The following is a 55,993-nucleotide window of genomic DNA, read 5'->3' on the forward strand; positions in this document are numbered from 1 at the left end:
CGTCGCGCAGCTATCTGGGGCTAAAGTTAACGGTCGGGGCCGTGGTCATGATTGGGGCAAGCTGGTTGTTTGGCGGGATTGCGGAAGATGTCGTCAGCGGCGACCCGCTGATCATCATCGATGTACAGGTCGCCCAATGGTTTCACGCCCATACCACAGGCTGGTTAACACAAGCCATGGGGACCATCACTCACGCTCACGACACACTGCCCGTCGCGATAGCGGTGGTGCTCCTGATGGCGTATTTGGCATGGCGCAGGAACTGGTACTGGCTGCTTTGTGTGGGCATGACAGTGCCGCTAGGGATGTTGCTGAACGTAGCCATGAAATATACATTTCACCGCGCGCGTCCAAGTTTTGAAGACCCGTTGCTGATACTGACAACTTACAGCTTTCCCAGTGGTCATACGGTTGCAGCAACATTGCTCTATGGTGTTTTGGCGGCAATGCTGGCAACGAAAACTCCCTTCTGGCGGCGGCGCGTTGCGATCGTGCTCTCGGCCTTCGCGATGGTGGTGTTGGTGGCCCTTACACGCGTATACCTCGGCGTGCATTATCTGAGCGATGTGCTTGCGGCGATGGCCGAAGGCGTTGCCTGGCTGGCACTGTGCCTTACAGGTATTCACACCTTCTGGGAACATCGACGAGGTAGGCAAGGCGTGCCATTCGTTTGATTGGGGTGTTCAACCAAGCCGTGTCCACTCGCACGGCAGATTGCCAAACTAATGCCGCGAGCGCAACGACACAGACAGTTGCGTCGACGTAAAAACGTAAACGAGGCCCCGAGCAGAGCCCTCAGCAATCCGGCGACCGCCCTTGCGACCAGCCACGCCAATCCGCGAACCAGAAAGAAAAACCCACAGACAGTGCCGCGCGGATTTGCCGACACGGCATTCGCCACCATGGTGTCCAAAAGCCTTATGTAGTGCCCAGGTGTACGCCCCAAAGGGGTTTTATATCAATCCTAGTCGACCGATGTTCGAAATATGGCGCTCACGCCTGTGGCTGATCTCAACGAGAGAATCTCGGAGATGGAAGCGATGGAACGGACTTTTGAAGCATCAAACCATTTTTGCCTTGGTGACCACCGGCCTTAGGACAAATCCTCAATTAGCCAGGGCTAGTTCAAAGTTCTCAGTCAGCGTAACGACTCGCCAAAGCGACTGACGTCAACTCAGGCCTACTTGGCTGATCTCACCTATTGGGGCGTCCGTGAGAAATAGACGGGTTCTTCTTTCTGAACGGAAAATTCTTTGTTGGTCTATTTGATGCATTTCAGAATCTTTGCCGCTGCGCAATTCAGCCTCCGCCATGTTGATGGCGCCCTGGTGGTGCATCTACATCATCATCGCGACATCCGCATGCTGTTTAACTACCTACAGACGAAGTACCCGTGGCAAGTAGTGTTACACGCACCTGCAGTCCAGCCTTATTCTGCTCATCTAAATAGCTCATGAAAACAGTCGCACCAATTCTGGAAGCTATTGCTTTGACTATAGACAACCCAAGTCCTGATCCCGTTTCGCCGTTTCCTAATATCCGGTAGAAAGGGTCAAAAACACGCGCCCGCTCTTCTTCCGGGATGCCCGGACCGGTATCTGCAACCGTCAGCGTCACAGTGCCGCCGGAGGCTTCCGCAGATAAATCTATCCTGCCGCTCTCCGGGGTGTAACGAATTGCGTTATCCACCAGATTTTTCACCAGCGTATAAAGATCAACCTCTGAAGCGCCGACCGTCGCATCTATTTCACCGGTAACGCCCAGGTCAATACTTTTCGACTCTGCTAAGGGCATCAGGTCTTCCAACACATGACGATACACCAGCTGGACGGATACTGTGTCGCTGGCTTCCAAAGGGGAGTTTTGGGCCCGGGCCAGTGTGAGAAGCTGATCTAACAAGTTGCGATTTCTATGAATACCTCGACGCAGCGTGGCGAGTCTGCTTGCTACTTCCATCGACATGTCAGCTGCAGCCATCCGTTCGGCCTGTAAGGAAAGCGCGGTCAAGGGTGAGCGTAACTCGTGTGCTGCGTCAGCGATAAAACGGCGTTGCGCCAGAGTTGACTGGGCAATGCGCCAAAGCAGTCGATTGATGGCTACCACAAAAGGACGGATTTCAGAGGGAAGGCCGTCAGCCTTGATCTCACGTAAGTCGTCCTGCGCGCGCAGATCCAGGTCAGCGGCCACGGTTTTTAGCGGTTGAAACATCTTGCGGATGAGGTCTGCCACCAGCAATAGCAAGATAGGAAAGAGCACAAGGAACGGCATCAGGGTCCGAAGCGCGCCATCACGCGCAACCTCATCCCGAACGGCAATCTTTTGACCAACCGCAATCCGTGAATCCGCGTTGAGGGTCTGCACAAACAAGCGCCAAGCGACACCTTGTGTTTCCACGGTCTGGATGCCTTCTGGCAAATCAATGGACAAACCTGGAAGCTCTCCACCCAACATAGGGCCAGCGGTGGCTGACTTTGTCAAAAGTTGCACCGCAACGCGAAACTCCGAGTCACGGCCAAGCACCTCCTTGGGTGACTTGGCAAACTTTAGTGGCGTGTCTTGCCTGGCAATCAGGGCCACCATCTGTCGCAGCTGTTCGTCCTGCAGTTCGATCGCCTCATCGTAGGCGGCTACGAAAGAAAAAATGCCGGCTGAAATTGCTACCCCCATGATTGCAAGCGATAGAGACGCCGAAAGCCTGAGTTGGAGCGAATGCCTGATTCTTACTTTGAAACCATCCATCCGACCCCCCTGACATTTTTGATAGAGCCACTTCCCAACTTTTTGCGCAACGAGTGAATCAAAAATTCGATGGCGTTGCTTTCAACCTCTTCGCCCCAGCCGTAAAGACGGTCCTCAAGTTCGCTGCGCGACAAGATGGCTCCGGGTCGAATTAAGAGAGCTTGCAGCAGCGAAAACTCCTTGCCTGACAAGCGAAGGACGACGCCGTCCGACGAAACCTCGCGTGTTGCAGGATCGAGGGACAACCCGCCATTCGACAGCATAGGCCCAGAGGCGCCGCCTTTTCGACGTATGACCGCACGCATCCGCGCGAGCAACTCGCCCATTTCAAACGGCTTCAATACATAGTCGTCGGCACCCGTGTCCAGTCCAATAATCCGGTCTTCTAAAGCGTCGCGCGCCGTAATGACCAGTACAGGTACAGCGTTCCCGTTTGACCGTACCGTGCGCAATACCTCAAGCCCGCCTTTTTTTGGCAATCCCAGATCAAGCAGCACAAGGCCGTACTCTTGCGTGGAGATCGACGCTAGCGCCGTTGAACCGTCACGCACCCAGTCCACCGCGTAGCTCGCATCTTTCAGTGCTTGAGCAACGGCCTCGCCAATCATTGCATCATCTTCGACCAGCAGAACCCGCATTTAGTAAGCTTTCAACATAACTTTCGAGAGCGCACTTCAGGCTTATGCCTCGGACACTACAGACCTTCTCTGACCCGCTGTCATGTAAACAATCAACCCCAAAATGGTCGTGAGAAAGATCAAGCTGGTTACCACCGTACCCAAGCCGAGGCCGCCGCTGGCAATCGGTTGAGACAGCAGGTCTCCCAGGGATGCGCCAAAAGGGCGCGTCAGTATGTAAGCGATCCAGAATGCGAGAACTGCATCGAGTTTCAAGACATAGTGCGCCAGCGAAACCGCGCCGATAACTGCCCCAAAGGCCAACGCCGACCAACCGTAGCCCAGCCTCATGCCTTCCGCGACAAGGTCGCCCGCTGCCGTGCCCAAAGCAAATGTGAACAAGATGGCGCACCAGTAAAACAGCTCTCGACGGGTGGTGTAAATGCTGTGGATTGACAGTGTCTTTTCACTTAAATACCACGCAATGAAGGTTGCCAGCAGGAAGCCACTAAATACCATGGTCGTGGTTTGCAGGGTGACTGCAAAATTATCCACAAGGTTGTCCGTGATGAGCGTTCCAAAAACACTCAGCAGCACAACCGCCACCCAGTAAATCCAGGGGATATAGCGCTTTGCACGAATTTGCAGAAACAGCGCGACAAGAAGCAGGCTGCCCATGACCATCGAGGTCTTTGTTAAACCCAGGTTTAGATTGACATTGAGAAAGTCAGCTGCAGTTTCCCCAACTGTCGTCGCCATGATCTTGATGATCCAGAAAAATATCGTGACCTCGGGGACCTTGTTGAGCATGCCAGCCGGTTTTGCCGTCAAAGAAGTATTCATGAGTTGCTTTCGTTACGCTTTCCAAGTCGGAGAACATGGACAACACGACTGTCGCGGCGAACACTTAGGTAAAACTTAGGAAGTCACTCTAACACCCGACCCCGGCGAATTAGTGCAACAAAGAACTGAAGCCCACAGGCATAACCATTCCAGGACATAGCCTTGTCCAATCAAAATCTTTGCGCAGTTTCTCGGCGGCGTAGGTTTCGCCTTCAAGATTTTCGAAGATAACGAATTTGTAATCTGGCGGCCAGCGTGGCGTTGGCCAAGGCTACCTACAGTGGGGACTGTGATGCAGCGTCTGTATCGCAGTGGTCCGAGATTTTGAGGCCACGCCTGCAATCTACAGTCAAGGAGTTTTCATCATGCCGTTTCTGCAAACCGAATTTGCCCTGGCCTATTGGGAGCGTTACGCTTTTCGCAAGGTATACGCCAAGTGGGTGGCGTAGCTGCGCAGGCAGGGTGATCTCCACACGGCATTTTTTTACAAATTTCATTCATTCCAATTAGGACTTTTCATGACAAACCGTCTACGCGCCGCAACGCTTGCCTTTGCCCTTTCCGCTGTATCAGCGCTAACCTTTGCCGCTGGTTCGCATGGAGGTGGCCACAACGAGGTCGCCATCGGTCAGCCTGGAAAAACGGCCAACGTCAGTCGAACAATCAACATCGACATGACCGACAACATGCGCTTTTCTTCGGCGGACATTGCTGTTAAACAGGGTGAAACGATACGGTTTCTGGTCAAAAACTCCGGCCAAATCAAACATGAAATGGTGCTGGGTACACAAAAGGAACTCAAGGAACACTACGCCATGATGTTGAAAATGCCAGAAATGGAGCATGCCGATGCCAATATGATCACGGTCGCTCCGGGCAAAACCGGTGAAGTCGTCTGGCAATTCACCAAGGCGGGCAAGGTTGACTTCGCCTGCCTGCAGCCAGGTCACTACGACGCCGGCATGAAGGGCCTGGTGACCGTCGTCGGACCCACTGGCACCGCGCCCAAAGCTGGTGCCATCGCAGGCCACAAGCATTGATTGCGCCGCATAGTCCTACAGCGCTTTTCAGGGTTTTGCACCCTTATTGACACAAATCTTCCATCTTCCAACTTACCGAAATCGAGCACATTATGAAAACCTCTAATTCCTTAGCTGTTATTGGCGCCCTCGCACTGGCAGCAGCTTTTGCATCTAATGTCCATGCCCAAGCCACGATGAACAAGGACAGCATGCCGGGCATGGACATGTCGGGTAAGAAGATGGCGCCTACGGAAAAGGGTGGCATGGCGGGCATGAATATGCCGGGCATGGCCATGGACACGTCGGCAACAGCTACCGCGACAGACGGTGAGGTTCGCAAGATCGACAAGGAAAACCAGAAAATCACCTTGAAGCATGGCGACATCAAAAACCTCGATATGCCAGGCATGACCATGGTTTTCAAGGTCAAGGACGCAGCCTTGCTGGACAAGGTCCAGGTGGGTAGCAAAGTCAGGTTCAAGGCTGAAAAATCGGACGGCGCGATATTCCTGACCAGTATGGAAATTGCCCAGTAAGCAGTGGCGGAGCAACGCCGATGCAGTCGCAACAGTCTTTACCGCGTCACTTTCGCACAAGAAATATGAGATCACCATGGATGAACTGAAACGCAGATCGCTGCAGTCGTTGCTTGGCCTGGGCGCCCTGGGAGCGTTTCCGGCCGCATGGGCACAGCTGCGCGCTGTTGAGATTGGCGCGGTACCCGTCAACCGCGTCTACGACCTCACGATCGCCGAGACGGCGCTCAATATCACTGGCAAACCCGCCATGGGCATCACCATCAACGGCACCATGCCGGGGCCTGTGCTGCGTTTCCGGGAGGGCGACGAAGTCGTTATTCGCGTGACCAATCAGCTTCGCGAAATTACCGGCGTTCACTGGCATGGCTTACTGGTGCCCAACAATCAGGACGGCGTGCCAGGCGTTACCTTTCCGGGCATTCAGCCGGGCGAAACCTTCACCTATCGCTTCAAGCTGCGCCAGTCGGGGACGTACTGGTACCACAGCCATGCAGCGCTGCAGGAAGCGGCCGGGTATTTCGCCCCCATCGTCATCGACCCTATCCAGCCCGATCCGTTCAAGTACGACCGTGAATACATTGTGATGCTTTCGGACTGGAACGACACGCCACCGCAGCACGTTCTGGCGAATCTGAAGAAGATTGATGGCTTCTACAACTACCGGCGCATCACGACGCCGCAATTTCTTGCCCAGTTGCGCAATGCGCCCGACAAGAAGGCGCGAGAAGCCATCTGGAACGATCGCATGGAATGGGCCAAGATGCGCATGGACCCGACCGACTTCAGCGATGGCGGCGACGAATGGACCTTCCTCATGGCAGGCAGAAAGCCAGCCGAGAACTGGACCGCGCTTTTCAAGCCCGGCGAACGCGTGCGCTTGCGCTTCATCAATGCCTCGCCGATGAATATGTTCGATGTTCGGATTCCGGGCCTCCCGATGACTGTGGTGCAGGCGGACGGTCAGAACGTGAGTCCTGTCGAAGTCGATGAGTTCCGCATCGGCAACGGCGAAACCTACGACGTGATAGTGCAACCGAAAGAAGCCAAGGCTTACAGCATTTTCGTGCCCACCATCGCACGCATCGGCTATGCACTGGGAACATTGGCGCCAGAACTTGGCATGAGTGCCCCCGTGCCGGACATGGGACCAAAGCCTGTGCGGACGATGGCCGACATGGGTATGACGGGCATGGACATGAGCGGCTCAGCCAATACCTCGGGTACGGCAGATGCTTCAGGCATGGCCGGAATGCCCGGCATGGATACCAAACCCGCTACAGACACGAGCATGGCAGGTATGGATATGGGCAAACCGGCGGCCACTCCGCTAGGCGCATCTATGGCCATGCCTTCCAAGCCTGCTGACAAAGCCATGGCTGACATGCTTGGCATGTCAGCGTTAGACAAGCCGACGCCCGCAGCGAAGCCGGCGGATTCGATGGCGGACATGCCCGGAATGCCGGACCAGACGGCAGCCGCCCCGATCGCTGCCCCGGTGGATGCGGACGGCTTGCGCCGACTGAAATACGCGCTGCTGCGCGCTGCCACCCGCAACGCCGACAACCGTGCGCCAGAAAGAGAACTTTTGGTACGGTTGACAGGCGACATGACGCGTTATTTCTGGTCGATCAATGACAAGAAACTTTCCAATTCCAAGCCCTTCAAAATAGGTCTTGGGGAGCGCCTGCGCATCAAGATGGTCAACGAAACCATGATGGAGCACCCCATGCACCTGCACGGTGTATTTATGGAACTGGTCAATGGCAATGGCATCTTTGGCCCGCGCAAGCACACCATCATCGTGCCACCGGCGCAAACGGTGGAGCTTGATGTCACCTACGAAGACGAAGGTACCTGGGCCTTTCACTGCCATCTTTTTTACCACGCAGCGACCGGCATGATGCGCCTCGTCGAAGTAGCCTGAACCTTGCCATGACAAACAGCTATCCAATACAAACTGCGTTGCTGCGCTGGCTCGCCGCCGCCCTCTGCTTTTCTGCCCTGTCTGCACAGGCCATGGAAGACGAATCGATTTACACCTACACCAAGGTCGAAGCCGGAACTGGCAAGATACGCGGCCAGACGGGCTCAAGCCAGTCACTTAGTGTGGACGGCTGGATTGGTGGCGACTTCAACCGTTTGTGGTACCAATTTGACGCAGAACGCACGGGGGGGCTAACCGAAACTGCGGAACTGCAACTGCTCTACGGCCGTTACATCGCTCCGTTTTGGGACGCGCTGGTGGGCCTGCGACACGACGCGAGACCCGGACAGCAGGACTATCTTGCCGTGGGCGTGCGCGGCCTCTCGCCCTATGCCTTCGACATTGATTTGAAACTGTTCGTTCGCAACGACGGCAAGGTGTCTGCGCGCACCCGGTTCGAGAACGACTTCTTGCTCACCAATCGTTTCATCGCGCGTCCGTACATCAATGCGGAATGGTCGGCCTCAGACCTTGATCAAACTGTGCGCAGGGGACCCTACCAGACCGACGTCGGCCTGCAGGCGAGATACGAATTCAGCCGCAAGATTGCCCCCTATGTCGATGTTTCACGGACTTTCTATCCGCGCGCGCAATCGGGCGGTCCGAGTCCGGCAACTGCGGTTCGTGCCGGCTTACGCGTGATTTTCTAGACCGCTAAAAGAACGGTCTTGCTGCGGGTCGGGATGCTTCGTGTCATACGGATATCCTGCCGTAACAAAGGCCTTCCGGCCTGAGCCGCCGTTAATGTGATTCAGCAATAGTAGATTCCGAAATCCTGAACATCCATGACTACATTCCCTTCAAGCGCGGCTGCCAGCCGATACAGTCGGCCCGCGTTGTTTTTTCACTGGGTGCTGGCCGCATTGATCCCCCTTCAGATCAGCCTTGGCTGGTACATGCTGACCATTGAAGGGACACCGGGCAGCGCTGCTTATTTCGCATTGCACGTGTCGCTCGGCTTGACAGCCGCGGTGCTCATTGCCCTGCGCCTGCTGTGGCGGGTGCGCCATCGGCCGCATGCCTTGTCCGGAAGCATTCCCAGCTGGCAAGCAAAAACAGCGGGGCTGACGCACCTATTGATTTACGTTTTTCTTGTGGCCATGCCTGTAACGGGCTACCTTGCCTCAGCGTTCAGTGGGGATCCTGTCGCTTACTTCGGCATTGCGCTGCCTGTGTGGGCTACTGCCAATGACATATTGAAGGAACAACTCTTCACGGTGCACGGCATCATTGCGTGGGCCCTGGTGGCACTTATCGTGCTCCACGTCGGAGGCGCATTCAAGCATCTTTTGGTTGACAAGGACGGTGTCTTCGGGCGCATGTGGCCGTGGCACTCCTGACCCCACCGACCTGGAACTTGCCATGCCTCTAGTACACCGCGAACGCCACCGTTCCAGCCAGATCGGCTGGCTGAGGGCTTCTGTTCTGGGCGCTAACGACGGCATCGTCTCGACAGCTAGTTTGATCGTAGGCATTGCAGCCGCCAACACAGCCAGGGCCGACGTACTCGTGGCGGGCGTTGCTGCACTGGTAGCCGGAGCCATGGCTATGGCGGCCGGCGAATACGTCTCGGTGAGCTCGCAGGCTGACACCGAACGCGCCGATCTGATCAAGGAGAGACACGAACTTAACGTCTCCAAGGAACATGAACTTCAAGAGCTTGCAGATATCTACATCGGTCGCGGCCTTGACGCAACGCTTGCGCAGGAGGTGGCGCGGCAGTTGATGGCTCATGACGACATTGGCGCGCACGCTCGGGACGAGTTGGGTATCACCGAAACTGCCAGTGCCAGACCACTGACAGCGGCTGTCGCGTCGGCTTTGGCGTTTATCGCAGGTGCAGCCCTGCCCTTGCTGACGGTGCTCTGGATGCCCCAGCGATTGTTGGTTGCCGGGGTCAGCATCACATCACTGTTTTTCCTGATGGTTCTTGGTGCGCTAGCTGCAAGCGCTGGCGGCGCACCCGTGGCGAAAGCAGCTTTTCGGGTGACCGCCTGGGGCGCATTTGCACTGGCGGCGACGGCAGGCGTGGGCATGATGTTCGGTGCTCGCGCCTGAGGCCTGTTGCCACGGCCATCACCGGTGGACGGCATCCGGCTGCGTATTCCAGAGCAATGTAGCCAGTGATTCCATTTGAAGCCAGCCACCTGTTCCAGTCCAAACTAGGCCACGCATTCCATTTTCGTGACCGGCTTGGGCCGACAGATCGTCAATACTCAAACCTACAGCGCCGGTGCCGCGCGCGCGGGGCAATTACAGGGAAAGGGGTCGAGAATGGCTGACGGAATCATTTCGAAGGTGAAGGGTTGGGCGCGGCGTGTAAAGCGAGACGTCGTGGCGCTCTGGTTCTCGTGTAAGGACTCGCGGACCCCTGGACTGGCCAAGGCGGTCGCTGTCTTCACCGTCGGTTACGCTCTGAGCCCGATCGATCTGATTCCCGATTTCATCCCGGTACTCGGGTTCCTCGACGACGCGATTATCCTGCCGGGGTTGATCTGGCTGGTGCTGCGGATGATCCCGCCCAAGGTGATGGCCGACTGCCGCGCTAAGGCGGAGGAGTGGTTGGCCTCCGGAAATGTCAGGCCAGTCAGCAAAGTTGGCGCCTCGGTGATCGTGGCACTCTGGCTCGCGATGGCCTCTTGGCTCTGGTTCGCCTACGGATCGCGATGGTTCTGAATTTTTCAGCGTTGCGTTGGATACCTTTGGCATTTTCCGAATTCAAACAATCTCATGTGGCAGGTTTCGACTGGAGTCGGTGGCCTAGTTTGAAGTGGAACAGATGGCAGGATTCACCGGAATACGCATCCGGCGCCCCTGTCCATAACACCCTTGCGCGGCGCCACAGGGCACTGGATATCACTTCAACACCCACCCCCGGCGAATCAGTACAGCAAAAACGCGGCGATATATGGCGCTGGTCCACCGGAAAACGGGTTCTATGAAGCGGCGCTCCTCACGCAAACACAGCCAGGCGCTGAGCGATGCGACGATGGCAGCGCCAAGCATATCCAGGGGGAAGTGCACGCCGAGATAGATACGCGCCCAGGCTACTGGCAGACCGAGAACCGCGAGAAGAATACCGGCCCAGCGCGGGCGGCGGTGCATCAGAAAACTGAAAGCTACGGCCCATAACAAGGTCAAGTGATCGCTGGGAAAAGATGAGTCGGCAGCGTGCGGTATCAGGGTATTGCCAAGTCCCAGCATAAAGGGCCGGGGATGTTGCCAGATCACACCGATCGCCTGGTTGATCAGGAGTCCAGCCATGCCGGCAGCCGTGGCCTCAAGCAGAAGTTTGCGGGTGTACTCGTCACCGCGTAGCCAAGCACCGATCAGAGCGAGCGGAATCAGCCAGATCGAATACTCCGCCAGCAGCCTGGCAGTCCACAGCAGCAGCGTGTTGGGATGTGCAGACGCGTTGATCAGCAGGAACAATGCCTGGTTGATGTCGTTCATGATTTTGAGGGGAAACGCCGGAACACTTTTAAGTTCTTGGTATTCCGGCAACAAGGTCAGTCGGCGTTGTCTTCGCCGTCGTCGCGGTCTGACTTGTCCTCTATGGAAGAAATAATGGTGCCCTTGTCTCCATCGACCTGGACATCAAAGACTTTTGCGCCGCTGATGACTTCGATGTCGTAGGCCCAGCCGGTTTTGTTTTTTTCATATTCTGCGCGGGAAGCCTTACCGCCCGCATGTTGTTCGGCAACTGCAATGGCTTGCGTCAAGGACACTTTGGCTTGCGCCGCCGCGATGGCGTCATTGTCCATGGACTTGGCTGCGAAAGCCATCGCGCCAGCGGTGGCAAAGACGGCGGTGACAAGAGCGATTTTTGTGTGGCGAAGCATAGTGAAATCTCCAGTTGGTACACGCAGAAATTTGCGTGAATTGAAGATTAACGGGACAAACTTAGCGCACACTGAGTGCAATTTTTGGTTACTTTTTAGCGGTCACAAAACCCGTTTTCGATGCAGCCAGCGCCGCCAGCGCCAACACGCCCCACAGTGCGCCACCGGAAAATGCCGCCGAACTCCCCCAAGTGACCCATAACCAGCCTGCCAGCACCCCACTGGCCAACTGGAAAACGCCGGTTACGAAGTGGAATAACCCAAACGAAGTTGCATACATGTCCGGTGGCGACGATTGGGCAACTGCAGCGGACAGACCGCCTTGCGACAGGCCCATGTGCAGGCCCCACAGGGCAACGCCTGTCCAAAACCCCATAGTCCCTGGATACAGCGCCAGAGCCAAATGGGCGCCAGCCAGGGCGATCAACGATACCCCTAAAACAACTTGTCGGTTGGTGCGGACGGCGAGTATGCCGGCAGGATACGAAGACAAGGAATAGACTGCGCTCATGACGACCATGACCATGGGTATCCACAGCAAGCTCAGCTTCATCTCCTGAGCCCTCAGTACCAGAAACGCCTCAGAAAGGCGGGCAAGCGATATCAACGCAGTCAAAGCAAGCAGGCGCCAGAATGCAGGCGGCAAGGTGCGGATCCTGTGGACCTCCAGCCGCAGCGCTCTCGCCCTCTGGCTTCGGACTGGGATCTGAGGCTCCTCGACGCCGACGGCTAATAGCAGGACTGCAATCGCAGCTGGCACCACGGCTACCCATGAAGATGTATATCCTCGTACGAAACGACATCCCGCTAGGTTTTGCTATGGTCGCAGTAGCACATGCTTCTTTGGTCGGCTATATCAAGTTCAAAGACACACCTGGTAGCTGAGTGGATGTCTGGCCCCTTCTTCAAGGCAGTCTGCAAGGTGAACGCCATTGAGTTCGAGAATGCAAAGCTGGTTACTGATCATGTAATCCTTACGGAGTCTGCGCTCGGTAACCAGGAAGTTGCAATCGTCTTCAAGCCCAGGGAGGAATGGCCGAAGATGTTCAGGTTTTTTAAAGCTCTACCGAGAGGCTCCGGATCCAACTTCGTCGTAGAACGGCGAGGACCAACTGGGAGGTCTGGGTGGGGTCCGATCTCTAAACGCTCCATCCACTCCTCAGGCCCTCCTGGGAAGCACACCACTAGTCAATGAAGATTGCACCCAAGCGCTTATCGCAGCTCGCTGCATACGTCGGAAATTGCTGACCAGCTTGCTCGAACTGACCAGAGCGTTCAACCAAGGGCGTGCTGAACCTTGACTGCGGCCAAGGCTGTGTGGACATTCTCAATGACTGGAGTCTGGAGTTTGTATTTTGCGTCGCTATCCATTTCTGTGGTCAACGGCTTTCCAAAGGCGCGGGTAGACTAGGTGCAGTCTATTCGTGAATTTTGTTTGGGTGCCCAAAGCGGTATCGCTTGAGTGGATTGTTGGAATACTCTTGAGTTGGCGGAAGTAAAGTATGTCGCATTTGAGATCTGAATTGCGGAAGTCTGACCAGGATCTTGCGGATACCGTTGGTCGATTGATGCAGTCTCGCCGGACCACTCTGCCTAAGCGCTTGATCGAACCAGGACCGAATCCACTCCATTTGCGTCAAGTCCTCGAGGCCGCTGCGTCGGCGCCTGATCATGGTCAACTCAGGCCTTGGCGCTTTGTAACAATTCCTGGTCATGCGCGCACAGCTTTGGGCCAGGCCTTTGGTATTGCACTTTTGGAGCGAGATCCGGCAGCTACTGTTGACCAGGTCTCGCGAGCACGAGAAAAGGCCTTGAGGGCGCCATGCCTGATGCTGGTGGTGGTCGACTCCGAGTGTGGAGACCCGGGCATAGATCTCAACGAGCGCATCGTGTCCGCTGGCTGCGCGGTGCAAAACCTACTGCTGATGGCTACTGCTTTAGGGTATGGATCGGGTTTGACCAGTGGTAAGGCCATGAAATCTGGCGCGTTGCGGACTTTGTTTGACCTGAAATTCGGCGAGCATGCGTTGTGCTTCATCAGCATTGGCACGGTGGAGAGTTTGAAAAATAGTGTTCGTCAGCGGCCCAGAATAGAGGAATATGTGTCCGTATGGGAGAAGATGTCGTAGAACTTGAGTCGGTTTCGCCTATAGGGATGGATGCACACAAGCGAATGCTTCTGGCAGTACCGATCGAAAGGTCTACAGTGCTGTTTAGTCGATTTTCGGTTGTGTACAAACAGACGCTCTATTTGGGCGGGGGCGTCTTCGGTTTGATTCGTGGCGCTGATTACTAAAGATTGGTGACAAATGGATCAGTGGGAGTTAGGACAATATCGGCAGTGTTTCCCTTTGCCAAAAAGAAATTATTTCTTCGCGCTTCATATGTCAGTTGGTGAAAAAGGCAGCTTATGCGTCAATTTGTGGTGAATAAGGCAGCTTATGGTGGCAATCGGACGCACCTTATGGTGGCATGGGTCGCGCTAAGTGATTGATTTATATGGAAATCAAAACGCAGCTTATGGTGGAACCCACAGACACCGTTTCCGCGCTGATGCAGGCGCGCGAAACCATACTGCCCAAACGCCTGGCTGCACCCGGCCCCAGCGCTGAGCAACTGCGCCAGATCCTGGGTGCGGCGGCCAGTGCACCCGACCATGGTCAGGTACGCCCCTGGCGTTTTGTCAGCGTGCCAGAAGGTGCGCGCAGGGCGCTGGGCCAGTCCTTTGCCGATGCGCTGCTGGAGCGCGATGCACAGGCTGCGCCCGAGCAGGTCGCGCAGGCACGAGAGAAGGCCCATCGCAGCCCCTGCCTGCTGTTGGTCGTCGTCAATGCAGACTGCGGCGATGCGGGTATCGATCTGTATGAACGCATCGTCTCCACTGGCGCGGCGGTACAAAATATCCTGCTGCTGGCAACGGCCTTGGGTTATGGCTCCGCATTGACCAGCGGCAAGGCGGTAAAGTCGACCGCGTTGCGTGCGCTGTTTGGCCTGAACCCAGGCGACCTCGCACTGTGCTTCATCAACATCGGGACCGTGCAGTCGCGCAAGAAAAGCAGCCGGCAGCGCCCGGTGCTGGATGACTATGTTTCCACGCTAACCCTGCCTCCATGACCACCAGCCCGCTGCGCACCAAAGATTTGTTATTGATATTGACGGTCATCCTGGTGTGGGGCGTCAACTTTGCTGTCATCAAGGTGGGGGTGGCCGACGTGCCGCCATTGATGCTGGGTGGTTTGCGCTTTATGCTCGCGGCCTTTCCGGCGCTGCTATTCCTGCGCCCGCCCAAGGTGCCACTGCGCTTGTATGTTTTGTATGGCATGACGATTTCGGTGGGCCAGTTCTCGCTGTTGTTCACCGCCATCCATGTGGGCATGCCCACGGGGCTCGCATCGCTGGTGCTGCAGTCGCAGGCATTTTTTACGATGCTGTTTGCGGCGTTGTGGCTCAAAGAGACATGGCATGCCAACCAGTTGGCCGGTCTGGTGCTGGCTGCTGCGGGCCTGGTCTTGATCGGCAGCGCGCACGGCCTGTCTATGCCGCTGACCGGCTTTATGCTGACCATTGCCGCGGCCTCCATGTGGGCCTGCGGCAATATCGTGACCCGCGCCGTTGGAGGGTACGCCCCGATGAACCAGCTGGCGTTTGTGGTCTGGGCCAGCCTGGTGCCACCGGTACCGCTGTTGCTGCTCTCGGCCTGGATCGAAGGCCCGCAGACCATGCTGACGGCGTTGACACATTTCAGCTGGTCGGCCTTTGGCGCCGTGGCCTATTTGGCATGGGCTGCCACGCTGTTTGGCTATGGCGTGTGGACGGCGTTACTGTCGCGCTATCCGGCCAACCGCATCGCACCGTTCTCGCTACTGGTTCCGCTGGTCGGCCTCAGCACCGGTTGGCTGGTGTTTGGTGAGGTGCTCAAGCCCGTGCACTTTGCGGGTGGTGCGCTGTTGATGGCGGGCCTGTTGGTAAATCTGTTTGGTGGCCGCCTGTTTGCCCGTATGAAATTGCAGGCGTGAGCCTGTATAGATAGACATGTTCCAATAGCTATATGAACCCCGACGCACACAAACTCTGGCTGGCCCCGCAGTGGGCCTTTGCGGTTCTGCTGGCTCTTCTGGGCATGCTGGGCCCGTTCTCCATCGATACGTATTTGCCAGCATTCGCCGGCATTGCACAGTCGCTAGATGCCACACCGGTGCAGATGCAGCAAACGCTGTCAGCCTACCTGTTTGGCTTTGCCTTCATGAGTCTGTTCCACGGAGCCATCTCTGACAGCTTTGGCCGCAGACCGGTGGTGCTGTGGGGGCTGGCGGCATTTACCGTGGCCTCTGCCGGTTGCGCGCTGTCGCAAAGTATTGGCCATCTGATTTTCTTCCGCGCCATGCAAGGCCTGTCCACCGGCGCCGGCATTGTGGTGTCGCGTGCGGTGATACGCGACATGTTTCCACCGTCCCAGGCTCAGAAAGTTATGAGCCAGGTCACTATCTTCTTTGGCGTGGCGCCGGCCATAGCACCGATGGTAGGTGGGTGGATGCTGGTGCATGTCAGCTGGCATGGCATCTTCTGGTTTTTGACTGGCGTGGGCGTGGTCCTGTGGGTTGCCATCTTCCGCCTGTTGCCCGAGACGCTGCACACCACGCAGCGGCAGGACTTCCATCCCCGCAACCTGATGGCCGGGTACTGGCAACTGGGGTCGGACCCGCGCTTCTTTTTGCTGGCGCTGGCCAGTGGCATCCCATTCAACGGCATGTTTCTGTACATTCTTAGCGCGCCGGTTTTTCTGGGCGAGCATCTGCAACTGGAGCCGCAGCAATTCTTCTGGTGCTTTCTGATGACGATTGGCGGCATCATGGCCGGAGCCATGGTCAGCGGGCGTGTGGCCGGCAAGATCAAACCCGCGCGCCAAATCCGCATTGGTTTTTCCATCATGCTGGTTATTGCGGTACTCAACCTGGTGGCCAACCTGTTGTTCAAGGCGCATGTCAGCTGGGCGCTGTTCCCGCTGGGTATCTTTTCGTTCGGCTGGGCGCTGATGGTGCCCGTGGTCACGCTGCTGGTGCTGGACCTGCATCCGGACCGGCGTGGCATGGCCTCCAGCCTGCAGATGTTTGTGGGGTCTACGGCCAACGGCATCGTGGCCGGCGTGATCTCACCCCTGGTCATGCACTCCACCGTAGCGCTGGCGGCAGCATCGCTGCTGATGCTGAGCCTGGGGCTGGTGTCGTGGACGTATATTCGCCACCGCTGGCCCGAAATCGGGCATACCATTGCGCATGGCTAGGCTGTTCACACGTTTCGTTGTTGCTGCCGCGATCTGTTCCACCCTGCTCGGTTGGCAGGGTTCTGCACTGGCCCAGCAAGAGACCATAGACCGCATTGACGCCATCTATGTTTTGTCTGAGCGTGACAATGTCGCCGCGCTAAAAGACATTCGGGTCATGGGCGCCGAAATGTCGGCCACGACGCCATATGCGGTACAGCGCGAATACCTGCGCATGCGGATCAATCTCGAATTAGATTCCGCACAACTGGTCGCTGCCAAGACCTCTATTGCTCAACTCCTGGCATTGGCCAAGGCCCAGGCAAAGCCGGACGACATAGGTCTGGCGGCCGCCATGGATTTCGAAGCCTCCATCATGACGCGTGCGGCACAAAACGCTGCAGCCGTCGTCAAGCTTGACCAAGCAGAACCCCTTGCGCTGCGCTCTGCCGATGCCATGGTTTTATCGCAGCACTACCGTGTGCTGGGAGGGGCCCAGTTGGCCTTGGGTAAATTTGAGCCCGCGCTGGAAAGTTACTTAAAGAGTCTGCAATACGCCGACCAGCAAACCCGCCTTGCTAAGCAAGCCCGCCTGAGAGCACTCAATGGTTTGAGTTTGGTGTACGGTGCCATGAAGAACCACGAGAAAGCGCTGGCTGTCATCGGTGAGGGCATCGTGCTCGCCCAGGAGCTGGACTCCCGCAAAATGCTGGCCACGCTGTACCTGAACCAGGGCGGTGAGTTCGCCGAGTTGGGGCGCAACAAAGACTACGCTGAGGCCAATGATCTTGCCCTCAAGGTGAGCCGCGAGAGTGGCTTGGTCCGCGTGGAAGCCACCATCCTGAACAATATGGGTGACGGTTACCTGCGTGTTCGCAACTACCCCAAGGCCGAGCTGCTGGCCCGTCAGGCACTGGTCAAATATCGCGAGCTGGATGACCGCAGCGGCCTGATTTCCGCACAGTGCAATATTGGGTTTGCGCTGATGGGCCAGGGCAAGGTTGCGCAAGGCGTGGCCGAAGTTCGCACGGCACTCAAGAACGCGCACGATGCAGGCGCCATGTCCGATGAGGAAGACATCCTGGGCGAGTTGGGGCGGATGTACGAGCAACTGGGCATGTACAGCGATGCGGTATCCACGATACGTCAGCAGCAAAAGCTCAGCGAGCAACTTTTCAGATCGGACCGCGAAAAATCGGTTGCGGCGCTGCAAGAACAGTTTGACGCCGTGCAACGGCAAAAGCAGATCGAATTGCTGGCCCGTGAAAACAGCCTCAAAGACGCAACCATTAGCAACCAGCGTTTGCAGCAAATCATCACGGTGTTGGGCGCTGTCGTCACCGTGATGGGCGGGGTGTTTGTGTACCTGCTGTATCGGCGTGTGCGCAAGACCAACCAGAAGCTGCGCGAGGCCAACAAGCAGCTTGAGTTCCATGCCGTGCGCGACCCGCTGACAGGCCTGTTCAATCGTCGCTCCTTCTTCGAGCTGATGAACAAGCGCGCCCTCAATGGCACCGGCAGCCGCCGCGAAGACGACAACCCCGACGGAATGATGATCCTGGACATCGATCACTTCAAGCACATCAATGACACGCTCGGTCACGCGGGTGGCGACGCAGTGCTGATCGAGATTGCCAAGCGCCTGCGCAGCACAGTGCGCGACACCGACATGGTGATGCGCTGGGGCGGGGAGGAGTTTCTGGTGTTCTCGCCCAAAGCCAACGCTGCCCATCTGAAAAGCCTGGCGCAACGCGTGCTCAATGTCATCGGCAAGGAACCCATTGCGGTGGGCGACAAGATGATAGCCATCACGGTGACTGGCGGCTTCTTGTCGCTGCCGTTCTCCGGCCTGTCAGAGACCGATTGCGATTGGGAAAAAGCCATGCAGATCGCCGACATGGCGCTCTACCTGGGCAAGGTGAACGGGCGCAACCGCGCCTATGGTCTGAATCGCCTGCTGGCGCCGTTTGAGCAGGTCATGCCGGTTCTGGAGCGCGATATTACGGCTGCGCTGAATGCCGGCATGGTGGAGCTGGTCGAGGTGCTGGGGCCGGAGCCTGTTGTCAGCGCTGGGGCCAAACCAGCCTTGGCGGCTTGACCGTTTCGTAGTCAGTTTCAGCGTAAAACAGGCCGCCAGGCCTTGACTGTAAACGCTTGCATCGGCGTATACTGTACAAAAATACAGTTTCAAAGAATGCGCCCCCACCCATGTCTGCCTCTGCCCATTTGCCCTCCTGGAAGGGCGTCCACGCGGACGTCTGGCAAGCCGATGCGCTGGCCAGCGCGCCCGGTCGGGTTCTGGCCACAGGCGATGTCGCGCTAAACACCCAGCTGCCCGGTGGTGGCTGGCCACGGGGTGCCATGAGCGAAATCCTCCAACCTCCAGGCATACACAATGAATGGCGCCTGCTGCTGCCTGCCCTGGCCCACTGCGGATCCGGTGCCGTGGTGTTGGTGGGCGCGCCGCACTTACCGTTTGGTCCGTCTTTGGGTGCGCAGGGCCTTGCCACGCAGCGCCTGCTGTGGGTGGCCCCGCAAGAAGGTGGAAAAGCAGGCGGCAAGGGTGGTGCCCAGCGCCTGTGGGCCACCGAGCAGGCCCTGCGTTGCGCTGATGTGGATGCCGTGCTGGCCTGGCTGGTGCACGTCCGCCCCGAGCAACTGCGCCGCCTGCAAATGGCCGCGGCCGAATACGACAAGCTGCTGTTTGTGCTGCGCCCCGAACAGGCCCAACACGAATCCTCGCCCGCCGTGCTGCGGCTGTGGGCCGCACCTTCAGAAGACGGTGCCGACACGCTGGAGGTGCGCGCCCTCAAGCGCCGCGGTCCTCCGATGGACCAGCCCCTGCACCTGCCGGCCCGGGCCGCGCGGCTGGCCTGCCTGTTGCACGCAAACAGGTCCCCCACGCTTGCTACGCGCACTGCGCTGCCCCCCGAGGGCGCGCGCGCGACCGGCTATGCACTGGATCGCACTGCAGCCCGCGCCTGACGCCGCACCCGAAGCAGCGCTGGCAGACCCGCGCAGCGCCTGGGCGTGGTGGGCGCTGCAGTTCACGCCGCTGGTGGCGCCGGTAGAGGCTGCGCTGGTCATGGAGGTCTCGGCCAGCGAGCGCCTGTTTGGCGGTCGCGACGCCCTGTTGGACCAGTTGCTCAAGCCAAAATGGCCGCTACCCCTCGTGGAATGGGCGCAAGGCGCTACGGCTTTGATAGCACACGGGCGGCTGCAGTGTGCTGTGGGCTTTGGTGCCGACGCGCGTGATCTGGCGGCCGACGCCTTGCCCCTGCACACGCTGGCGGCCGCACGCGCCCATCTGCCCACGCTGGAGCGCCTGGGGCTGGCCAACTGGGGGCAACTGCGGGCGCTGCCGCGTGGTGGCTTGGTGCGCCGCTTTGGCGCAGACTTGGTGAACGCGCTGGACTGTGCCTATGGCCAGCGCGCCGAGGTTTACCCGTGGCTGGCGCTGCCCGATGTGTTTGACGCCCCGCTGGAGTTGTCGGCCAGTGTCGAAAACGCGTCGGCTCTGCTGTTCGGTGCCCGGCGCCTGCTGGCGCAATTGCAGCTGTGGTTGCGCGCACGCCAGCGTGGTGTGCTGGGCCTGGCCCTCGTGTGGGAGCTGGACGCCCGGCGCTCCAACGCGCTGCATGTGGACGCCCACCACAAGGGCAACGGGCAGGGCCGCCTGGTGCTGCGCACGGCCCAGCCCACGCAGGACATGCAGCACCTGGTCCGTCTGCTGGGCGAGCAACTGGCCCAGGTCACGCTGCCCGCACCCGTGCTGCACCTGCGCCTGCGCTCTTTGCAGACCCAGCCCATGGCCGGCGAGAGCATCAGCCTGTTGCCCGACGACGTACGCCACGGCGACAGCCTGCACCAATTGCTTGAGCGCCTGAGTGCACGCTTAGGGCCACAGCAGGTGCGCCGCGCCACGCTGCACGCCGACCACCGGCCCGAGCGCATGCAGCAGTGGCATGCGGCCACCGCCATGCCAGTAGGCAATATGCGCGAGGGTCAAGTAGCTGCTACTAAATCAGGAGCGGCTTACGCACGCTCCACGAGGGCTAGCGGCCTAAATGGCTTAGAAGCCCTCTACCCCAGCTGGCTGCTGGCCACACCGCTGCAACTGACCACCCACCAGGGCCAACCGCAGTACGAAGGCGGACCACTGGATCTGCTGGTCGGCCCACAGCGGCTGGAGGCCGGCTGGCTCGATGGCGAAGCCCACTGCGCACTGCGCGACTACTACGTGGCGCGCAGCGCGGTAGCGGGTCTGGTGTGGGTGTATTGCGAACGGCTGGGTGGACAGGCTGGCTGGTATTTGCATGGGTTGTTTGCCTGACACTGACGACTCAGATAGAGTGCAGACGTTGGAAGCCTTACGATGCGCTATAGAACTATCTTCACTCTGGCTGCAGCGGTCGCTACGCTGGGCCTTCCTGTCGCCCATGCAGCGCCCGATCTGGAGATCAGCGGGTTTTTCTCTGTCGTTGGCGGGCGTGTCCTCAGTGGCTCGTTGCATGGCCCCATGCCCGACAACCCCGATGTGGCGTGCCCCTGCTACATCGCGGATTACAGCAACTTCGGAACCTACAACACGGCTTTCTCGCTGGCCACCGAAAGCCGCATCGGCCTGCAAGCCAATGCCACGCTGACCGACAAGCTGAGCCTGACCGCGCAGGTTACCGCGCGCCCCCTTGATGCCAACGTGCAACTGCAATGGGCTTATGCCACCTACATCCTCAGCCCCACGTGGGATCTGCAAGTCGGGCGCAAACGTATTCCGCTGTATTACTACTCAGACTTTCAGGACGTTGGCGTGGTCTACCCCTGGGTGGGTTTACCGCCCGAACTGTATGGCTGGGATGCCACCAACTACAACGGCATCAGCCTGCGCAACCGCACTGCGGTGGGTGGTGTGTATGTCAACACCAGCGTATTTGCCGGCAGTGAGCAGATCAAGGACAACCGCTACATGTTGTCTTATGGGCAGCGCCACACCGATGTGCGCTGGGACAACATCGTCGGTGGCGACATAGAGCTGACACGCGGTGCATGGACCCTGCGCGCCATCGCCATGCAAGCCGACACCGCGTTCACCGACAAAGATGACCCGGCCAATGACTACAGCGAAAGCATGCAGGCCTATGGGTTGGCCGCCAACTACGAACACAACAACTGGTTCGTGCTGTCCGAGATTGCGACCAACATCCGGCGCAACAAGACCGGACCGCTGGCGGGGGTGACGATCAGCGTGCCCGCAGCGTCCATCGGCATTGGCTACCGCAGCGGCAAATGGACCACCTTTGCCAACTACTCGCAGTACCAGGAACTCAGCAGCGACACGGCGCTGCAGCCGAACTATGACTACCGCCACACCTCGTTGACGCTGAAGTACGAGCTGGCGCCCCGCAGCATCATCAAGACCCAGTTCGACACCTACTGGGAACCGGGCCCCGTCTATTCGGGCGATGCCAAGGTGTGGCGCATATCCTTTGACCGGACGTTTTGATGCGCATGCGCCGCGCAGCTCCAACACCACCATCCGTGTCCCGCTACGGGCGTGGGCTGGGGGCTGCCGTGCTGCTGGTGGCCATGTTGGTGGGCGCGCGCGCGTATGCCGACATTGCCGTCATCGTCCATGCCGACAACCCGGTACAAAACCTGACCACGCGCCAAACGGCCGAGCTATACCTGGGCCGCGTGCGCACCTTTGATACCGGCCAGTACGCACTCGTCGTCGACCAGGGCCGCGATGACCCGCTACGCAGCCGCTTCTTCAAGGACGTCAGCGGCATGTCCATCGGCCAGATCACAGCCTATTGGTCCCGCTTGCAATTTACCGGACAAGTGCAACCGCCGCGCAGCGTGGAGGGTGATGCCGCCGTACTGGACTTTGTGCGCCGTAATCCTACGGCCATTGGCTACGTCAGCTCGGTGCCTGCGCAGGATGCCAAGGTCAAGACCGTGTTGGTGTTGCGCGAATAAGCTGGGGCGTGTACATGACCATACCTCCCATCACTCCCAGCCCGCTGCGCACCCACCTCAAGCTCAAACTGGCCCTGCGCGTCACACTGGGGTCTTTGGTATTTGCGCTGATCGCCGGGGCGGCAATGTTCTGGACAGAGTTTGAACGCCAGCACACCGAAGCCTCAAACCTGCAACAACAGTTGGCCGCTACCGTGCAATCGTCCGCGGCGGTGGCGGCCTATGTCAACAACGAGGAAATCGCCCGCGATGTCGTCACCGGATTGCTGTCCAATCCCATGGTCGCGGCGGCTGGCATCGAAACCGATACCGGCGCCAGCGTGTTCAGCAGCCGACGCGTGGTCGGCAGCGGTGCGAGCGGCGATGCCACCACCCGTTACCCGTTGAAATCACCCGTCATGGCGGCAGAGACCATTGGCCGGCTGATCATTGAGCAAGATGTGGACTACATCAACGCGCGCGCTATGGCAGCGGCGCGTTGGCAGGCCATCGTGCTGGTTTTACAAATTACCATGTCGGCCTTGCTGCTGATCGTGTTGTTCGACTTTGTGGTGGCCCGCCCGCTCAATGCGGTGGCCCGTATGGTGGAGGCGGCGGTACCCGGCAGCGGCACCCGGCTCGACGTTCCCAAAGGCCACGCAGACGATGAAATCGGCTCCCTGGTGCGCAGCAGCAACAACTTGCTGGCCACCACCGAGCGCACGCTGGAAGACGAGCGCGCACTGCGGGCCACAGTCGAAAAAATGGAGGAGCACTACCGCCGCATTTTTGAGACAACCCACGTTGGCATCATGGTACTCAACCAACATGGGCAACTCATCAGTAGCAATCCGGCCCTGCTGTCGCGCATTGTCGGCATGGGGCCAGAGGCCGTGGAGCACGCCCAGGACCACCGCTTCATTGAGACGATTTTCACCGATCCAACTGCGGTCTGGGCCCTGATCACGGAAGCGTCGGCAAACCAACGTTCTGCCTCTGCCGATTGCCAACTGCGCACGCCCGACGGCCGCGCCCGTTGGGCGCATTGCATCGTGTCTGTTGTGCTGGGCCCCAACGAGCAGGTTGAACTGATTGAAGGTGTGCTCTACGACGTGACCGATCGCAAGGCCGCCGAAGAGCGCGCGCGCCGTCAGGCCGAACACGACACGCTGACCGGCCTGTGCAACCGGCGCGGCATGGATATTTTTCTGGACCGCAGCCTGCGCCACGCCGCTGAAGACAGCGAAGTGGTCGCGGTGATGCTGATAGACCTCGATGGATTCAAGGCTGTCAACGATGTGCATGGGCACGGGGCAGGGGATCTGGTGCTCAAAGAAGTGGCCAACCGCATGCTGGCCCGCATCCGGCGCGCGTCCGATCTGGTCGCCCGCCAGGGTGGTGACGAATTCGTCGTCATCGTCACCCATTGCGCTGCGGACACCACGGCGATCGAAGAGATTGCCCGCGATCTGGTTGCGCTACTCAGCGCGCCCATATTGATCGGAGACGGCCTCCCTGTGCAAATCGGAGCAAGCATTGGCATCGCACGCTACCCGGTCAACGGCCCATCACGCTTGATGCTGATGGCGGCTGCCGATGCGGCCATGTACAACGCCAAGAAGGCTGGCAAGAATCGTTATGCGATGGCCGTGGAGTTTTCAGCCGGCTGAGCGTGTCATCGCCCGTGCCGATGCTGTTTGCGAGGCCTCTTACGCATTTGATTTGAAACGGTGTTTTGGCGGTCCCCGCCGGGTGATCCGGACTTGGAAAGCGCACTTTCGTGAAATAAGTCTCGTACTAATGGGGAGCATCCCCCATTTATGGGGTGCCATAAAAACGGGCAGACCGGTAAAATTGTGGCTTTCCTAGCGTGCGCGCCAGCCTTTTCACTGAGCGTTCAAAGACTTCCTTACTGTATTCAAAATGCCCACATTGAACAAACTCACCTTGATAGCCGCGGCCCTGTTGACCCTGGCTGGCGCCACCCAGGCCCAACAAAAAGCCCCCACAGACTATGTACGCACCCCTGTGGAAGATAGTGTTGCAGGATCGTCGGCTGACCGCGAAACCGCGCAGTATGTCGCCACCGGCGAAAACTGGCCAGGCGGGGTTATCAACTGGTACTACAACCCTACCAACCAGCCTGCAAACCTGACAACCAACGACGTAATGGGTGCCATCTATGTCGCCGCAGCCCGCTGGGCCCAGATGTGCAACGTGACGTTCAACTACATGGGTACGTCCATCGCGAGCCGCAATTTTGAGGGCAGTAGCGTAGACCGCATCAACGTTATTGGCTGGGCCCCCTTCCCAACCAGCCTATTGACCTCGTCGGGCATCGCCTACTGGAACTATTCCAGGTCTACCCTGGCCATGGTCGACGCAGACATCTTCCTCAACACCCGCGAAATATGGACTCCGCGCGATGTGGATGCCGTCATGACCCACGAAATCGGCCACATGATCGGATTGGCACACTCCAATACAACGGTCTCCATCATGAGCGCTGACCCGTACAACAGCTACGATTACCAGCGTACCCTGCGTGGTGACGATGTGGCCGCGTGCACCAAGCTCTACGGCGCGTCACCCCTGCAGCTGATCAATCGCACGCTGAATTGGGCTGAGAAGGCCTACCCAGTGGAACTGAAGGCTGGTCCAGCCAATACAGTGGGCGACGCGGACGGCTTTATCTACCGCAACTACCCCGGCTCCAAAAGCAAGGCTGGCGTCAAGAACGGCACCGCCTATTACGCTGGTCCGGATGGCGTGATGCAAAACATGGGGCCACTGAGCGGCTACACGTCGCAGGTGCAGGCTGGCGGGTTTTGATTCAATGTGATCGAGTGGTGGAGTTATGCAGGGACTAGATTACTTTGGCTGAAGCCTGGATGCTGACCTGGCCTCCTGCAAATTAATTGCTTTTGCGCTAGCCCAACCGCAGCGCCGTCAATTCATGGATACGCGCCTCACCCGCCAGCCCCACGCGGCCCTGCGTGATCAACCCACGCACCAGCTCCATATCCGGCGCCAGGCTGCGGTCCACCATCATCGCGGGGGACACTGAGCGCACCAATTCCAAGATGCCTTCCAGTACCGGCGAGCTTTGCAAGGGGCGTAAAAACTCAATCCCTTGCGCAGCCGAAAGCAACTCAATAGCGACGATGTATTCAGTGTTGCGCAGCATCTGCTGCAGCCGCCGCGCGGCGAAGGTGGCCATGGACACATGGTCTTCCTGGTTGGCGGAGGTGGGCAGGCTGTCCACGCTGGCAGGGTGGGCCAGGGATTTGTTTTCGGAAGCCAGCGCCGCAGCGGTCACGTGGACGATCATGAAGCCGGAGTTCAGACCTGGCTCGGGCGTCAAAAAAGCCGGCAGGCGCGACACCACGGTGTCCACCAGCATCGCAATGCGCCGCTCGGTGATGGCGCCAATCTCGGCAATCACCACGGCCAGCGCATCGGCTGCCAGGGCCACGGGCTCGGCGTGGAAATTACCGCCTGACAGTAATGTTCCTGATTCGGCAAAAACCAGCGGGTTGTCGGTCACCGCGTTTGCCTCGCGCATCAGCACATCGGTGGCGTAGCGCATCTGGTCCAGGCAGGCGCCCATGACCTGGGGTTGGCAGCGCAGGCAGTACGGGTCTTGCACGCGGTCATCACCTTCCAGATGCGATTTGCGGATGGCGCTGCCAACGGCCAGTGCGCGGTAGGCCGCGGCGCAGGCGATCTGGCCGGGCTGGCCGCGCACGGCGTGGATGCGGGGGTCGAATGGACCGTCGCTGCCACGGGCTGCGTCCAAGGTGACAGCGCCGGAAATGACTGCGGCTTCAAACAGGCGCTCGGTGGAAAACAGTGCGTCGATGGCCAAACCGGTGGATACCTGTGTGCCGTTGATCAACGCCAGGCCTTCCTTGGCCGACAGCTTGATGGGCTCCAGCTTGGCCTGTGCAAGGGCTTGCATAGCTGGCATGCGCTGGCCTTCAAAAAACACTTCACCTTCGCCGATCAGTGGCAGGCACAGGTGGGCCAACGGCGCTAGATCGCCCGATGCGCCGACTGAGCCTTGGCAAGGAATCACAGGCGTGATGCCCAGGTTGTAGAACGCAAACAGGCGGTCAATGACCAGTTCGCGAATGCCGGAGTAACCACGTGCTAGGCTGGCCGCCTTCATCAGCAAGATCAGCCGCACGACGGGCTCGGACATGGGCTCACCCACGCCTACGGCGTGTGATCGCAGCAGGTTCAGCTGCAGAGTTTCCAGATCAGCTTGCGCAATGCGCTGGTTAGCCAGCTTGCCAAAGCCGGTGTTCACACCATAAACGGCGTCACCACCCTGGGCCGCTTTGTGCACCAAGTCTGCGCTGGCGCGTATGCCTGCGCGGGCCATGGGGTCGAGCGTTAGGGTGGTCTTGCTGCCGTGCAGTTCGCGCAGCTGCGCCAGGGTCAGGAGACCGGGTTGGATGTTCATGGTCATGTTCTCTTGAAATGGGGTAATCAGGCTGCGGGCTGGGTCAGCATCGGCAAATTCAGCGCGTTGTCTTTCGCACTTTGCCGTGCAATGTCGTAGCCGGCATCAGCGTGCCGCATCACGCCCGTAGCGGGGTCGTTGAACAACACACGGCCCAGCTTGTCTGCAGCTTCTGCCGTACCGTCGGCCACGATGACCACGCCGCTGTGCTGCGAGTAACCCATGCCGACGCCGCCGCCATGGTGCAGGCTGACCCAGGTGGCGCCGCTGGCGGTGTTGAGCAAGGCGTTGAGCAAAGGCCAGTCGCTGACCGCATCGCTGCCGTCCATCATGGACTCGGTCTCGCGGTTGGGCGACGCGACCGAGCCACTGTCCAGGTGGTCACGGCCGATGACGATGGGGCCTTTGAGTTCACCACTCTTTACCATCTCGTTGAAGGCCATCCCAGCGAGGTGGCGTTCACCCAGGCCAATCCAGCAAATGCGTGCGGGCAGACCCTGGAAGGCTATGCGCTCCTGTGCCATGTCCAACCAGCGGTGCAGACCCGCGTTGTCGGGGAACAGCTCCTTCATCTTGGCATCTGTCTTGCGGATGTCTTCGGGGTCGCCGCTCAGTGCCACCCAACGGAAGGGGCCCACGCCGCGGCAGAACAGCGGGCGCACATAGGCGGGCACAAAGCCGGGGTAGTCAAACGCGTTGGCCACGCCGTAATCCTTGGCCACCTGGCGCAGGTTGTTGCCATAGTCGACTGTGGGTATGCCCATGGCATAAAAGTCCAGCATGGCTTGCACATGCTCGGCGCAAGATTCACCGGCTGCTTGTGTCAGCGCCGCATGCTGTGCCGGGTCTTTCTGCGCGGCCTTCCATTGCTCCACGGTCCAGCCGCGGGGCAGGTAGCCATTGATCAGGTCGTGGGCGGATGTCTGGTCGGTGACGAGATCCGCGCGGGCTAGCTTTGCGCTGGCGCCATCGCCCTTAGCGCGGCGTGCCAGTTCGGGCAAGAGGTCGGCCGCATTGCCGCACAGTGCGATGGACACCGCTTTTTTCTCGGCCGTGTACTTGGCAATGCGTGCCAATGCGTCGTCCAAATCGTTGGCCTGCTCATCCACATAGCGGGTGCGCAGGCGAAAATCGATACTGCTTTGCTGGCACTCAATGTTCAGCGAGCAAGCGCCTGCAAACGTAGCCGCCAGCGGCTGTGCCCCGCCCATGCCGCCCAGGCCTGCGGTCAGAACCCAGCGACCCGACAGATCACCGTTGAAGTGTTCGCGTCCGGCTTCGACAAAGGTCTCATACGTGCCCTGCACAATGCCTTGCGAGCCGATGTAGATCCAGCTGCCGGCGGTCATCTGGCCATACATCATCAAGCCCTTGCGGTCTAGCTCGTTGAAGTGTTCCCAGTTGGCCCACTTGGGCACCAGGTTGGAGTTGGCGATCAACACCCTTGGCGCGCCCTCGTGCGTGCGGAAAACTCCCACCGGCTTGCCGGACTGCACCATCAGCGTCTCATGGGGTTGGAGCTTGCGCAGGCTATCCAGAATGGCCTCAAACGCCGGCCAGTTGCGCGCCGCCTTGCCAATGCCGCCGTACACCACCAGTTCGTCCGGGTTCTCTGCCACCTCAGGGTCCAGGTTGTTTTGCAGCATGCGGTAGGCCGCTTCAATCTGCCAGTTGGCGCAACTAAGTTCAGGCCCGCGGGGCGCGCGCACGGGGCGAGGCTTGGCGTTAGAGAAGGGGGGTTGGGATTGTGTAGCCATGGTGTTGCTCCGGAGGCAAGGGTTGTATTGCAGTCGATGGTGAGAATGTAGTTGTCTATACAACTCAATGCAATAGCGGGTTAACCCTTAGTCGCTCTATAGCCGGACTTTGCGGTCACAATTCCGCAATAAGGGTTTGCCCGCAGCATGTTGTCTATACAACTTGTACAATCCACTGAACTTAGCAGCCCCGTTGCCGACCATGACCCAAAACCCGTTGCCCGCATACGAACAGGTCAAAGCCTTCGTCAAGGCCCAGATCAACCAGGGTGTGTGGCGCCCCGGGGATGCGGTACCCAGCGAGGCCGCATTGCAGCAGCAGTTTGGCCTGAGCCGTATGACCGTCAACCGCGCGGTCAAAGAGCTTGCGGTGGAAGGGGTTGTGACACGGGTCCAGGGCTCGGGCACCGTGGTTGCCCAATTGCACCGCATCTCCAGCACACTGGCCGTGCGCGATATCCACGAAGAAATTCTGGAGCGTGGCCACTCCCACAGCACCACCGTGCTGCTGGTGGAGACGGTGAAGGCTGACGCCGCGCTGGCGCAATCGATGAAGGTGCGAGGAGGCTCACGCGTATTCCACTCGGTGCAGGTGCATTACGAGAACGGCGTGGCCATCCAGTTTGAAGACCGTTACGTCAACCCCGCATCGGCCCCGCACTACCTGGACGCCGACTTGACCCAGACCACGCCCACGCACTACCTGCTGGAGCATGCACCGTTGACGGAAGCCAGCTACTCCATCGAAGCGGCGCTGCCCAGCGCGCAAGAGGCCAAGGCCCTGGGCATCAGCGCAACGGCACCCTGCCTGGTTATGAAGCGCAGAACCATCAGCGGCACCCGCGTGGCCAGCATTGCGCGACTGGTGTATCCGGGTGTACGGTACAGCTTTAGCGGGAATTTTCAACTATGAGCTGGCGTACCGTTCACCTGGCCGATATTGCGGCAACACCCTGGCGCAATGGCGGCGGCATGACGCGCGAACTGGCGGCATGGCCCGCAGAGGGCGCGTGGCGCTGGCGCATGTCGGTGGCCGAGGTCACTGCCAGTGGACCGTTCTCGCGCTTCGAAGGCATCACGCGCTGGTTTGCGGTCCTGCAGGGCAATGGCGTGCTACTTTCGGTGCGCACGCCGTCCGACAGTGACGATGCAAGCGCCTGCGAACACCGGCTGACGGCGGCCGACCCTGCGTTGTGCTTCGACGGTGGTGCCACTACGCACTGCGACTTGCTGGACGGCCCCACGCAGGATTTCAACCTGATGGTGCATGACGACTGCCTACCTGCCCGCATGGTGCGCGTGCAGGGGGATCTGACGGTTTTCGCGAGCGCTACTAAAACGATAGCTGTCTACGCGCACCAGTCGGGGGCTAGCGTCCGATTTAACTCTGAAGAATTGTTCGTGCCGGCGGGTACGTTGGTCTGGCGCACGCTGGCCAAGGCGGCTACGGTACACATCCACAGTGCCCATGCCCTGTGGATGGAGCTGTCGTCATGAGCGCCGCTCGGCCGCCCGGAGGCGCTCGCGCCGCAGCCGGCCAAGGCGAAGGCTCTTCATCCAGCGTGCAGGTCTGGATGCACTGCAGCGCCGCTACGATGGCGCCCGGCGCAGAGCAGCCTTACGGTTTGGTGGAAAACGCCGCGCTGGTCGTAGAGGGCGAGACACTCGCCTGGGTAGGTCCCCACGCAGACTTGCCCAGCGAATGGATGGACCGCTGCACGGTGTTGAACGATGCAGGCGGCGCACTCATCACGCCCGGCCTCATCGACTGCCACACGCACCTGGTCTACGGTGGTGACCGTGCCAACGAATTCGAGATGCGGCTCAACGGGGCCAGCTACGAGGACATAGCCCGTGCCGGCGGTGGCATCGCCTCCACGGTGCAAGCCACGCGCGCTGCCACTGCGGCCGAGTTGCAGGCCAGCGCCGGGCGGCGCCTGCGCAAGCTGCTGGCCGAGGGCGTGACGACGGTAGAGATCAAGTCCGGCTACGGCCTGGCGCTGGAGCACGAACGCAAGGCCTTGAACGTTGCGCGTGCACTGGGCCGGGAATATGCAGTCGATGTCCGCACCACCTTCCTCGGCGCCCACGCCGTGCCACACGAATTTGCCGGCCGTACCGATGAGTATGTAGATGCCGTGCTGCAGATGCTGCCCGTGCTGCACGCCGAAGGGCTGGTCGACGCCGTGGACGGCTTCTGCGAACGTATTGCCTTCAGCACCGCGCAGATGGAACGCGTGTTTGCCGCAGCCCAGCGCTTAAGCCTGCCGGTCAAGCTGCATGCCGAACAGCTCAGCGACAGCGGCGGCGCCCAACTGGCCGCGCGCTACGGTGCGTTGAGCGCCGACCACCTGGAATGGTTGTCAGCCGAGGGCGCACAGGCGATGGCGCGGGCCGGCTCTGTGGCCGTGCTGTTGCCCGGTGCTTTCTACTTCTTGCGCGAGACCAAGCTGCCGCCTATCGCACTGCTGCGCCAGCATGGTGTGCCCATGGCCGTGTCCACTGACTGCAACCCTGGCACCTCACCCTGCACATCCCTGCTGCTGATGCTGAACATGGCCTGCACGCTGTTCCGCCTGACGCCCGAAGAGGCGCTGGCCGGCGTCACACACCACGCCGCCGCCGCTTTAGGCTTGCAAGACCGTGGCGTGCTGGCAACCGGCAAATGTGCAGACTTTGTGCTGTGGGATGTGCAACGCCCAGCCGAGTTGAGCTATGCGCTGGGCGGCAACCCGCGCCTGCAAACGATCTTTAAGGGACAGGAAGTGCTATGAGCACCACACCATCGGTTTACAACTTGCAGCAGGGCACAGTACCGCTCTTGGTCAGCATGCCGCACATCGGCACCCAGATCCCCGCTGAGTTGCAGCCGCAGTACGCGCCCCGGGCGCTGCATGTGGAAGACACCGACTGGCATCTGCACACGCTGTACAACTTTTTGGGCGAACTGGGAGCCAGTGTGTTGACGCCCAGCACCTCACGCTATGTGATCGACCTGAACCGCCCGCCCGACGACACGCCCATGTACCCGGGCGCCGCCAATACCGAGCTGTGCCCCACGCACTTCTTCACCGGCGAGGCGCTGTACCAGACGGGCCAAGAGCCCGCACCGGCCGAACGCCGGCGCCGCCGCGAGACCTATTGGCAGCCCTACCACAGCGCGCTGGCGGGCGAGCTGGCGCGCCTGAAGGCGCTGCACGGCTTTGCGCTGCTGTGGGATGCGCACAGCATCCGCTCGGAACTGCCGTGGCTGTTCGAGGGCCGCCTGCCGGACCTGAGCATCGGCACGGCCAATGGCGCCAGCGCTGACAGCCGCATTGCCGATGCCGCGGTGCAGGCCTGTGCCAGCTTCCCGCATATCAGCACGGTGCTCAATGGCCGGTTCAAGGGCGGCTACATTACCCGCCACTACGGCCAGCCGGCACGCGGCATCCACGCGATCCAGCTGGAGATGTGCCAGCACCTCTACATGCAGGAGGTGGCGCCCTATGCCTACGACGCCGCAGTCGCAGCCCGCATCCAGCCACTATTGAAGAAAATGGTCGCCAGCTCTCTTGCCGCTTGCCGGAGCTGCTATGAAAAGTGAAGCAGCGCAGTTCTGGGCGCCCCAGGCCTGGGTACAAGGCGCCTGGGCTTACAACGTGCTGCTGGAGGTGGGTGCTGATGGCCATTGGAGCCGCGTAACGCCCAACGCCACAGCAGCAGAACAGGCGACCGCAACGCGCCTGCAAGGCGCTGTGCTGCCCGGCGTGGCCAATGCCCACAGCCATGCCTTCCAGCGCGCCATTGCTGGCCTGACCGAGCGGCGCAGCAGCGGCGTTGGCGCGGCCGACGATTTTTGGAGCTGGCGTGACCGCATGTACTCGGCCGCCAACCGCATCACGCCCGAGCAACTGGAAGCCATTGCTAGCCAGCTATACGCCGAGCTGCTGGCCGGCGGCTATACCCAGGTCTGCGAATTCCACTACCTGCACAACGCGCTGGACGGTGCGCCGTATGCCGACCCGGCCGAGATGTCGCTGGCCCTGGTGCGCGCAGCCCAGCGCACCGGCATGGGCCTCACCTTGCTGCCCACGCTGTACATGCGCTCGGGCTTCACCGCCACCGGCCTGCGCGAAGACCAGCGCCGCTTTGCATCCACACCCGACAGCATTGCCCGTGTGGTGGAGGCGGTGCAGTCCCATGCACGTGGCGATGCGCGCATCAATGTCGGGGTTGCCATCCACTCGTTGCGTGCGGTCAACCCGGCTGCCCTGCGCGAGCTGGCCGCCTACGCACAACAAGGCGGTCTGCCGGTCCACATCCACATTGCGGAGCAGACGCAGGAGGTCGATGACTGCCTGGCCCACACGCGCCAGCGCCCCATTGAATGGCTGCTGAACCATGTGGAGGTGGATGCCCGCTGGAATCTGGTGCACGCCACCCACACCACGGCCACCGAACTGGCCGGTGTGCAGGCACGCGGCGCGTCCATCGTCATCTGCCCAGCCACGGAGGCGAATTTAGGCGATGGCGTGTTCGACCTGCCGGGTTATGCCGCACTGCGCGGCACCTGGTCCCTAGGCTCTGACAGCCATGTCACGCGCCGCTGGAGCGAAGAGCTGCGCCTGCTGGAGTATTCGCAGCGGCTCACGCAGCGCAAGCGCAATGTTGCGGCTCAGACCCTCGGGCCGTTGAGCAGCGCAGCGGCACTGTTGGAAGCGGCCTTGGGCGGCGCAGGGAATGCGACCGGCTTGGCTCTCGGTGGGCTTGCCGTGGGCCAACGTGCCGACTTCTGTGTGATGGACATGCAATCCCCGGCACTGCTGGGTGTGCCGGCCGACTGTGTATTGGACGCCTTGGTGTTTTCCAGCCCGGATGCGCGCTTTGCCGCCGTGTATGTGGCGGGCCAGCCGGCGCAGATGCAGGACCATGCCGGTTTCGCCCCGGCCATGGTCGCGCTTTGGGGTGGGTGACCAGGGTATTGGCAAGCCGGTGGACAATACAGGGGTTATGACGACGACCCCCTCACAACCCCGCAACCCCCTGCACGGCAAGACGCTGGAAGCCATCGTCACCGAGCTGTCTGAACACTATGGCTGGGAGGGCTTGGGTGAGCGCATACCGGTGCGCTGCTTCACGTTTGAGCCCAGCGTCAATTCCAGCCTGAAGTTTTTGCGCAAGACGCCCTGGGCACGTGAGAAGGTAGAAGGGTTGTACCTCTTCATGCTGCGTGAGGCACGCCGCCAGGGTGGTGTCCAATAGCGCGATGGAAAACCCCATGGATACCACCGGCCCCACCGACCAGCGGCTGACCGAACTGGAGATCAAGGCCAGTTTTGCCGAAGACCTGCTGGACCAGCTCAACCAGGTCATCGTGCGCCAGCAGCAGGAGATTGACCTGCTGATGCGCGAAGTGCGCCAGTTGCGCCTGCAAATGCCGGATAACACGGGCCCCGCCCACAGCAAGGCCAGCGAAGAGTTACCGCCGCACTACTGAGCGTGCGACGGCAGTGCCTTACATACGGGCAACAGTGTTGCCGGTGTTGCGCACCTTGTCACCGACCTGGAAACCGGGGTCGTTGAGGAAATCAAAACTGGCCCTGCTCTCGTTGGCATAAACCACCGTAACGGTCCACACCTTGTGGGTCTTGATCTTTTCTTCGATCACTTTGCCGGCATAGGCGCCGCCTGCCGCACCGGCCAGCGTGGCCAGATCCTTGCCAACACCGCCGCCCACCTGGTTGCCCAGCACCGCGCCCAGTGCGCCGCCCGCCAGCACGCCGACCGCGCTGTACTCACCGGCTTTTTCGGTAACGGCGACGGATAGCACACGGCCGCATTCCGAGCACGCAGGTGCAGCCTGCGCAACGGGCGCTGGGACCGGAATTGGTGCTGGCGAGGAGGGTCTTGCAGCCGCCGCCTTGGCTCTGGCTGCTGCGATGGCGTGGTCATATTCAGCCTTGGCGTCGCGGCGGCACTGCAGGCGGGCATTGGACGTGGTCTCGTCGTTGCACAGCCGTTTGTCCGAATCGTAGCGGGCCATTGCCGCTTTGCTGTCGGCATTGAGGTGGGCGTTGCCTGCCGGGGCCGCAGCCCATGCGCCACCGATTTGTGTTGCCAGGGCCAACATAAAGGCCAGGCGGAGAGTTTGTTTTTTCATTGGTTTATGTACTTTCATGGTCAATAAGCGCGGCCACGGCGGGGCTGTGGCAGGCGTGAGAGGCTAAGCAACTCGACTATAGGCCAGTCATCGCCATATCGTTATACTGTTCATGCATACAGTGTTTAACCATGCCATCCCCCCAACCGCCCGATTACGCAGAATTGCATTGCCTGAGCAATTTCAGCTTTCAGCGTGGCGCCTCCCAACCCGAAGAACTGGTGCAGCGCGCCGCTGCGCTGGGCTATCGCGCGCTGGCCATCACCGACGAATGTTCGGTGGCAGGCGTAGTGCGCGCGCATGCAGAAGTGTGCAAAGGGCAGCTGAATCTGAAGCTGCTGCTGGGCGCCGAGTTTTCGGTGGCGCTGGGTTCCGGGCCGAGCCTCAAGGCCCTGGTGCTGGCGCACACATTGCAAGGCTGGGGCAATCTGTGCCAGTTCATCACCGCTGCGCGGCGTGCGGCACCCAAGGGCGAGTACCAGGTGGCCTGGCATGGCACACACAACCAGGCTCTGTGGGCGTCTCTGACGGACTGTGAGGTGCTTTTGCTGCTTCCTGATGCTATCAATATGGAAGCGGCTTACGCTATCTGCACGAGGGCTAGAGGCCTTTTTGGCTTAAATTTTTGGCTGGGAGTGGAGCTGGTGCTGGGCGTTGACGATGCGCTCAAGCAGGTGCGCGCGCAGCAGTTGTCGCAGCTCAGCGGCGTGCCCATCGTGGCCACCGGCGGTGTGCGCATGCATGTGCGCTCACGCAAGCCGCTGCACGACGTGCTGACCGCTGTGCGCCTGGGGCAACCCGTGGCGCAGTGCGGCTTCGCGCTGCAGGCCAATGCCGAGCGCCATCTGCGGTCGCGCGCGCGGTTGGCGGCGCTGTATCCGGCCCAGTGGCTGGCAAACACGCTGGTGATTGCCGACAAGTGCCACTTTGACCTGACGCAAATCGCTTACCACTATCCCATGGAACCCGTTCTGCCCGGTCATACGCCGGCACAGACCCTGCGCCAATACTGCGAAGAAGGCGCACTGCAACGCTATCCTGCCGGCATGCCGCAAGGCATTCGGCTGCGGGTGGAGCATGAACTGGCACTGATTTCGGAGTTGCGGTTCGAGATGTACTTCCTGACCGTGCACGACATCGTGCGCTTTGCGCGCAGCGTGGGCATCCTGTGCCAGGGCCGGGGCTCTGCAGCCAATTCGGTGGTGTGTTACTGCCTGCATGTGACGGAAGCCAATCCCCAGGAGACGTCGCTGATGTTCGAACGCTTCATCAGCCGCGAGCGCAACGAGCCGCCGGATATCGATGTGGACTTTGAGCACCAACGGCGCGAAGAGGTCATCCAGTACATCTACACAAAGTACGGCCGGGAGCGCGCCGCCATTGCCGCCACCGTCGTCAGCTACCGCCCGCGCAGCGCGCTGCGCGACGTGGGCCACGCGCTGGAAATCCCCGAGGTGCTGATCACAGAATTGTCCAAGGAGCACCCCGGCATGTACGACCGCGAGGTGCTGGTTGAGCGGCTGCAAGACGCCGTGAGTCGGCTCGGCCCGGACTGCATACCCCCGCCGCTGGAACGCCTGGAGTTGTGGATGTCGCTGGCCGTGCAGTTGCAGGGCTTTCCGCGACACCTGAGCCAGCACGTGGGCGGCTTTGTGCTGACGCACGGCGCGTTGACCCGACTGGTGCCGGTGGAAAACGCCGCGATGAAGGACCGCTCCATCATCCAGTGGGACAAGGACGATCTGCAAGCCGTGCGCCTGATGAAGGTGGACGTGCTGGCCTTGGGCATGCTCAGCGCCATACGCCGCTGCCTGGAATTGGTGACGCAGCGGCGCCAACTGCCGCACCCTATGACTTTGCAGGACATTCCACGCGAAGACGAAGCCACCTACGACATGATTTGCAGGGCAGACACTGTGGGCGTGTTCCAGATCGAGAGCCGTGCGCAGATGAGCATGCTGCCCCGTCTGCGGCCCCGCACGTACTACGACCTGGTGGTGCAGGTCGCCATCGTGCGGCCGGGGCCTATTCAGGGTGGCATGGTGCACCCGTATCTGAAAGCGCGCCAAAACCCGGAGCTGGCGCAGTCTCCATACCCGGCGTTGCGAGAGGCATTGGGCCGCACCCATGGCGTGCCGATTTTTCAGGAACAGGTGATGCAGATCGCGGTGTTGGCGGCCGACTTCACTCCGGGAGAAGCAGACGGTTTGCGCCGCTCCATGGCCGCCTGGAAACGCCATGGCAATGTGAGCAAATACCACGACCGGCTGGTGAACGGCATGCTGAAGAACGGCTACCCGTTGGACTTTGCAGAGGCCATCTTTCGGCAGATGGAAGGCTTTGGTGAATACGGTTTCCCCGAGAGCCATGCCGCCAGTTTTGCCATCCTGGTGTACTTCAGCTGCTGGTTCAAATGGCACGAGCCCGCCTGCTTTTTAGCCGCCATGCTCAACAGCCAGCCGTTGGGTTTTTACGGCCCTTCGCAACTGGTGCAAGACGCGCAACGCCATGGAGTGGAAGTGCGCCCCGTGGACGTGTCGCACAGCGATTGGGATTGCACTCTTGAAGCCATGGGGTCGGCCCACCGCACTGCGCAGCAACAACCTGCTGTCCGCCTGGGCCTGCGCATGGTCAGCGGGCTGCGCGCGGTGGTGGGCGAACGCATCGCTGCCGAGCGAGCGCATCAGGCTTTCAACAGTACGCAGGACCTGGCCTTGCGCTGCGCCCTGAACGAGGTTGATCTCAAGGCCCTGGCCAGTGCCGACGCGCTGCTGTCCCTGTCCGGCCACCGCCGCCAACAGGTGTGGGATGCCGCAGCCCTCAAACCTGCACCCGCGCTGCTGCAAGGCGTGCCGATTGATGAGGACGAGTTGCTGCTGCCGGCGGCCGAGGAGGGCGAAGAAGTAGTGTTTGACTACGCATCGCTTGGCCTGTCGTTGCGCAGCCATCCCCTGGCCTTGCTGCGCGAGGAGTTGAACCGCAAAAAGTTGCTGACCTCTGTGCAAATGGCCAACCTGCCGCACGGTCGCCTGGTACGCGCCTGCGGCCTCGTCACCATGCGCCAGCGCCCGCAGACTGCCAAGGGCGTCATCTTCATCACGCTGGAAGACGAGACGGGCAGTGTCAATGTGATCGTGTGGAAGGCGATCCGCGAACGCTTTCGCCAAGAGGTCTACCGTTCGCGCCTGCTGATGGTGTATGGCGAGTGGCAGCGCGACGAAGAGAGCGGGGGCAATGTGCGCCACGTGATTGCCAAAACGCTCGTGGACCTTACGCCTATGCTGGGTGCGCTGTCCACGACGAGCCGGGATTTCCATTGACGGATGAATGCCTCGGTAATTACCCGTAGGTGGATGGCTATCGCAGTCTCCTAAGCGACAACAGATGAGAATCCTGACTCTAAAGTCAGGACTGCGCACAGACCGCGTACCGAGAAAACTGCTACCGTTGCCTCCAATACAACTGCATTCGGGAAGAAGGCCACCACGGCCGGGCACCTTTTACGAGATGGCAACTGAGAACCGACACCGCGCGCAACCCACCCACCCACCGGCGCCCAGCGCATGGCTGATGGCCATGGAAATCCGGGCAGCCTGGGAATTTGGCGCAGTGATACCAGCCTGGCCCATGTTGCAGCGCGCCCCCGCAGGCGATGGCCACCCGGTCATAGTGTTCCCGGGGCTATCGGCCAGCGACACCTCTACCTTGCCCCTGCGTGGCTACCTGCAAGGCCGGGGTTATGACGTGTCGGGCTGGAACCAAAACCACAACTTCGGTCCCCGCGCTGGCGTGCTGCAGGAGGCACGGCGCCAGGTACAGGCCGCCTATGACGAAAGTGGCCGCAAGGTCAGCCTGATTGGCTGGAGCCTGGGCGGTGTCTATGCCCGCGAGCTGGCCAAGATGCTGCCCGGTTGCGTGCGCAGCGTGATCACGCTGGGCACGCCGTTTGCAGGTTCGCATAAAAGCACCAATGCCTGGCGCATTTACGAACTGACCAGTGGGCGCAAGGTCGAGCACGAAACCGCGGTCTTTGATTTGCCGACGGCACCACCGGTGCCCACTACATCCATCTACACCCGCACCGATGGCGTGGTGGCCTGGCAGGCCAGCCTGCAAGCGCCCAGCAAGGCTAACCCGCATACCGAAAATGTGGAGGTCTATGCCAGCCACATTGGCCTGGGGTTGAACCCGACGGCGTGGTGGGCGGTGGCTGATCGTCTGGCGCAAGCAGAAGGCCATTGGAAGCCCTTCGAGCGCAAGGGCGGGCTGCAGGGCATGGTATTCCCAGACCCTGCGCGCCCCAGCTCCTAGCGCGCCGCCCACGCTTGGGTGGCAGTCAGCAACGCGCACACCATCAACATCGAGCCCATGGCGCGCGCCATCGCACTTTGGCGTGCTTGCATGAACGCACGTGAGCGCAAGGCCAGCGCAGCGACGACGCCATAGACCGCGATCTGCGTGCCGACGGTGATCACGCACAGAGCCAAGGTCTGCGCCAGCAGTGAACGTGTGTCGGCACGCACAAAGGCGGGGAACAGCGCAAAGGTAAAGGCATAGGCTTTGGGGTTAAGCAGACAGGTGGTCACCGCGCGGCGGTAGATGGTGCTGCCAGACAAGGGTGCCGCATTGGCCTGCGTGGGTGCGGCTGCATCGGCACTGCGAAAAATCCCCCAGCCCACCCACAGCAAGTAGACGGTGCCCACCAGCAGCATCACGCGAAACATGTGGGGAAACAGCACCATCAACGCGGCCATGCCGGTCGCACCGACGATAACGTGGATGGCGCCGCCAGTTGCGATGCCCAGCACCGAGCTGACAGCACCCGCGCGCCCGGCACCGAGGCTGCTGGCCATCACATATGCCATATCCATGCCGGGCAGCAGGATGACGGCCAAAACCGCCAGAAAGTAGAGCCAGAGATCGGGTGCCATGGTGTGTTTTCCTTTGTGTATTGCGGTCCGTTTTGAGTGGATGCAGTCTAGAGTTGATATAGGTCTAAATGCGTCCTATATCCGGCGTACCATCTGTTCATGGAAAAGCCCCTGCAACGCGTGCTGAGCGCACTGGAACTGCTGCAATCCCATGCCAGCCTGAGCGGTGCGCAACTCGCCGATCTGATCGGTGTGGACCGCCGCACGGTGCGCCGCTACATCGTCGAGCTGGAGAACTTTGGCGTGCCCATCCGCAGCACGCGCGGGCGCGATGGGCACTACGCGCTGATGCCGGGCTACAAGCTGCCACCCATGATGTTCAGCAACGACGAGACGCTGGCGCTGTCAGTGGGCCTTCGCGTGGCGCGTGACCTGGGGCTAAGCGACCTGACGCCCGCCGTGTCCAGCGCACAGGCCAAGCTGGACCGGGTGATGCCCAAGACACTGAAACGCAAAATCGGGGATCTCAATGCCGTGGTGGCGTTGGATTTGTTACCACCCCAGGCACACAGTGGCAGCGAATTCTTTGCACAGGTCACGCAGTGCGCCAGCGCAGCGCAAACCATTGCGCTGACCTATTGCGCGCTGGACGGCTATGTCACCCAGCGCGAAATCGATCCATATGGCGTGGGCTATCTCTATGGCGCCTGGTATGTGGTGGGCTTCTGCCACCTGCGCCAGGACCTGCGCTCGTTTCGCCTGGACCGGGTGCAGGCAGTGCAAGCCTGTCCCAAAGCCTTTGGCATGCCGTCAGCTTTCAACGTATTGGAGTACCTGCGGGAATCCATTGCAGCGGTGCAACGCACCCACACAATCGTCGTTCGGTTCGCGCAGGCCGAGATGGCGGTCGTGCGGCGGGCCATTCCGTCCAGCATAGGCAAGCTGACACAAGAGCGTGGCCACATACGGCTGGATGCGCAGGCCGATGACCTGGACTGGTTTGCACGCGAGCTGGCGCGCCTGAATTTGGATTTTGCAATCGCCAAACCCCGGGCCTTGCAACGTGCGCTGCTTGCGCATGCGCAGCGCCTGGTGCAAAGCCATGGGTAAGCTGGTAGAAGCACACAGGTAAAATCCGCCCAAAATCAACAGAGAGGGTGTTCTCCATGGGTCTTCTTTTAGAGCTGCTGGGCTTGGTGGTCGCCTTTACCTTTGCGCTCGGAGCGCTCAAGCGCAATGGCGTGGACATTGGCTGGTTGAACCCGTTTACGTTCTTGCACCGCATGCGCTGGCGCAAGAAGTCGATGGTTCCTCCGTTGTACGCGTTGGATCACCCGGTGGATGTGGTCGGCGTGATGGCAGTGGCCGCCGTGCAAACCTCGGGCGTGGTGACCAGCAAGCAGAAGGAAGGCGTGTTGGCCTTGCTGTGCCAGCACCTCAGCATGGATGAGGCAGAGGCCAACAAGTTGTGGATACTGAGCTCGCACCTGCTGCGCCACCGTGCGCTGGATGTGCGCGAAGTGCCGGGCGTGCTGACTAAGAGCGCAGACAAGTTCAGTGACTACCACCAGCGCACGCTGCTCAATGTGGTCAAGGCCGCCATTGCCATAGAGCCGCCAGAAAACCCGGCCCAACGGGAGCTGGTGGATGCCATTGAGGCATTCTTCAACCAGAAGAAGGCGGCTCCGGCCGCCTGGTAACCCGGTTTGCAGCGCCCCGCATGGCTTACCCGCCTGGCGCGCCATCCCCAGCGCACCCTTAACCTGGCCTTGCAAGGCGGGGGCGCGCATGGCGCGTTCACCTGGGGTGTGTTGGATGCCCTGCTCGATCAACCAGCATTAGCGTTTGAAGGCCTGAGCGGCAGCAGTGCCGGGGCCATGAATGCGGTAGCGTTTGCCCATGGCTGGGCGCTAGGCGGGCGCGACGGCGCACGCCAGAGCCTGAGTGACTTCTGGACCGAAGTCGGAAAACAAATGCCGTGGCAAAGCATGACGAGTGGCGAGGGTGATGCCATGGGCTTGTCTGCCACGACGCGCCTGGTGGCCCAATGGGCCGCACATTTTTCGCCCTCGCAGCTCAACCCGTTTGCATTGAATCCCTTGCGTGACATGCTGGAGCGCCAGATCGACTTTGAACGCCTGCGCCACAGCAGCCCATTCAAATTATTCATCGCTGCTACCCAGGCCAATACCGGCAAGCTGCGCATTTTTCGGGAAACGGAGTTGACGTTGGACATGCTGCTGGCCTCGGCCTGCCTGCCCAAGATTCACCACCCGGTACAAATTGACGGTGAGCCGTATTGGGACGGCGGCTACAGTGCTAACCCGGCGGTGTTTCCGCTGTTTTACGACTGCCAATCGGCCGATGTGTTGCTGGTGCTGCTGAGCCCGCAGCGACACAACCAGACCCCGCACAGCGTGCCCGAGATCGATGCGCGCATTGCAGAGCTGGCGTTCAGCGCGCATTTCGTGCGCGAGATGCGGATGTTTGCGCTGGCCAAGGCCTATGCCAGCAGCGGCTGGTTGACCTGGGGCCGGCTGGAGCGGCGTCTGCAGGGCATGCGTTTTCACATGGTTGACTCCAGCCACGTTGCCGTGCTGGAGCGGGGTGAAACCCGTCTGCTGGCCCACGGCCCGTTTCTGGAGGTGTTGAAAGAGCAAGGCCAACAGCGTGCCTGCCAATGGCTGGCCAGCCACGGCGCTGCGGTGGGCCAGTCTTCGTCGATAGACTTGTTGCAGCTCTTTGGCTGAGCGTACCCGTTGGGGCGTGTCTAGCGGAACTAGTGGGCTTGCCACCAAGCCTGCGCCTTTGCGCGATCGAATGCCGGCAAGATGGACTTTGTGATTTTTACACCGGCGAGTGCAGGAAACTTCGCTCTAAAAAGCGCCTCATCTTTGTCAAAGTCGTCAGTAATGGCAATGTCAAATGTGCCACCAGAGGCGCCAGCGATTGCTTGGTCGATGAGTGGAATCGACGCGCCGGCTTTGAACTCATCTCCCTGTCGCTCACGAACGGTTGCGTTCACGTGGCCAAGGTAGTAGACACCCGGTTCCTTCACCGTAATGTTGGTGTGAAGTGGCGCAAAAAAGGAACCATTGATGGGGAACGAACCGGCCATGCTGGAAAGTCCTCGAATCTCATAATCGCCAGGGTCGAGCTGTAGCCGTAGAAAGTAATTGTTTCCAACTTCGGGGTTGTCAGACTCGACCTTCGCCTTGGTGTCCATGACGAAGTTAAGGCGATCGGACGGGTCTTTGGCGTTCGGCTTTTCAACATGGACGACCAAAAGCTTAGGCTGAAAAGAGGTTCTGTAGGCATTTTTGATCGTTGCGGTCATTAGGAGGACCGGCTTGCTTTTCTCCGTCCATTTAGCGTCATCGCTTTCGAATGCCATCTTTGTACGGGTTGCGCAGCCTGTGAGCACTAAGGTGAGTGCCAAAAAACCTATTGAGAGAACTCTTTTAACCATGAATCTATCCTTCCTGTTTTGAAATATTTATTGAGCCGCCCAAACGAATGTACAAACGACCGAGCGGCCAGGAATATAACCCAGGCTTGGCCAAGCCCCTTGATCAGCACACGCCGGTGCCTACCCCTTCCCCTCCAGTAACCCCGTAACAATCTGCCCCAGTCGTCGCAAACCTTGCTCCACGTCCTGCTGGTGCGGCCAGCCGCAGTTGATGCGCAGGTAGGGGTCAAAGCGCAGCGAGTTGGAGAACATCTGCCCCGGCGTTACCAGAATCTGCTGCGCCAGGGCTGCGTCAAACACGCGCCGGCTGGACAGCTTATGTGGCAACTCCACCCACAGCGACAGCCCGCCGTCGGGCACGTTCAGGCGAGTGCCTTCAGGGAAATAGCTGGCAATGGCCTGCGCCGTTTTCTCGCGTTGCACATGCAGCGTGCTGCGCAGCCGGCGCAAGTGGCGGTCATAGGCGGGGGAGGCCATGTAGTCGGCCACCGCCAGTTGCGACAACTCCTCGTTGCTGCGCGTTTGTGTGAATTTGAGCATCTCCACCCGCGCCTGCCAGCGCCCCGCAGCCATCCAGCCTATGCGTATGCCGGGCGCCAGAATCTTGTGCAGCGACGCGCAGTAGATGACATTGCCAGTCGTGTCCCACGACTTCATCGCGCGCAGCGGCGCATCGCCGCGCGTGCCCTCGTTGACCAGTTCGCTGTACGTGTCGTCCTCGATCAGCGCCACGCCATGGCGTTCACACAGTTGCACCAGACCCTGCTTGTGCGCGTCCGGCATGATGCTACCCAGCGGGTTCTGCAGGTGCGGCACCACGGCCACGGCCTTGATGTTGTCGTAGGTCTGCATCGCCATCTCCAGTGCATCCAGCGAGATGCCGGTCTGCGGGCTGGTCGGTATCTCCAGCGCGCGCAGGCCCAGGGACTCGAGCACCTGCAGCAAGCCGTAGAAGGTAGGCGACTCCACGGCAATGGTGTCGCCCGGCTGGGCCACAGCCCGCAGCGCCAGGTTCAGCGCCTCGATACAGCCATTGGTGATTTGCACGTCGTCAGGCGCCAGCGTCACACCCATGCCCAGCGCGCGCTTGGCCAGCACGGCGCGAAACTCCGGGTTGCCGCGCGGCGAAGACGCCGACACCAGCACCTTGGGCCGCGTGCGCAGCACCCGCATCGTGGCCAGCTTCAAGGCCTCGCCGGGGTACAGCTCGGGCGCGCAGCGGGCCACCGCCAAGTTGGTCTTGACCATGTGCAGCCGCCCACGGGCGATGAAGTCCGACACCCGCGCATGGATGCCCACGTACTGCGCCGGGTCCGGCGTGACGTCCATGCGCGGCTCGCTGACCGTGGCAAGCGAGTTGCGCAATGGCTTGCGCACAAAGTAGCCCGAGCGCGGCCGCGCCTCCAGCCAGCCTTCACCCTCCAGGTGGCGGCTCAGCTGCATCGCCGTGGACAGGCTGACGTCGTGCTGGCGCATCAGGCTGCGCAGCGAGGGCATGCGGTCGCCGACATTCAGCGAGCCGGCCTGTATCGCGCCGCGGTAGTGCGCAGCCAGGCGCTGGTAGATGGGTTGCTGCTGTGCGCTGGGAGAGGGTGAAGCGGTGTCCATGGCCCATGTTCCTTGATCCCAGGCGGGGAAAACAGATACAGATTTATCAAAACCGTACCGTAACAGATGCCAAACCGCCTATCTGCTCTGCCCAAGAGAGTGCGCCGCTGTGCCTGTTGCGCAAGACGGCATTTACCTACGATTCCTCTACTGCCTGCAGAAACACGGGCAGGCCATTTTCAACCCTGCAGAAAGGTGGTCGCGTATGCGAAGCAAACCGGAATCGTTCCAAACCAGCCAGCTGCGGTTGGCCACGGGGCAATCGCATTTTGAGCGATGGCCACGTGGTACCGTCATCCGTGTCGCCGCCGGCAGCGTGGCGTTGGTTCAACACACGGCGCTGGATCATTGCATGCTGTCGCAGCAAACAATGATGCTTCGCGGCGCGTTGCACTGTGTAGAAGTGCCGACCTGGGTGGAGATCGTTGCCCGGGCGGATGCTGATGTGGTTGTGGTGGTGCTTCGCACGGCGTCGCTGGCGCAGGGATTGCGGGCGGCCTTGCACACAGTGTTGGAGCGTTTGGGCTTGCTGCGCCAGGAGCGGCTGTGGGGTGAGCGTTGTACTCACTGAGGGCTAGATGGTGCGATTGCGGGGCGTGCGGGTTGTGCTCCAGCCGCAGGTTGGTAGTAGCCCTCGACCAGCGCCCCACCGGGAGCGCCGGGGTGCCCCAAGGCCACCCGACATCGCGCTAGCTCGTCCAATTTGAGTCTTGGTTGGTTGTAGACATGATTTAGTATCCACCGGCCCTGTTGCGTCTGCCAGAATAACGATATCCGTTAAACAGAGACGAAGAACTGTCAAAGTGAGGCTGCAAGCCACTTTCAGGTGTATTTGATGACCAAAATATCGACCATCGGCCAGTTTATCGAGCACTTGTTGTTGCTCTGGACATTGCGTTAAGGTGCACATGCGAAACACTCGAGGCATCATCAAACTGCTGTGCTGGTTCGCAACCGGCAGCCTGATTGTTTTCTGCTTTTTATTTGGTTTTCCCTTTGTCTCTCGGCTGGCTGCGGGCAAGGTCATCGAAATCGCTGGCTGTCGACCACCAACTTTTGACATGCAAGCCGTTTGCCCCGCTGGAAGTTTTGCGGAGCCGTTTGTGCCACTTAGCCATTGGTTCACCAGCGCACTAGCGCCGTTTGTGCTGGTACAGAACTTTGGTGGCATGCTATTAGTTTGGGTAGCTATTTGCATTGCGCTCTTTGCCACCTTTCGGGCACTCCCCGTGATGGGTGTTCAAAATACTTCTTCTTGATAACGGCTGTTCAGGGACTTGGCAATCAGGCCCGTACCACAAAACTCTCTCTGCTGATCTTCTTGTTTAGCCGCACGGTTTGTTCACCAAACGGCTCCTTGTCACTGAGCGTGGCATAACAAAGGCGCCAGCTTGTTGGCCAGTGCGCACACCGCCTTGTTGTGGTGGCGGCGGGCCTGCACATCCAGCACCCAACGCCGTACCCCACAGACCTTTCGCCCGGCGTTGTCGGCCACCTTGGAGGCACGCGATACGCTCCTGGCACCATGGGTTAGCAACATACGCAAATAGCGATCCGGTCGACAGCAACGGTAGTAGCATCCATGTCGGACTCCTTTGTTTAAGAACCTGACCTCCACGCCAATGAAAACCAAGACGCAAATATTGCGCAAAAAGACGGGGGAGTCCATCCCATCGAACGAGAAGACGCACCGCGATGAAGCCGCGTCGCGTCCCTAGCGGCAGTCCGGCAGGCCCTTCAGTTCACCCAACCCCAAGCGGAGACTCAGTATCAAACCGACCACATCTGCCGCCCGCACCAAGCGACACCGGGAGATCAGTTCCCAACTGGAAAGCCTTGACGACGTGGCGATCGCTGAACTGCTCGCAAGCGCTTCCGGCGGAAATGGCGGCTTCGGAGGCAGGACGGCCCGGCTTGAAGTAGGCGGGGTACGCGTGTTCTGCAAGATGGTGCCACTCACCAGCCTAGAGAAGGATGCCGCAAGCCATCAGTCCACGTCGAACCTCTTTCAGCTACCTCCTTACTATCAGTACGGGATCGGGTCCACTGGATTCGGCGCATGGCGAGAGCTTGCTGCCCATATCCTCACTTCACGTTGGGTACTTGAGGGGCAGCATGAGCAGTTTCCGCTGCTCTATCACTGGCGAGTCATTCAATGCTCCGACGCGGGCTCGGAGGGTGCTGAGGCGTATGAATACCTTACGCACCCAGCTGCAGTTAGTGAAGACAAGCCCTTCATTGGCCAGCGTCTCGAAGCGCTTAGAACCTCACGAACATACATCGCAATTTTCACTGAGCACTTCCCAATCACGCTCTCACAATGGCTATTGGAGGAGTTGCGCTCTGCCCAATCGTCAGCGAGCGCAGCAGTGCAATTCGTAGAGGCGAATGCGTTCAGAACTATCGATTTCATGCGCCGTCAGGGGTTCTATCATTTCGACACGCACCTCGATAACATTCTGACTGACGGAGACCGCCTGTACTTTGCAGACTTTGGCTTGGCCGTCCACCGGTCTTTCGATCTCGGGACGGATGAGAAAAACTTCTTGGAGCAGCATGCCCAATATGACGCAGCGCGCTTCGGCTCGTCTCTAGTACATACCATATGCCGCGCGATCCCCGGCGAAGAGAGTTGGAGCGAAAAGCTGGAGAGACCGGACCTTCAGACCAACTCGCTTCCGTTCGCCGCCGTCGCCGCCTTGCAAAGGCACGCTCCCGCGGCTATATACATGGGGCAATTTGCACGCAATCTAATCAACACGGACCGGCATACTGCTTTCAAGTGGCCTTCAGCGGCACTGGCTTGTGCCAAGTAGCGCATGCCTGCCAGCCGGCTCACACCATGAGACCTGATCGGGTAGGCAACGGCTTTTTATCGTCATGCCCACACCACCCACCGGGCGGGTCCGCAGTGGGCGGTTTATGGCCATTTGAATAATAAGCGGCGCAAAAACGCTCGGCTACCAAATGCTCGCTGAGATGTTCAGCGAATGTGTTGCATCGACCGGTTGAATCCGCCCCGCCAAACCGGCGGTCCATTGAATCCAGCCCCCCCACAATCACTCGCCGAGTTTGGGGCTGGGCTCTGCGTCGATTTGTTGGCCTTAAACACCGTCAGGCGTGAAGCCCGGCCCGCAATCTGCCGACCATTGCACGCGACGAGTTACCTCTCACCCGATCCGCGGCGGATTGAACTTCTCCTGCAGAAATTGCGAATGGTTCAGAAACGCTTGCGCATCCTGGGTGGCCAGGTCTTCGCTGAGTTGCAATACCTTGGCGTTAAGGTCGTCCAGCGTCGCGGTGAAGGTCTCCTGCGCGGTATGGCCGTTGGTCAGGCGTTTGGTCATCGCAAACTGTTGCGGGATAGACAGGTAGGTCTTCAGCGCGTCTGGCAGATAGGTTAGGGCGATGTGGCGGGCATGGAAGCTTTCCTCCAGCGACAGGTGGCCTTTGCTGCGCTCCCATTGGTCCAGCAAACCATTCAGTTGTTTGCACAGGTCCAGCACTTTGGCCTGCAAGCTGGCGGGCAGTCGGTTCTGGGGGTTGTGGTCCACCAGCTGGCGTACCGCATTCAGGGCGGTCAGCATGCTGGTGCGGGCGTCGCCTTCGTCGGCAAACTCCAGCGCGTCCCACGGCGTACCTGACAGTTTAGGAAAGCCAAACCACATGCCGCCAACACCAAAACCCGCGGCGTAGCCCAGCACCGCAAGCGCACCCGCACCCACCTGCGTCAGGCCCAGGCTGCTGAGCACCAAGGCCAGCGTCGACAATCCAATGCCGCCCCAGTTGGCGGGCGACTGCAGGAAATTACTGATCTTGTTCATGCGGGGCGAGTAGCGCTACTGGTACGCCCGAATGTCCTTGAACACGCTGTACAGCGAAGCTTTGCGCGCGTCGAACACACGGCCACCGGTCGTGGCAACCAGTTCCTTCAACGCGGCCTCATTGGCCTCACCAAACAGCACCATGAAGACGGGGATGGCGCGTACATCTTCGGGCAGCGCAGCATAGGCGGCCTTGAACTGGGCCATGTCCCGGCCCTTGTTGACCTCGCCGTCGGTGAACGCCACTACAGAGTATTGGTAGCCGGGGTTCTTCTGGCGCTCTTCATTCATATTGACCAGGGCTTGCAGCACCGCGTCGTAGAGTGCGGTGCCTCCACTCATGCGCAGGCCTTCGGCAAAATCGCGCACCTGGCCCAACACCTTTTGCTTGGCTTCCGAGTCTGCGGCTGCCATGGCCAAACCCTTGCTACCTGTGGCGACTTTTTGCACGCCGGGTAGTTCGAAGAACACCGGAGCATAGACCTGCTCGGAGAAGGGAAGCATCCAGACCTTTTCGCGGCTGGTCAACCGGGCGATGCGGCCGGTCAGTGATGCGTCGTCACCGGCTATATATTGCAGGGCTTCCACCAGTTGTTGGCGGCGGCCGTTCTGGTTCATGCTGCCGCTGATATCCAGCACGAATGTAGACGCAATGGGGGTGCGGAATTCGTTGAGGTAGGCGTTGATCAGGCCGTCGGCCAGCGGGCGGTCTGTGGAGAAGGGTAGTTCTACCAGCATGCTGTCTTGCGGGAAAAGGCTGGCCTGCGCCTTGACCACTTCTGCATTCACTGGACGGCGCAGCGTGGTCTTGGCCAACCAGGTCTGGGCCGCATCGCCCTTCAGGTAGGCCACCACTTTGAGATATTGCTCGCGCTTGGCATCGTTGAGCAGCATCAGCGGGTAGTCGGCCGTGGCCACGCCTTCAAAGGGGTAGATCAGCGTCAGCTTTTCCTTGAGCTTTCCCGATTGGTTCAGTGATAGCAGCCAGCTCTCGTAGTTGATGAATGCGTTGACGCGGGTGTTTTGCTGTTCGATGAATTTTTCACTGAGGTAGCTGCTGTTGTCGCCCACCAGTTTGTAGCCTTTGATGAAGCCGCTAATGGCGGCACGGTCTACATCGGCAGCGGTCAGTGCTTCGGATTTCTGCGCGGCCGACGCCACAACACCCATCAGGGCCATAAAGCCCTGGTTGCTGGTTGCCGGGTTGGACAGTGCGTATTTGAGTTGGCCGCTTTGCGCGGCCTTGGCAATGGCGTTCCATGTGACCTTGCGGGCCACATCAGGCTGATCCCAGCCCAGCACCTTGGCCTGGCTTTCGCTGACACCCACCACGACCGGGGACAGCATGATCTTCTCTTGCAACTTGACACGCGCCTGGCCCTGCGGGTCTGACAACAAATACTTGGCATTGGCAAACCAGGCCGCGTCCACATTGGCCTGGCCGGTCTGCACGGCCTCGGTGCTCTCCATGGTGCCGCCGTATTTGAAGCGCAGTTTGACGCCTGTGGCGTCTTCCACCATCTTCTCCAGCGGCTGCGCGTCCTTAAGGTCGGTGGTGGCCAACACGGTGAAGGTGTCCACTACCGCTGCGGGGGCAGCAGTTTTAGCGGGCTCTGTCGGCTGCTTGTTGCAGGCCAGCAGGCCTACGCTTACCAGCAGGGCCAATGCCCAGCGTGCCGTGCGGTGTGGATGGTGTTGTTGTTGCATGGTGTCTCCCTTTATTTTGTCTACTGCGCCATTTCGCGGGTGATGGCGTCAATCATCTCCGCCATGATGTCGAAACTGGGTGGGTCGATCACCTGGGTCAGCCGCTCTTCGACGGCCAGGTTGGTTGCCTTGGCAGCCTGCGCGAAGTAGGCGCTGTCGGAGATGCGAAAGCCAAAGTCAACGGCCAACTGCTGGAGTTCAGTATTGGTGGACAGCAGCTCGCCCAGCTTCTTGGCCCGCGCGCTGGCGGCGACAAACACCACCTTGTTGAACAGCGTGGGTTGCGGGTAGATCAGCACCATGCCGGGGCTCAGGCCTTTCTTTGCGAGCGCGTAGCTGACGATCTGGTTTTCGTAGATAAAGGCCATTGGCGTTTTGCCGATGCCGATGGAGACGTAGTCGTCGAAATTGCCGTTGACGTAATTTTCCTGGTAGCCCTGGCGCTTGAACAGACCCGACACGGCCTTGGCGGACTTCTGTGCAGTGTCGCGGTCGGTGACGATTTCACCCCCGTTGACCGCGTAGCTGGTTAGCGCCAGATACATGGCCGCAGAGTTGCTCTTGCGCACGTCGGTGGTGGAGACCAGCACGCTCTTGTTCACCTCGTAGGCGCTAGCGCCCTTTAGGTCTTTCCAGCGTTTCTTGTCCAGCATCAGCTGTGTGAGCTTGGCCAGGTCGGCATGCCACACGCCGGGGCTGGACTCTGTGGCTATGCCGTTGGCCGCCAGGATCTGCGCAATGGGCGTCCAGGACGCAATCACCATCGGCGTGTAAATTGGCGAGTAGGCGGTGGTGGCGATGTTTGCTTTTTTGGCGGCGTCGCCGATCTGGTTGGCCGCCACTACGCCGGACGAGAAGAAAAAATCCGGCGTCTGACCGGGGATGACGCGTGCGGCCATGTCGCGCGAGCCAATGCGTTGCACGTTGAGTTTGAAGCCATTGGCCGCCAGTGCCTTCTGCACCCGTGGGTCCTGAAAGTAGGGCTCCACATCCAAGGCAATCAAGCCCGAGATTTCCTCCACCGGCACAGCGCCCGTCAGCTTGCCCGCCAGGCCGCTCAACACATGGGACCCGGATGCGTCGGACGCGGGTTGTCGCCCCGTCTGGTACACCGAGAAGTAGGCCGCTGCGCCGAAGATCGCCAGCAGCCCCACTGTCACAATCGCCTTGCCTGCTTTGTTCATCGGCGCAGTATCGCGCAAAATGTGAAGCGGCCAAACGCTGTGCAGGCGATTTCCCGCACATGTCTCTACGTGAACCATGAACGAACCGAAGAAGAGTAAGAACTATGCCACGGCCAGTGGCCCGGTCAACCGCCGCACAACCGCTGCGCCTGCTGCGAAGCCGCCCGTGTCGCAGGCGGTGCTGCAGCGCGTCAGCCAGGCGCAGGCCAAACGCCGCTTGGGTACGCCGTTGTCGCAGCGCGTTGCCGCGGCTGCGCAACCGGCATCCGCAGGTTCGTTGCCCACCCCCACAACCATTCTGCAGGCCATCGGCGGCACCGTCTGCGCCACGGGCCTGGGGCTGGGCGTGATACAGAGTTCGGTCGTGGTCATGGGCGGCAGCGCCGTGGCACTTGCTGGTTTTGCGGCTTGGGCTGTCATCAGCCGGCGCGGGCAGCCACGTGCGGTGGGCGCACCTGCTGCGGGCCTACCCCCCGATGTGGCAGATCCGGAGGCCTTGGCCCAGCTCGATGCGGTCATGGAGAAGATGGCAGCACAGGCTCCGCAGGCCATAGTGGACAGCCTGACCCGGTTGAAGGAATCGATAGTGCGCTGCATGGCGCTGCTGGGCACGACCCAGGTGGACGGGGGAATGGCCAGCGAAGAGAGTTTGTATTTGCGCGAAGCAGTGCGCCGCTATATTCCCGACTCCATCAATAGCTGCCTGCAAGTGCCGCTGAAAGACCGGGCCAGTCTGGTGATCGATGGCAGCAAACCAGCGCTGGATTTATTGCAGGACCAGTTGCAGATGATTCAGCAGCAACTGAATAGCCGCGAGTCGAAACTGACACAGCTGGCAGGCGAAGCGCTGCTGCGGCAGCAGCGGTTTCTAGCCGCAAAGGCAAACAGCCCGGGATAGCCGGGCTGTTGCTTCGTCGACGCAGGCGCCTTACAGCGTCCCGGGCTTGGTGTCCCTGCCGGAATTGGCCGCGCGGTCCATCAACTCGGCTTCATGCTTGTCACGCACGGTTTTAGCAACCGTGAATGTGCTGCTGACCAGGAACAGCCAGCTCACGACCATGAAGCCTTTTTGCCAATCGCCAATATTCATGCGCCACAGGCCCCAGGCCGTCAGGCTGAAGGCGGCTGCAAACGCAATCCACACCGTCATGACCCACGACGCAGTGTCAACCTGGCCATCGCGGTTGTCGCGGATGGTCTTGGCTACCGCAAAGGATGAAAACAGGCAGAAGACCAGACCAATGGCCAAAAAGGCGCGGTCCAGCTCCTGGCCAGGCAGCATCAGCACACCGATGGCGCTTGCACCCAGGGCCAAGCCAAATGAGAGCCAGACCTGTGTGCGCCAGCCCGAGGTGTCGCGTTGCATCACATATTGCGTAGCCATAGAAATCCCTTGTTCAAAAGTTATAGGTCAGTTAATCACAGCGCAACCGGACCACTCAAAGCCTGCTTGCTGGCCTCGCGCGCCTGTTGTTGCCGGGTGCGGTCGATGTACTGATCGGCCCGGGCCAGTTGCTCTTTCATCATCGCGTTGTTCTGGCCCATGACTTCGATGGACTTGGCGCGGAAATTGTCCATGGCATCCATGGCACGGAAGGTCTGGTCAAACATTTCTTTCAACTTCTCAATACCCAGCAGGGGGTTTTGCGAGAACTCGCCCGTTTTTTCCACATGGTTACCCAGTTGGCGGCCGGTCTCAGCGACCAGGTTGTTGATGGAGGTGTTGACGCCCGACAGCATTTCCATGACCTGGATCTGGTTGCCGGTGGCGCGTGCCACGGTTTGCGCGACGGCCAGCGCGCTCATGCCGGTAGTGGCCACGCGTGAGCAGCCGTTCATCATTTCGCGGCCGGTTTTCTTCAGCACGTCCAGCGCCAGGTAGCCATTGGTGCAGACGGCCTGTTGCGTCATCATGTCCTGCAGGTTCTGGCGCGCATAGAACAGCACTTCTTGCTGCAAGGCCTTGGCCTTGATGGGGTCGGTGGCCTGCAGTGCGTCGACCTTGGAGGCCAGCTTGGCGTCCAGCGTTTCAGCGAAGTAGATCGCGGCGGACAGCTTTTGCATTGCCTCCCACAGCTTGGTGCGGGTGGCTTCAATGTCCACCACGTCACGCTGCATGTCGTCGCGTGCAGCATAGATTTGCTGCATGCTCTTCTGCAGTTGCGTGCCAGCGCTCTGGTATTTGCGGAAGTAAGCCTGCAACTTATTGCCGAAAGGGATGATGCCCAAAAATTTTTGCGGCTGGAACAGGTCGCCTTCCTTGCCGGGGTTCAGCTCATCCAGGTGTCCGCGCATGTCTTGGATGGCTTTGAAGGCGCTGCTGTCTTCCACGCCGGCAAAGTTGCGTTGCATCAGGCGGCCCTGCATCAGGCTGGATGCAATGGACACCTCTTCACGGCCCAGTGCAAAAGCGCTGTCCAGCTTGGCCTTGAAGGCTTCGCTTTGCACGTCTTCCTTCAGCAGGCCGTCCATGAAGCGGTCGACCTGGTCGTCCACTGCTGCCTGGGTCTCTTTGGGGATGGGGACAGCGGCCTTTGCCACGTCCACCGCCAACGGTGTCAGGACCTCGGGTGGAGCCAAGGTAAATGTGGGAACCGCGGTTGTGGTTTGCGTAGTCTCGGCCATGGTGGTGTCCTCCTGCCAATCAATTGCTGTGGTCGCGTTTATACCAAACCGGTTGTTTAGCCGGCGTCTCGCCGGGAGACATCTTCATGAAATAGGGCTGCAGGCCTCGTCAGCGTAGCGTGAGCAGCTATCAAAATAGGAGTGGTGCGATTACGCATGAAAGTCTGGTTAGTTGGACCGGGCACAGGCGGATGGATCAATAGCGGGAGTCTAGGGAGCGCGTGGAGCGTAGCGGGCTGGGAAGCTGCGCCAGTCTCCAGAAGCCAGCCGACGGGTATCAAAATACAATACTGGCGCATGACCGCGCTTCGAATCTGCTACCCCACAGAGGCCGACGCCGAGCCGTTGCTGGCGTTTGAAAATGCCAACCGCGCCTACTTCGAGCACTGGATCAATGCGCGTGACCCTTCTTACTACAGCATCGGTGCGGTACGCGCTGCCATGGCTGAGGCCCAGGCCGAGCGGCTGCGCGACACCGCCCACCAGTTCCTCGTCAAGCTCGGAGGTCGGCTCATAGGCCGTGTGAACTTCACCGCTGTGGCACGGCCCTATTTCAACAAGGCCACCATCGGCTACCGCATAGGTGAAGACTGCGCGGGCCAGGGTTACGCCAGTCAGGCCGTCGGGTTGGCCTTGCAAGAAGCCTTTGGAACGTTGAAGCTTGACCGCATAGAGGCCGTCGTGCGGTCCGGGCATGTGGGCTCTGCGCGCGTGCTGGAGCGCAATGGTTTTGTGCAGTTCGGGCTATCGCGGCGCAGCATGCTGTTGCACGGCCAGTACTACGACCTGGCCCACTTTGAGCGGCACGCGCAGCCGCTGTCAGTGCAGGGCTGACGCGGCTAATTCAGGTCGTCCACCGTGTCGGGGTCTGGTACGTCGCCGATAGCCACGCGTGTCCGTTCCGCCTGGGCTTGCAACCATTTGCAGAACGCCACGATCTCGGGGCGCCCGCCGGCGCGGGGACCGACGATCAGCCAGTAAACCATGGGCGAGTCCAGACGCATATTCGGCAGTATCTCGACCAGGTCGCCGCTGGCCAGGCTGTCAGACACCAGCGGCATGCGGGCCAGCGCCACGCCCTGGCCGGTGAGTGCGGCCTGCGCGATCTGGTGGGCATAGTTGAAATACAGCCAGCGCTTGGGCTCCAGCGTCTTGAAGTTGTGCGTGTCCAGCCAGCGCCGCCAGGTTAGCCACTCCAGGTTTTGGGTGCGGTGCGAGTCGCTGGCCTCGATCAGGCCAAAGTGCACCAGGTCGCTGCCTTTTTTCAGCGGATGGCCGCTCTTGAGCAGCCACGGGCTGGCCACCGGGGTTAGTTGCTCTCCGAACAACCGCACCGCGCCGGCGGGGGCTTGTGCCGGACGCACATAGCGCAGGGCCACGTCAATGTCGGCGGTCTCCATGTCCACCGGCACATCGCTGGCGTCGATACGGATGTCGATGTCAGGGTGCGCGCTTTGAAAATCCTCCAGGCGGGGAATCAACCACATGGACGCAAACGATGCCCAAGTGCTGATCGTGACACTGCGCCGGCCCG

At 60.2% G+C, this 55,993-nt stretch carries 55 protein-coding genes (1 of these 55 running past the window's edge); 36 read left to right on the forward strand and 19 right to left on the reverse strand.

Features of this window, described 5'->3' with window-relative positions:
- Positions 1-47: 47 nt before the first annotated feature.
- Positions 48-674, forward strand: coding sequence for a phosphatase PAP2 family protein (locus AC097P_RS06290; RefSeq protein WP_479610416.1), 627 nt, complete (start codon positions 48-50; stop codon positions 672-674).
- Positions 675-1,368: 694 nt separating this feature from the next.
- Here AC097P_RS06290 and AC097P_RS06295 read toward each other — a convergent pair.
- From AC097P_RS06295 to AC097P_RS06305, 3 genes are read right to left on the reverse strand one after another with little or no spacing between them, the layout of a single operon-like run.
- Positions 1,369-2,739, reverse strand: a complete 1,371-nt coding sequence (locus AC097P_RS06295; protein ID WP_479609538.1) for an ATP-binding protein — start codon at positions 2,737-2,739, stop codon at positions 1,369-1,371.
- The gene (locus AC097P_RS06300; RefSeq protein WP_479609539.1) at positions 2,721-3,377 is read right to left on the reverse strand and encodes a response regulator; all 657 of its coding nucleotides are present in this window, start codon (positions 3,375-3,377) and stop codon (positions 2,721-2,723) included. Before AC097P_RS06300 ends, AC097P_RS06295 begins: the two co-directional genes overlap by 19 nt.
- Positions 3,378-3,419: 42 nt before the next feature.
- Complete coding sequence (locus AC097P_RS06305; RefSeq protein ID WP_479609540.1) at positions 3,420-4,199, reverse strand: COG4705 family protein; 780 nt, start codon at positions 4,197-4,199, stop codon at positions 3,420-3,422.
- Between the two features lie 518 nt (positions 4,200-4,717).
- On the opposite strand from AC097P_RS06305, the gene AC097P_RS06310 reads away from it, so the two are divergent.
- The 7 genes from AC097P_RS06310 (at position 4,718) to AC097P_RS06340 (ending at position 10,420) form a co-directional block, all read left to right on the forward strand.
- Complete coding sequence (locus AC097P_RS06310; protein WP_479609541.1) at positions 4,718-5,239, forward strand: cupredoxin domain-containing protein; 522 nt, start codon at positions 4,718-4,720, stop codon at positions 5,237-5,239.
- Between the two features lie 92 nt (positions 5,240-5,331).
- Positions 5,332-5,757 carry a copper-binding protein gene (locus AC097P_RS06315; RefSeq protein WP_479609542.1) on the forward strand — a complete coding sequence of 142 codons (426 nt, stop codon included), beginning with the start codon at positions 5,332-5,334 and terminating at the stop codon, positions 5,755-5,757.
- Between the two features lie 76 nt (positions 5,758-5,833).
- On the forward strand, positions 5,834-7,684 hold the full coding sequence (locus tag AC097P_RS06320; RefSeq protein ID WP_479609543.1) for a copper resistance system multicopper oxidase: 1,851 nt from the start codon (positions 5,834-5,836) through the stop codon (positions 7,682-7,684).
- A gap of 8 nt (positions 7,685-7,692) precedes the next feature.
- Positions 7,693-8,394 (forward strand): copper resistance protein B, encoded by a 702-nt coding sequence (locus AC097P_RS06325; RefSeq protein ID WP_479609544.1) that lies wholly within the window; start codon positions 7,693-7,695, stop codon positions 8,392-8,394.
- Positions 8,395-8,529: 135 nt separating this feature from the next.
- Positions 8,530-9,084 carry a cytochrome b gene (locus AC097P_RS06330; RefSeq protein WP_479609545.1) on the forward strand — a complete coding sequence of 185 codons (555 nt, stop codon included), beginning with the start codon at positions 8,530-8,532 and terminating at the stop codon, positions 9,082-9,084.
- Between the two features lie 22 nt (positions 9,085-9,106).
- Positions 9,107-9,802, forward strand: a complete 696-nt coding sequence (locus tag AC097P_RS06335) for a VIT1/CCC1 transporter family protein (RefSeq protein WP_479609546.1) — start codon at positions 9,107-9,109, stop codon at positions 9,800-9,802.
- Between the two features lie 216 nt (positions 9,803-10,018).
- On the forward strand, positions 10,019-10,420 hold the full coding sequence (locus tag AC097P_RS06340; RefSeq protein WP_479609547.1) for a YkvA family protein: 402 nt from the start codon (positions 10,019-10,021) through the stop codon (positions 10,418-10,420).
- 180 nt (positions 10,421-10,600) lie between these two features.
- Here AC097P_RS06340 and AC097P_RS06345 read toward each other — a convergent pair whose 3' ends face one another.
- The 3 genes from AC097P_RS06345 to AC097P_RS06355 all read right to left on the reverse strand — a co-directional run bounded on the left by AC097P_RS06345 (position 10,601) and on the right by AC097P_RS06355 (position 12,349).
- Complete coding sequence (locus AC097P_RS06345; protein WP_479609548.1) at positions 10,601-11,197, reverse strand: undecaprenyl-diphosphatase; 597 nt, start codon at positions 11,195-11,197, stop codon at positions 10,601-10,603.
- 56 nt (positions 11,198-11,253) lie between these two features.
- The gene (locus tag AC097P_RS06350) at positions 11,254-11,586 is read right to left on the reverse strand and encodes a PepSY domain-containing protein (protein WP_479609549.1); all 333 of its coding nucleotides are present in this window, start codon (positions 11,584-11,586) and stop codon (positions 11,254-11,256) included.
- Between the two features lie 88 nt (positions 11,587-11,674).
- Positions 11,675-12,349, reverse strand: coding sequence for an MFS transporter (locus AC097P_RS06355; RefSeq protein ID WP_479609550.1), 675 nt, complete (start codon positions 12,347-12,349; stop codon positions 11,675-11,677).
- Between the two features lie 838 nt (positions 12,350-13,187).
- Here AC097P_RS06355 and AC097P_RS06360 point away from each other — a divergent pair.
- The 11 genes from AC097P_RS06360 to AC097P_RS06410 all read left to right on the forward strand — a co-directional run bounded on the left by AC097P_RS06360 (position 13,188) and on the right by AC097P_RS06410 (position 25,636).
- Positions 13,188-13,715 carry a nitroreductase family protein gene (locus AC097P_RS06360; protein WP_479609551.1) on the forward strand — a complete coding sequence of 176 codons (528 nt, stop codon included), beginning with the start codon at positions 13,188-13,190 and terminating at the stop codon, positions 13,713-13,715.
- Positions 13,716-14,106: 391 nt separating this feature from the next.
- The gene (locus AC097P_RS06365; protein WP_479609552.1) at positions 14,107-14,700 is read left to right on the forward strand and encodes a nitroreductase family protein; all 594 of its coding nucleotides are present in this window, start codon (positions 14,107-14,109) and stop codon (positions 14,698-14,700) included.
- Positions 14,697-15,602, forward strand: coding sequence for an EamA family transporter (locus tag AC097P_RS06370; protein WP_479609553.1), 906 nt, complete (start codon positions 14,697-14,699; stop codon positions 15,600-15,602). Before AC097P_RS06365 ends, AC097P_RS06370 begins: the two co-directional genes overlap by 4 nt.
- A gap of 32 nt (positions 15,603-15,634) precedes the next feature.
- Positions 15,635-16,867 carry a multidrug effflux MFS transporter gene (locus AC097P_RS06375; RefSeq protein ID WP_479609554.1) on the forward strand — a complete coding sequence of 411 codons (1,233 nt, stop codon included), beginning with the start codon at positions 15,635-15,637 and terminating at the stop codon, positions 16,865-16,867.
- A complete protein-coding gene (locus tag AC097P_RS06380) occupies positions 16,860-18,944 on the forward strand; it encodes a GGDEF domain-containing protein (RefSeq protein WP_479609555.1) in 2,085 nt (694 codons plus the stop codon). The genes AC097P_RS06375 and AC097P_RS06380 overlap by 8 nt, the downstream gene beginning before the upstream one ends.
- Positions 18,945-19,054: 110 nt before the next feature.
- A complete protein-coding gene (imuA, locus tag AC097P_RS06385; protein ID WP_479609556.1) occupies positions 19,055-19,831 on the forward strand; it encodes a translesion DNA synthesis-associated protein ImuA in 777 nt (258 codons plus the stop codon).
- Positions 19,800-21,179, forward strand: coding sequence for a DNA polymerase Y subunit UmuC family protein (locus AC097P_RS06390; RefSeq protein ID WP_479609557.1), 1,380 nt, complete (start codon positions 19,800-19,802; stop codon positions 21,177-21,179). The genes imuA and AC097P_RS06390 overlap by 32 nt, the downstream gene beginning before the upstream one ends.
- Before the next feature lie 42 nt (positions 21,180-21,221).
- Positions 21,222-22,349, forward strand: coding sequence for a hypothetical protein (locus tag AC097P_RS06395; protein ID WP_479609558.1), 1,128 nt, complete (start codon positions 21,222-21,224; stop codon positions 22,347-22,349).
- Entirely contained in the window at positions 22,349-22,825 is a 477-nt protein-coding gene (locus AC097P_RS06400) for a type 2 periplasmic-binding domain-containing protein (protein ID WP_479609559.1), read from the forward strand. The genes AC097P_RS06395 and AC097P_RS06400 overlap by 1 nt, the downstream gene beginning before the upstream one ends.
- Before the next feature lie 14 nt (positions 22,826-22,839).
- Positions 22,840-24,474, forward strand: coding sequence for a diguanylate cyclase domain-containing protein (locus AC097P_RS06405; RefSeq protein WP_479609560.1), 1,635 nt, complete (start codon positions 22,840-22,842; stop codon positions 24,472-24,474).
- A 253-nt stretch (positions 24,475-24,727) separates the two neighbouring features.
- Positions 24,728-25,636, forward strand: coding sequence for a matrixin family metalloprotease (locus AC097P_RS06410; RefSeq protein ID WP_479609561.1), 909 nt, complete (start codon positions 24,728-24,730; stop codon positions 25,634-25,636).
- 97 nt (positions 25,637-25,733) lie between these two features.
- On the opposite strand, the gene hutH is transcribed toward AC097P_RS06410, so the two are convergent.
- A complete protein-coding gene (gene hutH, locus AC097P_RS06415) occupies positions 25,734-27,278 on the reverse strand; it encodes a histidine ammonia-lyase (protein ID WP_479609562.1) in 1,545 nt (514 codons plus the stop codon).
- A gap of 20 nt (positions 27,279-27,298) precedes the next feature.
- Complete coding sequence (gene hutU / locus AC097P_RS06420) at positions 27,299-29,029, reverse strand: urocanate hydratase (RefSeq protein ID WP_479609563.1); 1,731 nt, start codon at positions 29,027-29,029, stop codon at positions 27,299-27,301.
- Between the two features lie 202 nt (positions 29,030-29,231).
- Here hutU and hutC point away from each other — a divergent pair, with 202 nt between their 5' ends.
- From hutC to AC097P_RS06455, 7 genes are all read left to right on the forward strand, one after another.
- Entirely contained in the window at positions 29,232-29,942 is a 711-nt protein-coding gene (hutC, locus tag AC097P_RS06425; RefSeq protein ID WP_479609564.1) for a histidine utilization repressor, read from the forward strand.
- Positions 29,939-30,526 (forward strand): HutD/Ves family protein, encoded by a 588-nt coding sequence (locus tag AC097P_RS06430; protein WP_479609565.1) that lies wholly within the window; start codon positions 29,939-29,941, stop codon positions 30,524-30,526. The genes hutC and AC097P_RS06430 overlap by 4 nt, the downstream gene beginning before the upstream one ends.
- Before the next feature lie 77 nt (positions 30,527-30,603).
- The gene (gene hutI, locus AC097P_RS06435) at positions 30,604-31,803 is read left to right on the forward strand and encodes an imidazolonepropionase (protein WP_479610417.1); all 1,200 of its coding nucleotides are present in this window, start codon (positions 30,604-30,606) and stop codon (positions 31,801-31,803) included.
- Positions 31,800-32,615 (forward strand): N-formylglutamate deformylase, encoded by an 816-nt coding sequence (gene hutG, locus AC097P_RS06440; protein WP_479609566.1) that lies wholly within the window; start codon positions 31,800-31,802, stop codon positions 32,613-32,615. Before hutI ends, hutG begins: the two co-directional genes overlap by 4 nt.
- A complete protein-coding gene (locus AC097P_RS06445) occupies positions 32,605-33,984 on the forward strand; it encodes a formimidoylglutamate deiminase (protein ID WP_479609567.1) in 1,380 nt (459 codons plus the stop codon). Before hutG ends, AC097P_RS06445 begins: the two co-directional genes overlap by 11 nt.
- 37 nt (positions 33,985-34,021) lie before the next feature.
- On the forward strand, positions 34,022-34,273 hold the full coding sequence (locus AC097P_RS06450) for a VF530 family protein (RefSeq protein WP_479609568.1): 252 nt from the start codon (positions 34,022-34,024) through the stop codon (positions 34,271-34,273).
- A 16-nt stretch (positions 34,274-34,289) separates the two neighbouring features.
- A complete protein-coding gene (locus AC097P_RS06455; RefSeq protein ID WP_479609569.1) occupies positions 34,290-34,508 on the forward strand; it encodes a SlyX family protein in 219 nt (72 codons plus the stop codon).
- An 18-nt stretch (positions 34,509-34,526) separates the two neighbouring features.
- On the opposite strand, the gene AC097P_RS06460 is transcribed toward AC097P_RS06455, so the two are convergent.
- The gene (locus AC097P_RS06460; RefSeq protein WP_479609570.1) at positions 34,527-35,171 is read right to left on the reverse strand and encodes a glycine zipper 2TM domain-containing protein; all 645 of its coding nucleotides are present in this window, start codon (positions 35,169-35,171) and stop codon (positions 34,527-34,529) included.
- A gap of 131 nt (positions 35,172-35,302) precedes the next feature.
- Here AC097P_RS06460 and AC097P_RS06465 point away from each other — a divergent pair, with 131 nt between their 5' ends.
- On the forward strand, positions 35,303-38,491 hold the full coding sequence (locus AC097P_RS06465; RefSeq protein WP_479609571.1) for an error-prone DNA polymerase: 3,189 nt from the start codon (positions 35,303-35,305) through the stop codon (positions 38,489-38,491).
- 187 nt (positions 38,492-38,678) lie between these two features.
- The gene (locus tag AC097P_RS06470; RefSeq protein ID WP_479609572.1) at positions 38,679-39,482 is read left to right on the forward strand and encodes an alpha/beta hydrolase; all 804 of its coding nucleotides are present in this window, start codon (positions 38,679-38,681) and stop codon (positions 39,480-39,482) included.
- On the opposite strand, the gene AC097P_RS06475 is transcribed toward AC097P_RS06470, so the two are convergent.
- Positions 39,479-40,102, reverse strand: coding sequence for a LysE family translocator (locus AC097P_RS06475; RefSeq protein WP_479609573.1), 624 nt, complete (start codon positions 40,100-40,102; stop codon positions 39,479-39,481). The two genes, AC097P_RS06470 and AC097P_RS06475, sit on opposite strands and share 4 nt — an antisense overlap.
- A gap of 99 nt (positions 40,103-40,201) precedes the next feature.
- Here AC097P_RS06475 and AC097P_RS06480 point away from each other — a divergent pair, with 99 nt between their 5' ends.
- The 3 genes from AC097P_RS06480 to AC097P_RS06490 are packed head-to-tail and all read left to right on the forward strand — an operon-like array spanning position 40,202 to position 42,792.
- Entirely contained in the window at positions 40,202-41,152 is a 951-nt protein-coding gene (locus AC097P_RS06480) for a helix-turn-helix transcriptional regulator (RefSeq protein ID WP_479609574.1), read from the forward strand.
- A 56-nt stretch (positions 41,153-41,208) separates the two neighbouring features.
- On the forward strand, positions 41,209-41,742 hold the full coding sequence (locus AC097P_RS06485; protein ID WP_479609575.1) for a phenylacetic acid degradation protein: 534 nt from the start codon (positions 41,209-41,211) through the stop codon (positions 41,740-41,742).
- A gap of 6 nt (positions 41,743-41,748) precedes the next feature.
- Positions 41,749-42,792, forward strand: a complete 1,044-nt coding sequence (locus AC097P_RS06490) for a patatin-like phospholipase family protein (RefSeq protein WP_479609576.1) — start codon at positions 41,749-41,751, stop codon at positions 42,790-42,792.
- 29 nt (positions 42,793-42,821) lie between these two features.
- Here the strand turns inward: AC097P_RS06490 and AC097P_RS06495 are convergent, their stop codons facing one another.
- Positions 42,822-43,379 (reverse strand): hypothetical protein, encoded by a 558-nt coding sequence (locus AC097P_RS06495; protein ID WP_479609577.1) that lies wholly within the window; start codon positions 43,377-43,379, stop codon positions 42,822-42,824.
- A gap of 252 nt (positions 43,380-43,631) precedes the next feature.
- A complete protein-coding gene (locus AC097P_RS06500; protein WP_479609578.1) occupies positions 43,632-45,119 on the reverse strand; it encodes an aminotransferase-like domain-containing protein in 1,488 nt (495 codons plus the stop codon).
- 205 nt (positions 45,120-45,324) lie between these two features.
- Here AC097P_RS06500 and AC097P_RS06505 point away from each other — a divergent pair, with 205 nt between their 5' ends.
- Positions 45,325-45,690: a hypothetical protein gene (locus AC097P_RS06505; RefSeq protein WP_479609579.1), complete on the forward strand. Its 366-nt coding sequence runs from the start codon at positions 45,325-45,327 to the stop codon at positions 45,688-45,690.
- 331 nt (positions 45,691-46,021) lie between these two features.
- On the forward strand, positions 46,022-46,378 hold the full coding sequence (locus AC097P_RS06510) for a hypothetical protein (protein ID WP_479609580.1): 357 nt from the start codon (positions 46,022-46,024) through the stop codon (positions 46,376-46,378).
- A 101-nt stretch (positions 46,379-46,479) separates the two neighbouring features.
- On the opposite strand, the gene AC097P_RS06515 is transcribed toward AC097P_RS06510, so the two are convergent.
- On the reverse strand, positions 46,480-46,659 hold the full coding sequence (locus tag AC097P_RS06515) for a hypothetical protein (RefSeq protein ID WP_479609581.1): 180 nt from the start codon (positions 46,657-46,659) through the stop codon (positions 46,480-46,482).
- Positions 46,660-46,963: 304 nt separating this feature from the next.
- On the opposite strand from AC097P_RS06515, the gene AC097P_RS06520 reads away from it, so the two are divergent.
- Positions 46,964-47,935: a hypothetical protein gene (locus tag AC097P_RS06520; protein WP_479609582.1), complete on the forward strand. Its 972-nt coding sequence runs from the start codon at positions 46,964-46,966 to the stop codon at positions 47,933-47,935.
- A gap of 354 nt (positions 47,936-48,289) precedes the next feature.
- Here AC097P_RS06520 and AC097P_RS06525 read toward each other — a convergent pair whose 3' ends face one another.
- The 3 genes from AC097P_RS06525 to AC097P_RS06535 are packed head-to-tail and all read right to left on the reverse strand — an operon-like array spanning position 48,290 to position 51,834.
- Positions 48,290-48,943 (reverse strand): hypothetical protein, encoded by a 654-nt coding sequence (locus tag AC097P_RS06525; protein WP_479609583.1) that lies wholly within the window; start codon positions 48,941-48,943, stop codon positions 48,290-48,292.
- A gap of 15 nt (positions 48,944-48,958) precedes the next feature.
- Positions 48,959-50,650 carry a vWA domain-containing protein gene (locus tag AC097P_RS06530; RefSeq protein ID WP_479609584.1) on the reverse strand — a complete coding sequence of 564 codons (1,692 nt, stop codon included), beginning with the start codon at positions 50,648-50,650 and terminating at the stop codon, positions 48,959-48,961.
- Positions 50,651-50,670: 20 nt separating this feature from the next.
- Positions 50,671-51,834, reverse strand: coding sequence for a hypothetical protein (locus AC097P_RS06535; protein ID WP_479609585.1), 1,164 nt, complete (start codon positions 51,832-51,834; stop codon positions 50,671-50,673).
- A 76-nt stretch (positions 51,835-51,910) separates the two neighbouring features.
- On the opposite strand from AC097P_RS06535, the gene AC097P_RS06540 reads away from it, so the two are divergent.
- Entirely contained in the window at positions 51,911-52,732 is an 822-nt protein-coding gene (locus AC097P_RS06540; RefSeq protein ID WP_479609586.1) for a hypothetical protein, read from the forward strand.
- A 30-nt stretch (positions 52,733-52,762) separates the two neighbouring features.
- On the opposite strand, the gene AC097P_RS06545 is transcribed toward AC097P_RS06540, so the two are convergent.
- Positions 52,763-53,218, reverse strand: a complete 456-nt coding sequence (locus AC097P_RS06545; RefSeq protein WP_479609587.1) for a YiaA/YiaB family inner membrane protein — start codon at positions 53,216-53,218, stop codon at positions 52,763-52,765.
- A 35-nt stretch (positions 53,219-53,253) separates the two neighbouring features.
- Positions 53,254-54,459, reverse strand: coding sequence for a toxic anion resistance protein (locus AC097P_RS06550; protein WP_479609588.1), 1,206 nt, complete (start codon positions 54,457-54,459; stop codon positions 53,254-53,256).
- Between the two features lie 297 nt (positions 54,460-54,756).
- On the opposite strand from AC097P_RS06550, the gene AC097P_RS06555 reads away from it, so the two are divergent.
- The gene (locus AC097P_RS06555) at positions 54,757-55,293 is read left to right on the forward strand and encodes a GNAT family N-acetyltransferase (protein ID WP_479609589.1); all 537 of its coding nucleotides are present in this window, start codon (positions 54,757-54,759) and stop codon (positions 55,291-55,293) included.
- 5 nt (positions 55,294-55,298) lie between these two features.
- Here AC097P_RS06555 and AC097P_RS06560 read toward each other — a convergent pair whose 3' ends face one another.
- Positions 55,299-55,993 carry the 3' portion of a LysR substrate-binding domain-containing protein gene (locus AC097P_RS06560; RefSeq protein WP_479609590.1) on the reverse strand. It continues 292 nt past the right edge of the window, so 695 of the gene's 987 nt are visible here — the last part of the coding sequence; its start codon lies beyond the right edge, outside the window; it ends in the stop codon at positions 55,299-55,301.

The sequence above is a fragment of the Rhodoferax sp. ZS1R8 genome (genome assembly GCF_056521325.1).

Excerpts from the sequence above, each read along its gene's own strand:
- AC097P_RS06290 (WP_479610416.1), top strand. The coding sequence starts at position 48 with ATGATTGGGGCAAGCTGGTTGTTTGGCGGGATTGCGGAAGATGTCGTC.
- AC097P_RS06295 (WP_479609538.1), bottom strand. The coding sequence starts at position 2,739 with ATGGATGGTTTCAAAGTAAGAATCAGGCATTCGCTCCAACTCAGGCTT.
- AC097P_RS06300 (WP_479609539.1), bottom strand. The coding sequence starts at position 3,377 with ATGCGGGTTCTGCTGGTCGAAGATGATGCAATGATTGGCGAGGCCGTT.
- AC097P_RS06305 (WP_479609540.1), bottom strand. The coding sequence starts at position 4,199 with ATGAATACTTCTTTGACGGCAAAACCGGCTGGCATGCTCAACAAGGTC.
- AC097P_RS06310 (WP_479609541.1), top strand. The coding sequence starts at position 4,718 with ATGACAAACCGTCTACGCGCCGCAACGCTTGCCTTTGCCCTTTCCGCT.
- AC097P_RS06315 (WP_479609542.1), top strand. The coding sequence starts at position 5,332 with ATGAAAACCTCTAATTCCTTAGCTGTTATTGGCGCCCTCGCACTGGCA.
- AC097P_RS06320 (WP_479609543.1), top strand. The coding sequence starts at position 5,834 with ATGGATGAACTGAAACGCAGATCGCTGCAGTCGTTGCTTGGCCTGGGC.
- AC097P_RS06325 (WP_479609544.1), top strand. The coding sequence starts at position 7,693 with ATGACAAACAGCTATCCAATACAAACTGCGTTGCTGCGCTGGCTCGCC.
- AC097P_RS06330 (WP_479609545.1), top strand. The coding sequence starts at position 8,530 with ATGACTACATTCCCTTCAAGCGCGGCTGCCAGCCGATACAGTCGGCCC.
- AC097P_RS06335 (WP_479609546.1), top strand. The coding sequence starts at position 9,107 with ATGCCTCTAGTACACCGCGAACGCCACCGTTCCAGCCAGATCGGCTGG.
- AC097P_RS06340 (WP_479609547.1), top strand. The coding sequence starts at position 10,019 with ATGGCTGACGGAATCATTTCGAAGGTGAAGGGTTGGGCGCGGCGTGTA.
- AC097P_RS06345 (WP_479609548.1), bottom strand. The coding sequence starts at position 11,197 with ATGAACGACATCAACCAGGCATTGTTCCTGCTGATCAACGCGTCTGCA.
- AC097P_RS06350 (WP_479609549.1), bottom strand. The coding sequence starts at position 11,586 with ATGCTTCGCCACACAAAAATCGCTCTTGTCACCGCCGTCTTTGCCACC.
- AC097P_RS06365 (WP_479609552.1), top strand. The coding sequence starts at position 14,107 with ATGGTGGAACCCACAGACACCGTTTCCGCGCTGATGCAGGCGCGCGAA.
- AC097P_RS06370 (WP_479609553.1), top strand. The coding sequence starts at position 14,697 with ATGACCACCAGCCCGCTGCGCACCAAAGATTTGTTATTGATATTGACG.
- AC097P_RS06375 (WP_479609554.1), top strand. The coding sequence starts at position 15,635 with ATGAACCCCGACGCACACAAACTCTGGCTGGCCCCGCAGTGGGCCTTT.
- AC097P_RS06380 (WP_479609555.1), top strand. The coding sequence starts at position 16,860 with ATGGCTAGGCTGTTCACACGTTTCGTTGTTGCTGCCGCGATCTGTTCC.
- imuA (WP_479609556.1), top strand. The coding sequence starts at position 19,055 with ATGTCTGCCTCTGCCCATTTGCCCTCCTGGAAGGGCGTCCACGCGGAC.
- AC097P_RS06390 (WP_479609557.1), top strand. The coding sequence starts at position 19,800 with ATGCACTGGATCGCACTGCAGCCCGCGCCTGACGCCGCACCCGAAGCA.
- AC097P_RS06395 (WP_479609558.1), top strand. The coding sequence starts at position 21,222 with ATGCGCTATAGAACTATCTTCACTCTGGCTGCAGCGGTCGCTACGCTG.
- AC097P_RS06400 (WP_479609559.1), top strand. The coding sequence starts at position 22,349 with ATGCGCATGCGCCGCGCAGCTCCAACACCACCATCCGTGTCCCGCTAC.
- AC097P_RS06405 (WP_479609560.1), top strand. The coding sequence starts at position 22,840 with ATGACCATACCTCCCATCACTCCCAGCCCGCTGCGCACCCACCTCAAG.
- AC097P_RS06410 (WP_479609561.1), top strand. The coding sequence starts at position 24,728 with ATGCCCACATTGAACAAACTCACCTTGATAGCCGCGGCCCTGTTGACC.
- hutH (WP_479609562.1), bottom strand. The coding sequence starts at position 27,278 with ATGACCATGAACATCCAACCCGGTCTCCTGACCCTGGCGCAGCTGCGC.
- hutU (WP_479609563.1), bottom strand. The coding sequence starts at position 29,029 with ATGGCTACACAATCCCAACCCCCCTTCTCTAACGCCAAGCCTCGCCCC.
- hutC (WP_479609564.1), top strand. The coding sequence starts at position 29,232 with ATGACCCAAAACCCGTTGCCCGCATACGAACAGGTCAAAGCCTTCGTC.
- AC097P_RS06430 (WP_479609565.1), top strand. The coding sequence starts at position 29,939 with ATGAGCTGGCGTACCGTTCACCTGGCCGATATTGCGGCAACACCCTGG.
- hutI (WP_479610417.1), top strand. The coding sequence starts at position 30,604 with ATGCACTGCAGCGCCGCTACGATGGCGCCCGGCGCAGAGCAGCCTTAC.
- hutG (WP_479609566.1), top strand. The coding sequence starts at position 31,800 with ATGAGCACCACACCATCGGTTTACAACTTGCAGCAGGGCACAGTACCG.
- AC097P_RS06445 (WP_479609567.1), top strand. The coding sequence starts at position 32,605 with ATGAAAAGTGAAGCAGCGCAGTTCTGGGCGCCCCAGGCCTGGGTACAA.
- AC097P_RS06450 (WP_479609568.1), top strand. The coding sequence starts at position 34,022 with ATGACGACGACCCCCTCACAACCCCGCAACCCCCTGCACGGCAAGACG.
- AC097P_RS06455 (WP_479609569.1), top strand. The coding sequence starts at position 34,290 with ATGGATACCACCGGCCCCACCGACCAGCGGCTGACCGAACTGGAGATC.
- AC097P_RS06460 (WP_479609570.1), bottom strand. The coding sequence starts at position 35,171 with ATGAAAAAACAAACTCTCCGCCTGGCCTTTATGTTGGCCCTGGCAACA.
- AC097P_RS06465 (WP_479609571.1), top strand. The coding sequence starts at position 35,303 with ATGCCATCCCCCCAACCGCCCGATTACGCAGAATTGCATTGCCTGAGC.
- AC097P_RS06470 (WP_479609572.1), top strand. The coding sequence starts at position 38,679 with ATGGCAACTGAGAACCGACACCGCGCGCAACCCACCCACCCACCGGCG.
- AC097P_RS06475 (WP_479609573.1), bottom strand. The coding sequence starts at position 40,102 with ATGGCACCCGATCTCTGGCTCTACTTTCTGGCGGTTTTGGCCGTCATC.
- AC097P_RS06480 (WP_479609574.1), top strand. The coding sequence starts at position 40,202 with ATGGAAAAGCCCCTGCAACGCGTGCTGAGCGCACTGGAACTGCTGCAA.
- AC097P_RS06485 (WP_479609575.1), top strand. The coding sequence starts at position 41,209 with ATGGGTCTTCTTTTAGAGCTGCTGGGCTTGGTGGTCGCCTTTACCTTT.
- AC097P_RS06495 (WP_479609577.1), bottom strand. The coding sequence starts at position 43,379 with ATGACCGCAACGATCAAAAATGCCTACAGAACCTCTTTTCAGCCTAAG.
- AC097P_RS06500 (WP_479609578.1), bottom strand. The coding sequence starts at position 45,119 with ATGGACACCGCTTCACCCTCTCCCAGCGCACAGCAGCAACCCATCTAC.
- AC097P_RS06505 (WP_479609579.1), top strand. The coding sequence starts at position 45,325 with ATGCGAAGCAAACCGGAATCGTTCCAAACCAGCCAGCTGCGGTTGGCC.
- AC097P_RS06515 (WP_479609581.1), bottom strand. The coding sequence starts at position 46,659 with ATGTTGCTAACCCATGGTGCCAGGAGCGTATCGCGTGCCTCCAAGGTG.
- AC097P_RS06525 (WP_479609583.1), bottom strand. The coding sequence starts at position 48,943 with ATGAACAAGATCAGTAATTTCCTGCAGTCGCCCGCCAACTGGGGCGGC.
- AC097P_RS06530 (WP_479609584.1), bottom strand. The coding sequence starts at position 50,650 with ATGCAACAACAACACCATCCACACCGCACGGCACGCTGGGCATTGGCC.
- AC097P_RS06535 (WP_479609585.1), bottom strand. The coding sequence starts at position 51,834 with ATGAACAAAGCAGGCAAGGCGATTGTGACAGTGGGGCTGCTGGCGATC.
- AC097P_RS06540 (WP_479609586.1), top strand. The coding sequence starts at position 51,911 with ATGAACGAACCGAAGAAGAGTAAGAACTATGCCACGGCCAGTGGCCCG.
- AC097P_RS06545 (WP_479609587.1), bottom strand. The coding sequence starts at position 53,218 with ATGGCTACGCAATATGTGATGCAACGCGACACCTCGGGCTGGCGCACA.
- AC097P_RS06550 (WP_479609588.1), bottom strand. The coding sequence starts at position 54,459 with ATGGCCGAGACTACGCAAACCACAACCGCGGTTCCCACATTTACCTTG.
- AC097P_RS06555 (WP_479609589.1), top strand. The coding sequence starts at position 54,757 with ATGACCGCGCTTCGAATCTGCTACCCCACAGAGGCCGACGCCGAGCCG.